The sequence below is a fragment of the Microbacterium sp. bgisy207 genome (assembly GCF_057706855.1).
On the sequence record NZ_JBYIPB010000004.1, the window covers coordinates 168001 to 225160 of the forward strand.

Annotated in this window: 54 protein-coding genes and 3 tRNA genes (2 of these 57 running past the window's edge); 26 read left to right on the forward strand and 31 right to left on the reverse strand. The window is 67.7% G+C overall.

All coding sequences use genetic code 11. The annotated features are described in order from the left end of the window. From AC3ENO_RS05305 to AC3ENO_RS05330, 6 genes are all read right to left on the reverse strand, one after another. A protein-coding gene (locus tag AC3ENO_RS05305) for a single-stranded DNA-binding protein (RefSeq protein WP_434969561.1) crosses the window boundary here: on the reverse strand, positions 1-129 show its 5' end (the start). It extends 360 nt beyond the left edge of the window; the window shows 129 of its 489 coding nt (coding positions 1-129); the start codon lies at positions 127-129; its stop codon lies beyond the left edge, outside the window. 5 nt (positions 130-134) lie between these two features. Then, positions 135-512 carry a 30S ribosomal protein S6 gene (gene rpsF / locus AC3ENO_RS05310; protein ID WP_292713175.1) on the reverse strand — a complete coding sequence of 126 codons (378 nt, stop codon included), beginning with the start codon at positions 510-512 and terminating at the stop codon, positions 135-137. A 190-nt stretch (positions 513-702) separates the two neighbouring features. Then, the gene (locus AC3ENO_RS05315) at positions 703-1365 is read right to left on the reverse strand and encodes a TMEM175 family protein (RefSeq protein ID WP_434969562.1); all 663 of its coding nucleotides are present in this window, start codon (positions 1363-1365) and stop codon (positions 703-705) included. Between the two features lie 85 nt (positions 1366-1450). Then, positions 1451-1849, reverse strand: a complete 399-nt coding sequence (locus AC3ENO_RS05320; protein WP_434969563.1) for a DUF779 domain-containing protein — start codon at positions 1847-1849, stop codon at positions 1451-1453. A gap of 115 nt (positions 1850-1964) precedes the next feature. Next, positions 1965-3515: an acetaldehyde dehydrogenase ExaC gene (gene exaC, locus AC3ENO_RS05325; RefSeq protein ID WP_434969564.1), complete on the reverse strand. Its 1551-nt coding sequence runs from the start codon at positions 3513-3515 to the stop codon at positions 1965-1967. Positions 3516-3679: 164 nt separating this feature from the next. Continuing rightward, positions 3680-5050, reverse strand: a complete 1371-nt coding sequence (locus AC3ENO_RS05330; protein ID WP_434969565.1) for a GAF domain-containing protein — start codon at positions 5048-5050, stop codon at positions 3680-3682. Positions 5051-5155: 105 nt separating this feature from the next. Here AC3ENO_RS05330 and cofD point away from each other — a divergent pair, with 105 nt between their 5' ends. Beyond that, positions 5156-6148 (forward strand): 2-phospho-L-lactate transferase, encoded by a 993-nt coding sequence (gene cofD / locus AC3ENO_RS05335; protein WP_434969566.1) that lies wholly within the window; start codon positions 5156-5158, stop codon positions 6146-6148. Positions 6149-6286: 138 nt separating this feature from the next. After that, complete coding sequence (locus AC3ENO_RS05340) at positions 6287-7321, forward strand: NAD(P)-dependent alcohol dehydrogenase (protein WP_434969567.1); 1035 nt, start codon at positions 6287-6289, stop codon at positions 7319-7321. 223 nt (positions 7322-7544) lie between these two features. On the opposite strand, the gene AC3ENO_RS05345 is transcribed toward AC3ENO_RS05340, so the two are convergent. After that, a complete protein-coding gene (locus AC3ENO_RS05345) occupies positions 7545-8987 on the reverse strand; it encodes a CCA tRNA nucleotidyltransferase (RefSeq protein ID WP_434969568.1) in 1443 nt (480 codons plus the stop codon). Positions 8988-9122: 135 nt separating this feature from the next. Next, complete coding sequence (locus AC3ENO_RS05350) at positions 9123-10667, reverse strand: DUF7059 domain-containing protein (protein ID WP_434969635.1); 1545 nt, start codon at positions 10665-10667, stop codon at positions 9123-9125. A 105-nt stretch (positions 10668-10772) separates the two neighbouring features. On the opposite strand from AC3ENO_RS05350, the gene AC3ENO_RS05355 reads away from it, so the two are divergent. From AC3ENO_RS05355 to trxA, 4 genes are all read left to right on the forward strand, one after another. Next, entirely contained in the window at positions 10773-12911 is a 2139-nt protein-coding gene (locus tag AC3ENO_RS05355; RefSeq protein WP_434969569.1) for a DUF6049 family protein, read from the forward strand. Then, complete coding sequence (gene murJ, locus AC3ENO_RS05360) at positions 12908-14506, forward strand: murein biosynthesis integral membrane protein MurJ (RefSeq protein ID WP_434969570.1); 1599 nt, start codon at positions 12908-12910, stop codon at positions 14504-14506. Before AC3ENO_RS05355 ends, murJ begins: the two co-directional genes overlap by 4 nt. A 107-nt stretch (positions 14507-14613) precedes the next feature. Then, positions 14614-15597: a thioredoxin-disulfide reductase gene (gene trxB, locus AC3ENO_RS05365; RefSeq protein WP_434969571.1), complete on the forward strand. Its 984-nt coding sequence runs from the start codon at positions 14614-14616 to the stop codon at positions 15595-15597. A 76-nt stretch (positions 15598-15673) separates the two neighbouring features. Further along, positions 15674-15997 (forward strand): thioredoxin, encoded by a 324-nt coding sequence (trxA, locus tag AC3ENO_RS05370; protein ID WP_292712659.1) that lies wholly within the window; start codon positions 15674-15676, stop codon positions 15995-15997. 91 nt (positions 15998-16088) lie between these two features. On the opposite strand, the gene AC3ENO_RS05375 is transcribed toward trxA, so the two are convergent. The 9 genes from AC3ENO_RS05375 to rpmH form a co-directional block, all read right to left on the reverse strand. Then, positions 16089-16427 carry a tryptophan synthase subunit alpha gene (locus AC3ENO_RS05375; protein WP_434969572.1) on the reverse strand — a complete coding sequence of 113 codons (339 nt, stop codon included), beginning with the start codon at positions 16425-16427 and terminating at the stop codon, positions 16089-16091. A gap of 48 nt (positions 16428-16475) precedes the next feature. Further along, entirely contained in the window at positions 16476-17405 is a 930-nt protein-coding gene (locus AC3ENO_RS05380; protein ID WP_434969574.1) for a ParB/RepB/Spo0J family partition protein, read from the reverse strand. Then, positions 17405-18358: a ParA family protein gene (locus AC3ENO_RS05385; protein ID WP_434969575.1), complete on the reverse strand. Its 954-nt coding sequence runs from the start codon at positions 18356-18358 to the stop codon at positions 17405-17407. The genes AC3ENO_RS05380 and AC3ENO_RS05385 overlap by 1 nt, the downstream gene beginning before the upstream one ends. 121 nt (positions 18359-18479) lie before the next feature. Beyond that, positions 18480-19106 carry a 16S rRNA (guanine(527)-N(7))-methyltransferase RsmG gene (gene rsmG / locus AC3ENO_RS05390; RefSeq protein WP_434969576.1) on the reverse strand — a complete coding sequence of 209 codons (627 nt, stop codon included), beginning with the start codon at positions 19104-19106 and terminating at the stop codon, positions 18480-18482. A 27-nt stretch (positions 19107-19133) separates the two neighbouring features. Continuing rightward, entirely contained in the window at positions 19134-19646 is a 513-nt protein-coding gene (locus AC3ENO_RS05395) for a Jag family protein (protein ID WP_434969577.1), read from the reverse strand. A gap of 16 nt (positions 19647-19662) precedes the next feature. After that, positions 19663-20817: a membrane protein insertase YidC gene (gene yidC, locus AC3ENO_RS05400; protein WP_434969636.1), complete on the reverse strand. Its 1155-nt coding sequence runs from the start codon at positions 20815-20817 to the stop codon at positions 19663-19665. A 6-nt stretch (positions 20818-20823) separates the two neighbouring features. Next, on the reverse strand, positions 20824-21174 hold the full coding sequence (yidD, locus tag AC3ENO_RS05405) for a membrane protein insertion efficiency factor YidD (RefSeq protein ID WP_434969579.1): 351 nt from the start codon (positions 21172-21174) through the stop codon (positions 20824-20826). Continuing rightward, positions 21171-21506 (reverse strand): ribonuclease P protein component, encoded by a 336-nt coding sequence (gene rnpA, locus AC3ENO_RS05410; protein WP_434969581.1) that lies wholly within the window; start codon positions 21504-21506, stop codon positions 21171-21173. Before rnpA ends, yidD begins: the two co-directional genes overlap by 4 nt. A gap of 7 nt (positions 21507-21513) precedes the next feature. Continuing rightward, positions 21514-21651: a 50S ribosomal protein L34 gene (rpmH, locus tag AC3ENO_RS05415; protein WP_434969582.1), complete on the reverse strand. Its 138-nt coding sequence runs from the start codon at positions 21649-21651 to the stop codon at positions 21514-21516. Between the two features lie 419 nt (positions 21652-22070). On the opposite strand from rpmH, the gene dnaA reads away from it, so the two are divergent. The 7 genes from dnaA to AC3ENO_RS05450 all read left to right on the forward strand — a co-directional run bounded on the left by dnaA (position 22071) and on the right by AC3ENO_RS05450 (position 31850). Then, positions 22071-23366 carry a chromosomal replication initiator protein DnaA gene (dnaA, locus tag AC3ENO_RS05420; protein ID WP_434969638.1) on the forward strand — a complete coding sequence of 432 codons (1296 nt, stop codon included), beginning with the start codon at positions 22071-22073 and terminating at the stop codon, positions 23364-23366. A gap of 454 nt (positions 23367-23820) precedes the next feature. Continuing rightward, entirely contained in the window at positions 23821-24972 is a 1152-nt protein-coding gene (gene dnaN, locus AC3ENO_RS05425) for a DNA polymerase III subunit beta (RefSeq protein WP_434969583.1), read from the forward strand. 46 nt (positions 24973-25018) lie between these two features. Beyond that, entirely contained in the window at positions 25019-26188 is a 1170-nt protein-coding gene (gene recF, locus AC3ENO_RS05430) for a DNA replication/repair protein RecF (RefSeq protein ID WP_434969584.1), read from the forward strand. Then, positions 26185-26685 (forward strand): DciA family protein, encoded by a 501-nt coding sequence (locus AC3ENO_RS05435; protein ID WP_434969585.1) that lies wholly within the window; start codon positions 26185-26187, stop codon positions 26683-26685. Before recF ends, AC3ENO_RS05435 begins: the two co-directional genes overlap by 4 nt. A 121-nt stretch (positions 26686-26806) precedes the next feature. Further along, complete coding sequence (gene gyrB, locus AC3ENO_RS05440; RefSeq protein WP_434969586.1) at positions 26807-28846, forward strand: DNA topoisomerase (ATP-hydrolyzing) subunit B; 2040 nt, start codon at positions 26807-26809, stop codon at positions 28844-28846. 38 nt (positions 28847-28884) lie between these two features. Next, the gene (gene gyrA / locus AC3ENO_RS05445) at positions 28885-31452 is read left to right on the forward strand and encodes a DNA gyrase subunit A (protein WP_434969587.1); all 2568 of its coding nucleotides are present in this window, start codon (positions 28885-28887) and stop codon (positions 31450-31452) included. Then, complete coding sequence (locus AC3ENO_RS05450) at positions 31449-31850, forward strand: DUF3566 domain-containing protein (RefSeq protein ID WP_434969588.1); 402 nt, start codon at positions 31449-31451, stop codon at positions 31848-31850. The genes gyrA and AC3ENO_RS05450 overlap by 4 nt, the downstream gene beginning before the upstream one ends. 48 nt (positions 31851-31898) lie before the next feature. On the opposite strand, the gene AC3ENO_RS05455 is transcribed toward AC3ENO_RS05450, so the two are convergent. Next, positions 31899-32612 carry a VIT1/CCC1 transporter family protein gene (locus AC3ENO_RS05455; RefSeq protein ID WP_434969589.1) on the reverse strand — a complete coding sequence of 238 codons (714 nt, stop codon included), beginning with the start codon at positions 32610-32612 and terminating at the stop codon, positions 31899-31901. Positions 32613-32796: 184 nt separating this feature from the next. Between AC3ENO_RS05455 and AC3ENO_RS05460 the strand changes: the two genes are divergently transcribed. The 4 genes from AC3ENO_RS05460 to AC3ENO_RS05475 all read left to right on the forward strand — a co-directional run bounded on the left by AC3ENO_RS05460 (position 32797) and on the right by AC3ENO_RS05475 (position 34865). Beyond that, positions 32797-32870 (forward strand) — tRNA-Ile (locus AC3ENO_RS05460). Positions 32871-32880: 10 nt separating this feature from the next. After that, a tRNA-Ala gene (locus tag AC3ENO_RS05465) sits at positions 32881-32953 on the forward strand. Positions 32954-33067: 114 nt separating this feature from the next. Beyond that, entirely contained in the window at positions 33068-34423 is a 1356-nt protein-coding gene (locus AC3ENO_RS05470) for an NtaA/DmoA family FMN-dependent monooxygenase (RefSeq protein ID WP_434969590.1), read from the forward strand. A gap of 4 nt (positions 34424-34427) precedes the next feature. Continuing rightward, positions 34428-34865, forward strand: coding sequence for an NUDIX hydrolase (locus AC3ENO_RS05475; protein WP_434969591.1), 438 nt, complete (start codon positions 34428-34430; stop codon positions 34863-34865). Between the two features lie 62 nt (positions 34866-34927). Here AC3ENO_RS05475 and AC3ENO_RS05480 read toward each other — a convergent pair whose 3' ends face one another. Next, positions 34928-35512, reverse strand: a complete 585-nt coding sequence (locus AC3ENO_RS05480) for a DNA helicase (RefSeq protein WP_434969592.1) — start codon at positions 35510-35512, stop codon at positions 34928-34930. 94 nt (positions 35513-35606) lie between these two features. Between AC3ENO_RS05480 and AC3ENO_RS05485 the strand changes: the two genes are divergently transcribed. After that, positions 35607-36179, forward strand: a complete 573-nt coding sequence (locus AC3ENO_RS05485) for a peptidylprolyl isomerase (protein WP_434969593.1) — start codon at positions 35607-35609, stop codon at positions 36177-36179. An 18-nt stretch (positions 36180-36197) separates the two neighbouring features. After that, entirely contained in the window at positions 36198-37061 is an 864-nt protein-coding gene (locus tag AC3ENO_RS05490; RefSeq protein WP_434969594.1) for a rhomboid family intramembrane serine protease, read from the forward strand. Between the two features lie 73 nt (positions 37062-37134). On the opposite strand, the gene AC3ENO_RS05495 is transcribed toward AC3ENO_RS05490, so the two are convergent. Further along, positions 37135-37374 carry a cell division protein CrgA gene (locus tag AC3ENO_RS05495; protein ID WP_434969595.1) on the reverse strand — a complete coding sequence of 80 codons (240 nt, stop codon included), beginning with the start codon at positions 37372-37374 and terminating at the stop codon, positions 37135-37137. Positions 37375-37603: 229 nt separating this feature from the next. Between AC3ENO_RS05495 and AC3ENO_RS05500 the strand changes: the two genes are divergently transcribed. From AC3ENO_RS05500 to AC3ENO_RS05510, 3 genes are read left to right on the forward strand one after another with little or no spacing between them, the layout of a single operon-like run. Beyond that, positions 37604-38335 carry a class E sortase gene (locus tag AC3ENO_RS05500; protein ID WP_434969596.1) on the forward strand — a complete coding sequence of 244 codons (732 nt, stop codon included), beginning with the start codon at positions 37604-37606 and terminating at the stop codon, positions 38333-38335. Then, positions 38335-38490 (forward strand): hypothetical protein, encoded by a 156-nt coding sequence (locus tag AC3ENO_RS05505; protein WP_434969597.1) that lies wholly within the window; start codon positions 38335-38337, stop codon positions 38488-38490. The genes AC3ENO_RS05500 and AC3ENO_RS05505 overlap by 1 nt, the downstream gene beginning before the upstream one ends. Continuing rightward, the gene (locus tag AC3ENO_RS05510) at positions 38487-39149 is read left to right on the forward strand and encodes an anthranilate synthase component II (RefSeq protein WP_434969598.1); all 663 of its coding nucleotides are present in this window, start codon (positions 38487-38489) and stop codon (positions 39147-39149) included. The genes AC3ENO_RS05505 and AC3ENO_RS05510 overlap by 4 nt, the downstream gene beginning before the upstream one ends. Before the next feature lie 14 nt (positions 39150-39163). Here the strand turns inward: AC3ENO_RS05510 and pknB are convergent, their stop codons facing one another. The 7 genes from pknB to AC3ENO_RS05545 are packed head-to-tail and all read right to left on the reverse strand — an operon-like array spanning position 39164 to position 48002. Further along, a complete protein-coding gene (gene pknB, locus AC3ENO_RS05515) occupies positions 39164-40864 on the reverse strand; it encodes a Stk1 family PASTA domain-containing Ser/Thr kinase (protein WP_434969599.1) in 1701 nt (566 codons plus the stop codon). A gap of 60 nt (positions 40865-40924) precedes the next feature. Next, positions 40925-42628: a serine/threonine-protein kinase gene (locus AC3ENO_RS05520; protein ID WP_434969600.1), complete on the reverse strand. Its 1704-nt coding sequence runs from the start codon at positions 42626-42628 to the stop codon at positions 40925-40927. Further along, positions 42625-44079, reverse strand: a complete 1455-nt coding sequence (locus tag AC3ENO_RS05525) for a penicillin-binding transpeptidase domain-containing protein (protein ID WP_434969601.1) — start codon at positions 44077-44079, stop codon at positions 42625-42627. Before AC3ENO_RS05525 ends, AC3ENO_RS05520 begins: the two co-directional genes overlap by 4 nt. Before the next feature lie 16 nt (positions 44080-44095). Continuing rightward, a complete protein-coding gene (locus AC3ENO_RS05530) occupies positions 44096-45502 on the reverse strand; it encodes an FtsW/RodA/SpoVE family cell cycle protein (RefSeq protein ID WP_434969602.1) in 1407 nt (468 codons plus the stop codon). Beyond that, positions 45495-46736 carry a PP2C family protein-serine/threonine phosphatase gene (locus AC3ENO_RS05535; RefSeq protein WP_434969603.1) on the reverse strand — a complete coding sequence of 414 codons (1242 nt, stop codon included), beginning with the start codon at positions 46734-46736 and terminating at the stop codon, positions 45495-45497. The genes AC3ENO_RS05530 and AC3ENO_RS05535 overlap by 8 nt, the downstream gene beginning before the upstream one ends. 13 nt (positions 46737-46749) lie before the next feature. Next, on the reverse strand, positions 46750-47268 hold the full coding sequence (locus AC3ENO_RS05540; RefSeq protein ID WP_434969604.1) for an FHA domain-containing protein FhaB/FipA: 519 nt from the start codon (positions 47266-47268) through the stop codon (positions 46750-46752). Beyond that, the gene (locus AC3ENO_RS05545; RefSeq protein ID WP_434969605.1) at positions 47265-48002 is read right to left on the reverse strand and encodes an FHA domain-containing protein; all 738 of its coding nucleotides are present in this window, start codon (positions 48000-48002) and stop codon (positions 47265-47267) included. Before AC3ENO_RS05545 ends, AC3ENO_RS05540 begins: the two co-directional genes overlap by 4 nt. Before the next feature lie 152 nt (positions 48003-48154). Between AC3ENO_RS05545 and AC3ENO_RS05550 the strand changes: the two genes are divergently transcribed. Further along, positions 48155-48238: transfer RNA gene (locus AC3ENO_RS05550), tRNA-Leu, on the forward strand. 56 nt (positions 48239-48294) lie between these two features. After that, positions 48295-48867, forward strand: coding sequence for a hypothetical protein (locus AC3ENO_RS05555; RefSeq protein ID WP_434969606.1), 573 nt, complete (start codon positions 48295-48297; stop codon positions 48865-48867). Between the two features lie 163 nt (positions 48868-49030). Here AC3ENO_RS05555 and AC3ENO_RS05560 read toward each other — a convergent pair whose 3' ends face one another. From AC3ENO_RS05560 to AC3ENO_RS05575, 4 genes are all read right to left on the reverse strand, one after another. After that, positions 49031-51115 (reverse strand): bifunctional lysylphosphatidylglycerol flippase/synthetase MprF, encoded by a 2085-nt coding sequence (locus AC3ENO_RS05560; protein ID WP_434969607.1) that lies wholly within the window; start codon positions 51113-51115, stop codon positions 49031-49033. 23 nt (positions 51116-51138) lie between these two features. Beyond that, entirely contained in the window at positions 51139-51810 is a 672-nt protein-coding gene (locus tag AC3ENO_RS05565) for an HAD hydrolase-like protein (RefSeq protein WP_434969608.1), read from the reverse strand. Between the two features lie 40 nt (positions 51811-51850). Then, positions 51851-52546 (reverse strand): endonuclease NucS, encoded by a 696-nt coding sequence (gene nucS / locus AC3ENO_RS05570; RefSeq protein ID WP_434969610.1) that lies wholly within the window; start codon positions 52544-52546, stop codon positions 51851-51853. A 208-nt stretch (positions 52547-52754) separates the two neighbouring features. Further along, a complete protein-coding gene (locus AC3ENO_RS05575) occupies positions 52755-54017 on the reverse strand; it encodes an MFS transporter (RefSeq protein ID WP_434969611.1) in 1263 nt (420 codons plus the stop codon). Between the two features lie 80 nt (positions 54018-54097). Between AC3ENO_RS05575 and AC3ENO_RS05580 the strand changes: the two genes are divergently transcribed. Together AC3ENO_RS05580 and AC3ENO_RS05585 are read left to right on the forward strand one after the other, a co-directional pair. Then, on the forward strand, positions 54098-55228 hold the full coding sequence (locus tag AC3ENO_RS05580; RefSeq protein ID WP_434969612.1) for a LacI family DNA-binding transcriptional regulator: 1131 nt from the start codon (positions 54098-54100) through the stop codon (positions 55226-55228). A gap of 68 nt (positions 55229-55296) precedes the next feature. After that, positions 55297-57160, forward strand: the 5' portion of a protein-coding gene (locus AC3ENO_RS05585; protein WP_434969613.1) for a Na+/H+ antiporter subunit A. It continues 1046 nt past the right edge of the window; the window shows 1864 of its 2910 coding nt (coding positions 1-1864); the start codon lies at positions 55297-55299; the stop codon falls past the right edge of the window.

The window sequence follows — 57160 nt, forward strand, 5'->3', positions numbered from 1 at the left end:
TTGACGGTCGAAAGTGCGCGGCGTGGATGCGATCGTGAAGTTCGCGACCGGGAGCCCGTTCTGCGTGTACCGCAGTTCGGGGTCAGCCGTGAGGTTGCCCACAACGGTGATGACGGTTTCGCCGGCCATGATCGTCAGGCCTTCGCGTCAGCGGTCTCGGTGCGGCGGGCACGAGCGGGAGCGGCAGCCTTGCGAGCGGCCTTCTCCTCGGCGCGCTTCGCTTCGGAGGCGACCATGGCGATGGCCTCTTCGGCGCGCAGCACCTTCGTGCGCATGATCTGCTCGTTCAGCTTGAGCTGGCGGTCGAGCTCCTGCGCGGCGTCGCTGGTCGAGGTGAAGTTGACGACGGCGTAGATGCCTTCGGTCTTCTTCTGGATCTCGTATGCGAGCCGGCGGCGGCCCCAGACATCGACGTTGTCGATCGAGCCACCATCGTTTGTGATGACCGCGAGGAACTTGTCGAGGGTCGTGGGGACCTGGCGCTCGTCGATCTCAGGGTTGATGATCACCATGAGTTCGTACTGGTGTGTGTGCGTCACTGACCCACCTCCTTCGGACTAGAACGGCTGTCGGGCATTTCCCGACAGCAGGAGGGTGTGTGCACGTGCCCGGACGGATTCCGCGGGAGCGGATGCCGGACAACCTTCACAGTGTATCGGATGCGGCATCCGGCGCCCAACCGCGCGAATTCCGCGCTCCGGGCTATGCGCGGGGGCCGGGCACCCGCCCCCGCGCACGCATGATCGCCGAATGCAGCGGCCACGTGAGGAAGAGCAGGAACAGCGCCCAGTAGTTGAGCGAGGGGATCGCGAGCATCACCAGGAGCGAGAGCGCGAACAGCGAGGTGATGATGATGCCGACGACCAGCCCCTCGGACAGCAGCTGCGGCTTCTCGTGGTGCAGTTTCGGGTGCCGAATCAGGTAGATCCTGGTGAGGGTGAGAACGAGGCTGGTCAAGACGAGCGAGCCGACGTAGACGAGCTTCTCGATCGGGTCTGCGTCGAAGGTGCTCGTGATCGCGGTGGCCACCGGGAGCCAGACGATGGTGAACATCCACAGGATCGTCAGCCACAGCAGGCCCTGATCGACGCGCTCGACCCGGGCGAACATCCGATGGTGCGTGAGCCAGAAGTTCGCGATGAGCACGAAGCTGAGCATGAACGTGAGCAGACTCGGCCACTCCTGCGCCAGCCAGGCAGCGGTGCTGGTCTCGTCTGCGTCCGTGACGCTGTCCATGAGCGGAAGGATCAGCAGCGTCATCGCGATGGCGACGACGGCGTCGGTGAACGCCTTCAGGCGCTCCGCCGACGGCAGTTCGTCGTTGGCGTTCGATTCCTCGGTGGCGCGAGGCTCGGCATCCGTCATGCCGACACCGTACTACCCACCCCGAACCCCGCTGCGCTCTGGCTGAGACGACAGCGGGGCTCGGTGGATGCAGCCGGCCGCGGAGCTACGGGGTGGGGCCGAGGCCGAAGTAGTCCAGTTCGGCCTCGTTGAGCATCCGTGACCGGATGATGAACCGCATCCCCGTCGGACTCTCGACGCTGAAGCCGGCACCACGACCCGCCACCACATCGACCGTGAGGTGCGTGTACTTCCAGTACTCGAACTGCGACTGCGACATGAAGAAGTCGATCGGGTCGATGCCGTCCACCTCGAGGATGCCGAGCTTCACGTCGCTCGGCCCGGTCATGAACATCCCGACCGGGTAGCACATGGGCGCGCTCCCGTCGCAGCATCCGCCCGACTGGTGGAACATGAGCGGGCCGTGCTGGTCCGCGAGCTCGCGCAGTAGCGCGGCGGCCTCGTCGGTGACGTCGACCCGTTCGTAGATTCCGATACTGACCATGGTGTCTCCTCTCCCTTGTCTGTCCCGACCAGCCCACGCGCGTGAAACGTAACCTCGCGCGACAGACTCACCTCCGTCCGTCGCGCGAGGTCCCGTCTCACGACTCGTGTCCGGCTTAGAAGAAGCCCATGGGCCCTTCGGCGTACGAGACCAGGAGGTTCTTGGTCTGCTGGTAGTGATCGAGCATCTTCAGGTGGTTCTCGCGGCCGATGCCCGACTGCTTGTAGCCACCGAAGGCGGCGTGCGCCGGGTACTGGTGGTACGTGTTCGTCCACACGCGGCCGGCCTCGATGGCTCGTCCGGCGCGGTAGGCGGTATCGCCCGACCGGCTCCACACCCCGGCACCCAGCCCGTAGAGGGTGTCGTTGGCGATGTGGATGGCGTCATCGAACCCGTCGAAGGACGTGACCGACACGACCGGCCCGAAGATCTCCTCCTGGAAGATCCGCATGTCGTTCGTGCCCTCGAACACGGTCGGGGCGACGTAGTAGCCGCCGCTGAGCTCGCCGCCCAGGTCGACGCGCTCGCCACCGGCGAGGAGCTTGGCGCCGCCGTCCTTGCCGATCTGGATGTACGACAGGATCTTCTCGAGCTGATCGTTCGAGGCCTGCGCGCCGATCATGGTCGCGGGGTCCAGCGGGTTGCCCTGGATGATCTTGCCGACGCGCTCAAGCCCGTCGCCGAGGAACTCGTCGTAGATCGAGCGCTGGATGAGGGCGCGCGAGGGGCAGGTGCACACCTCGCCCTGGTTGAGCGCGAAGAACGTGAAGCCCTCGAGCGCCTTGTCGTAGTAGTCGTCGTGACGGACGCGGGCGACATCCTCGAAGAACACGTTGGCGCTCTTGCCTCCGAGCTCGAGGGTGACCGGGATGAGGTTCTGCGAGGCGTACTGCATGATGAGGCGCCCGGTCGTGGTCTCTCCCGTGAAGGCGACCTTGCGGATCCCCTTGTGCTGCGCGAGCGGTGCGCCGGCCTCGATGCCGAAGCCGTTGACGATGTTGACGACGCCCGCCGGGAGCAGGTCGCCGATGAGGTCGAACAGATACAGGATCGACGCGGGAGTCTGCTCCGCCGGCTTGAGGACGACACAGTTGCCGGCCGCGAGCGCCGGAGCGAGCTTCCACGTCGCCATGAGGATGGGGAAGTTCCACGGGATGATCTGCCCGACGACCCCGAGCGGCTCATTGAAGTGGTAGGCGACGGTGTCTTCGTCGATCTGGCTGAGCGAGCCTTCCTGCGCGCGCAGCACGCCGGCGAAGTAGCGGAAGTGATCGATCGCGAGCGGGATGTCGGCGGCGAGCGTCTCACGGACCGGCTTGCCGTTCTCCCAGGTCTCGGCGACGGCGATGGCCTCCAGGTTCGCCTCCATGCGGTCGGCGATCTTGTTGAGGATCACGGCCCGCTCGGCCGGGGTCGTGCGCTTCCAGCTCTGGAACGCCTTCCACGCGACATCCACGGCCCGGTCGATGTCTTCGCTGGTGCCCCGGCCGACCTCGCAGAACGGCTTGCCGGTGACGGGGGTGATGTTCTCGAAGTACTGGCCCTTGATCGGTTCGACGAACTCGCCGCCGATGTAGTGGCCGTAGCGGGGGCGGTACTGGGCGACGGACCCGCGCTCGCCGGGCGCGGCATAGACGCTCGAGACGCCCTCTTCGACGATGGTCATGGTGAGTCTCCTTCGACTGCGTCGCGACGGCCGTCGTCGCGATGGGTCGACGGTAGGCGAGGCAACGTTGCATTCGGTTGCGCGCTGCTCTCGGCATCCGTTGCACGTGAAACGGATGCCGGCCCCACGCCGCCACGGCCGGCAGTGCGACGCGACGACGAGGGTCAGGAATCGGTTCGGGCGAGCCGCTCGAGCCGGGCGACCAGACCGGACCGCTTGGGGGAACGCGCCGGCAGCATCGATAGGCACAGCCGAAGCACCTCGACGTCGTCGGCTCCGGCATCCGTGTCGGCGAAGGCGAGCAACACATCCAGACTCGCCTCGGCCATCAGCGCTTCGCGCAGCGTCACCCGAACGGTGTCGCGGAACTCCTCGACCCCGGGCGCTGCCGAGTCAGGAAGCACGTCGCCGCGGTAGGCGGCGAGCGCCACGCGATGAGCACCGCGGTCGAGGAGGGAGAGGACCTGGTGCGCGTCGGTCTCGAGAGGCGTGGTCAGGCGATAGGGGCGGGACTCGGGCGCGAGGGACGGCGCGATCCTCTCGAGGGTCTTCCGCAACCGCACCATCTCGGCACGGAGCGTCGTGCTCGCATCCGGATCCCCGTACACGAGCTCACCCAGATGCTCGGCCGACACCCCCTGCCGGTGCGTCGCCAGACACAGCAGGATCTCGGCGTGGCGGGTGGTGAGCTCGTTCACGCGCAGGTGTCCGTCCGAGAGCGTCTCGAGAAGCGCGCGGTCGCGACCGAGCACCCGCAGCGTCGCGACGACGGATGCTGGCGCCGCGCGCGTGCGCCGCGGCCGGCGGGTCTCGGCATCCGTCCGGCTCTCGACGGAGCCCGTGCCCGGACCCGACGCCCGGTTGCGCAGGCGCGCGAGCAGCAGCTCACCCTCGACGGCACGGGCTGTCGCGTCCACCAGGAGCTGCGCCTGAGCGGATGCCGCCGGATCGCCGCCGGTGACGTCGATGACACCGAGGAGCTTGCGGGTCTCGGGGTCGTGCACGGGCGCCGCAGTGCACGACCACGGCTGAACGAGGCGGTTGAAGTGTTCGGCGCCGCGGATCTGCACCGAGCGGTCGAGGGCCAGCGCGGTTCCGGGAGCCGCGGTGCCGACGGCCCTCTCGGACCAATCGGCGCCCGGAACGAACCCCATCTCGCCGGTCAGCGATCGAAGTGTGCGGTCGCCCTCGACCCACAGCAGTCGTCCCGCCGCATCGCCGACCGCGACGATGACTCCCGAATCGTCGGCCGCACCGGGGATCAGCAGCCCGCGGATCATGTCCATGACCGAGCCGAGCGGATGCTGAGCCCGCAGCGCCTCGAGTTCCTCGGCGGTCAACGCCAACGGCGGCAGTCCCTCGAGCCCGACCCGCCCGTCGCGCGAACGTCGCCAACTCTCGCGCACCACGCCCCGCACGTCGCCCACTCTCGCGTCGTTCTCGTTCCCGAGCACGAACTCCTCGCGGGCGCGCTCGATGATGAGCTTCGAGGCGTCGGGGGTGGCACCGGACGCTGCGGACCACGGGGAGGGCATTCGGACTCCGATCGGCGCTGATCGTCGACGGCGGGTTCAGCGCCCCCGCCGGTGCGGTCCAGTGTAGGCGCGGCGCGGCGCGCTGTCGCCGGGTAGCGTGGCCCCGTGCGGATCACGGTGCTCTCAGGTGGTGTCGGCGGGGCGCGCTTCGTGCTCGGCGTCCGGGAGTGGGCGCGTCGGGATGCCGCGGCGCGGGGCCTTCCCGAGGACGCGGCTCACGACATCCGTGTGGTCGTCAACACGGGCGACGACTGGTGGCTCGCGGGTCTGCGGATCGCCCCGGATCACGATTCCCTGCTGTACGCGCTGAGCGACCAGAACGATCAGCAGCGCGGGTGGGGGCGGCGCGATGAGACGGAGCGGGTCGCGGCCGAACTGCAGGCGTGGGGGGTGACGCCCGAGTGGTTCACCCTCGGCGACCTCGACCTCGGCGTGCACATCGCGCGCACGGCGTGGCTGCGCGAGGGCACCCCACTGAGCGAGGTCTACCGCCGACTCGGCGCCCGCTGGCCGCTCGGGGTCACGCTCGTGCCGGCGACCGAAACCGAGGTCGACACCCACGTCCGCACGGTCGACGGACAGCTGATGCACTTCCAGGAGTGGTGGACCCGATATCGCGCGAGCCTTCCCGCGACCGGCTTCGAGAACACCGGGGTCGCGTCGGCCCAGCCCTCGGCCGGGGCGATCGAGGCCATTGCCGGCGCCGACGTCCTGCTTCTGGCCCCCTCGAACCCCGTCGTCTCCCTCGGGCCGGTCCTCGCCGTCCCCGGGATGCGCGAGGCGCTGCGGTCGGCATCCGCGCCCCTCGTCGGTATCTCGCCGGTCATCGGCGGCCGGGTCGTGCGCGGAATGGCCGACGCCTGCCTCGCCGCGATCGGCGTGCAGACGGATGCTGCCGCCATCGCCCGCCACTACGGTGCGCGGAGCGCCGACGGCCTTCTGGACGGCTGGCTGCTCGCCGTGGAAGACGCGGCATCCGTCGACGGGCTGACACGGGCCGGCATCCCGACCCGTGCGGTTCCGCTCTGGATGCGCGACGCCGACACCTCGGCGGCGCTCGCGGGCGACGCCGTCGCCCTCGCGCTCCACCTGGGCTGACGGACCTGCCGACCCGGGTCGCCGGGTGAACCGCCGGCCTGGTCTCGTCAAGAGCCTTGCCTTCCCCTCCGGTCCGGCGGACAGTGGTCATGCGGGCGGAACGCTCGCGCCCGAACCATTCACCGAAGGGAGTGCCCGATGAAGGCTGTGCAATATCGCGAGATCGGCAAGGGACCGGAGGTCGTCGACATCGAGACCCCGGAGCCCGGCCCTGGGGAGATCAGGCTCAAGGTTCTCGCGGCGGGCCTGTGCCACTCGGACTGGTTCCTGATGGAGCTTCCCGAGGAGCAATACACGTACCCGCTTCCGCTGACCCTCGGACACGAGGGCGTCGGCGAGGTCGACATGCTCGGCGACGGTGTCGAGGGGGTGCAGGTCGGGGAACGCTATGCGATCTACGGTCCCTGGGGATGCGGCCTGTGTCACGCCTGCGCACAGGGCAAGGAGAACTACTGCCCCCACGCGGCCGAACTGGGCATCGCGCCTCCGGGACTCGGCGCCCCGGGCGCCATGGCGGAGTACGTGATCGTCGACGACAAGCGTCATCTTGCCCCGCTCGGCGATCTCGACCCTGTGGAGTCAGCGTCTCTCACGGATGCGGGTCTCACGCCGTACCACGCGATCGCTGCCGTGCGCGACAAGCTCACCCCGGGCACGACCGCCCTCGTGATCGGCGTCGGCGGCCTGGGCCACCTCGGCATCCAGATTCTCCGCGCCACGACAGCCGCGACAGTCATCGCCGCCGACGTCTCCGACGACAAGCTCGAGCTGGCACGCAAGGTCGGCGCTCATCACACGCTTCGTTCCGACGAGGGCGCTGTCTCCCGCATCCGTGAACTCACCGGCGGAGAAGGTGCGGTGGCGGTGTTCGACTTCGTCGGCATCCAGCCCACCATCGACCTGGCCCGCGAGACCATCGCCGCCGACGGGTTCGTCCACATCGTCGGGATCGGCGGCGGAACCCTCCCGACGGGGTTCTTCTCGACGCCCTTCGGAGCGGCGGTGCGCGCTCCCTACTGGGGAACGCGCCCCGAGCTGCTCGAAGTCCTGGATCTCGCTCGTGCGGGAGCGATCGGTGTGCACGTCGAGCGGTACGGTTTCGACCAGGCCGTTGAGGCGTACCAGCGCCTGCACGAGGGCGCCGTGCAGGGCCGGGCCGTGATCGTCCCCTGACGGCACACCCGACTGCGCCGGCTCCACCGGCTTCGCTTGCCCCGACACGCCGTGCCCTCCTCTGTGCGCGCGGCGTGTTGCGGCAACCGAGCAGGGGGACACGAGCGTCACGACCCGTTCGGTTGCCCGAAACCGCGGAGCGCGCTGCCACGCAACGGCGTGTTGCGGCAATCGAGCCCGGGGCAGGGCGCGGGGGTAGGGGCTCAACGGGGCCCCGGGCGGGTCAGTCGCGCGCGGCCCACCACGCGAGAAGTCGGCGCTCGGCCTCGGCTTCCCCGAGCACGCCCTCGTCCAGCCGCAGGTCGAGCAGGAACCGGTACGCCTCGCCGACCTCGCGGCCCGGAGGGATGCCGAGCACCTCCTGGATGCGGTTCCCGTCGAGCTCGGGACGCATCGCCTCGAGCTCCTCCTGCGCCGCGAGCTCCGCGATCCGTCGCTCGATGTCGTCGTAGGCGGATGCCAGGCGCGCGGCCTTGCGCTTGTTGCGCGTCGTGACATCCGCGCGCGTCAGAATATGCAGGCGCTCGAGCTCGTCGCCCGCGTCGCGCACGTACCGCCGCACCGCGGAGTCGGTCCACGCGCCTTCGGCGTACCCGAAGAAGCGCAGGTGCAGTTCGATGAGCTTTGTCACGGTGTCGATCGTCGCCGCGTCGAACCTCAGCTCCTTCAGGCGCTTACGCGCCATCCGTGCGCCCTTGATGTCGTGGTGATGGAACGTCACCCCGCCTCCGGGCTCGAGGCGACGAGTGGCGGGCTTGCCGATATCGTGCAGCAGCGCTGCCAGACGCAGGGGCACGTCGGGAGCGGAACCCGGATGCCGTTCGTGCTCGAGCTCGATCGCCTGGCGCACGACCGTCAGCGAGTGCTCGTAGACGTCCTTGTGGTGGTGGTGCTCGTCGATCTCCAGCCGCAACGCAGGCACCTCGGGCAGGAACTGCTCCATGAGCCCCGTCTCGACGAGCAGCCGGATGCCGCGCAACGGGTCCTCCGTCTGCATCAGTCGCACGAGCTCGCCGTGAATACGCTCCGCGCTCACGATCCGCAGGCTCTCGCGCAGGCGGTGCATCGCCGAGACGGTGTCAGCATCGACGTCGAAGGAGAGCTGTGACGCGAACCGCGCCGCACGCAGCATCCGAAGCGGGTCGTCTCCGAAGCTCACGTCCGGGTCAGCGGGGGTGCGCAGCCGCTGCGCGAGGAGGTCCTCGACCCCGCCGGAGGGATCGACGAGCTTCTGCGAAGGCACCCTGAGCGCCATCGCGTTGACCGTGAAGTCGCGGCGCACGAGATCGCCCTCGAGGGTGTCGCCGAACTCGACCGTCGGTTTGCGGGTGATGCCGTCGTAGCTGTCGGCCCGATAGGTCGTGATCTCAACCTGCTCCGACCCGCCGCCCGGCACGGGGATACGCGCCCCGATGGTGCCGAAGTCTCGCCCGATGTCCCAGTGCGCGGTGCTCAGCGGAGCAACGATGCGCAGGATGTCGTCGGGTCGGGCGTTGGTCGTGAGGTCGAGGTCGTGGGTGGTTCTGCCCAGCAGCGCGTCGCGGACAGGGCCGCCGACGATCGCGAGTTCGAACCCCGCGGCCTCGAACGCCGCAGCGACGGTCGCGACCACGGGAGAGGCGGCAAGAGCGCCCAGGCGCGCGACACCCTCCGCCATGTTCAGCATGGATTCGAGCCTACCTCCGGCGGTTCGCTCGTCCGCTGCTCAGGCACCGGTCGTCTGGTGAGTCCGCTGCGCTCCCGGCCCCACAAGAGCACACCGCAGCGCTCCCGGTCCCGGGCGGATATCGCGCGGCCGGGCTCAGTCGAGGGGGTCGAGGAAACCGAGGAACGCCAGCTCGCGCACCCGCGGCAGCAGGTCGGCGCGGAGGGCGGCAGCATCCACCTCGAGCAGTTCGGCGATCGCGTCGATGAGCACCCCCACCGGAAGGTCGCCGTCGCACGCGCCCACCAGCGCCGCGAGCCCGGGGTCGGCGCCGAGCGTCCGACCGAAACCCCGGCCCTGACGCAGCTCGATAACCGTGGGATCCTCGGCGCCGGGCACGAAGTGGCGCGCTTCGGTGACATCGGGCGCGGTCGTGAAGACGGATGCCGCCAGCGCCATGTCGTCACGGGGACCCAGGCGATCATGCACCGCAAGCGCGCGGGCCAGGTCCGCCCCGAGGCCGTCCTGCGGAGCGGGCGAGCTCACGCGTTCGTAGCGAGCGAGCGGTGACGTGCCCGGGCCGGGGCGCCGCAGCAGGACGTACCCGAAGCCGATGCCGGTCACCCCGCGTGCCGCGAAGTCCTGCAGCCACAGGTCGATGAGAGCGCTGTAGTCCGGTGAACCGGGCTGCATTCCGCCATCGCGCACCCACAACATGGCGTAGTCCAGCGGCGTGAGGATCTCCCGCTCGATGATCCACGCATCCATCGGGACGGATGCCGACTCCACCCACTCACGCACGCGTGCGAGCCCGTCGCTGCCTTCCCGGTACTCCCAGTTGCCGAGCAACTGCGCGGTGCCGCCCTCTGCGAGCACGTCCGCCACACCCGAGACGACCTGCCTCACGAGGTCGTCACCGACCGCACCGCCGTCACGGTATTCGTAGGCGGGCGCTGAAACGCCCTCCGCCGTCGCCCCACGGGGGGTGATCACGAACGGCGGGTTCGAGACGACGCGGTCGAAGCGCTCACCGGCGACCGGGTCGAAGAGGCTGCCGCGACGCACGTCGATCCCGTCGACGCCATTGAGCGCGGCGGTCAGCCGCGCGAAACCGAGTGCGCGCGGAGAGATGTCGGTCGCGACGACCTCGTCGGCGTACCGGCGGGCCCGCAGCGCCTGGATGCCGCATCCGGTGCCGAGATCCAGTACTCGATGGGCGCGGGTCGGCAGCTGCAGACCGGCGAGGGTGAGGGAGGCTCCGCCGACCCCGAGGACGTGGTCGGTGGGCAGCGCGGCGCCCAGGGCTGCTTCGTCGAGGTCGCTCGCGATCCACCACTGACCGGTCTCGGCATCCGCGCCATCGTCCCACTCCTGCGGGCGCACGAGCGCCCGGGGGACGACCGCCCCGGCGTTCGCGTCGGCCAGGCCCAAGGCGACCAGCCCCGCGGCGCCTGCGCGCGGCAGAGCTGCGTCCACGGCGCCGATCGGTTGCGTCACCCCGAGTCCGAGCAGGCGCGCGAGGATCGCGAGCGGGTCGTCACGGTGACCCAGCGCCCGCAGTGCCGGGGCCCGCAGGCCCCGTCCGATCGCGTCATCACCGGCCGTCCCCCACGCCTCCCGGAGGGCCGGTGCCGTGAAGCCGGCGGCGGTCAGGTCGGCGGCCAGGGCGGCGCAGATCACAGGATCCGGATGAAGGGGCATCGTCACGGATCCATTCAAGCGCGGACGGCCTGCGGGATGCTCGAAGGCGCGGACCGTAGAATTCCGGCGGGATCCGCACGATCAGCGGTCGTCCCGCGACACGACATGACCGCGCCCACCCCAGTCCCCGCATCCGTGCCCAACGGCCGTCGTGCACCGCGCCCTCGCACCGGGCTCGTCGGTCTGGTGCAACGGATGGCAGCCGCCCTCGGGATCGCGGTGCTCGTGGCCTCGTCGGCGCTCGCGTCGGGTGCGGCACCTGCGGCGGCGGCCACGACACCGACACCGAGCCCGACAGCCACCGACCCGCAGCTGGTGGCGGCGCCGCTGGCCGGCGGAATCGTCTCGCCCGGCGACTCGCTGGCGGTCTCGATCGGACTTGACGCGGGAACTTCGCCGCTGACGGCGGCAGCGGCCACCGTCTCGGTGGGCACCGATCCGCTGTCGACCCGGGCCGAGATCGACGATTGGCTCAGATCCCCCTCGGGACAGCGAGCCCCGACCGTCGTCGGCACGGCGTCGCTCGACGGGGCTGCCCCCGGCGAGCGCGTGAACGCGATCGTGCGCGTGGCAGCGGATGATCCCGTGCTCACCGACCGGGTGCCCGGCGTGTACCCCGTGCTGGCAACGGTGACCTCGACGGGGCTCACGCTGCGATCGGCATCCGTTTTCGTCGTCCCCGCCGCAGCGACCACGGATGTCGCGGTCATCGTCCCCCTCACAGCCCCCGCGACCGGTCGAGGTCTGCTCAGTGCCGACCAGTTGGCCGGGCTCACGGCCGAGGACGGATCACTGACCGCGGCGCTCACGGGAGTGCAGGGCACTGACGCGATCCTCGGGATCGATCCCGCGATCCCCGCCGCGATCCGCGTCCTGGGCAGCACGGCGCCGGCGAGCGCTCGCGACTGGCTGGCCAGACTCGAGGCGCTTCCGAACGCGCGATTCGCGCTGCAATTCGGTGACGCTGACCCTGCCGCTCAGGTGGCCGCCGGCATCCAACCCCTGGCGCCGACCTCGCTTGCCGCCTACATCGACCCTGCCGGCTTTACGGGCGACGATTCCGATCCCCCGTCGCCGACACCCACAACCACCGCGACCCCGGCCGCCTCGGAGGCGGACGCGGATGAATCCGGGCTGCCGACGCTCGACCACCTCCTCGACGTCGGCGCGACCGCGGCGATCTGGTGGCCGGAGGCCGTCACGCCCGAGATCGTGGCGGCGCTGGGAGCGAACGGCGCGCTGACCCTCACCACCACCGACGCTGTCCGTGTCCCGGCGCCCGCGCGCGGCGTCTCCGGCGGAGCGGGCCTGCTCATCGCGGATGCCGAACTGAGCGCCGCGCTGTCCGCCGCCGCGTCGGCAAGCGACAGCATCCTGCGCGCGGCAGCCATCGCCGAGGCCTCCGCCCTGGAACAGCTGCCCGTGACGGGCGGAACCACGATCGTCGCGCTCGAGCGCGACCCGGACCGGACCGCCGTGGCGCTTCGCGCGGCGATCGACGCCGCCCAGTCCTTCCCGGGTGCCCGCCCCCTCACGCTCGGGACACTCGTCGGGCTCGCACCGGGCGAGGTCGCCGTCGGCGATCAGCCCCTCTCGACCAGGCGTGTGGATGCCATCCCCGCTCTGCTGGAGGGCGAACGCCGCATCGACGCCTTCGCGAGCGTCATCGCCGAGCCGGCCCTTCTCACGGGCGTGGAACGTGCCGAGATCCTTCAGCTGCTGAGCCTCGGGTGGACAGGCCAAGACGCGCAGTGGCGCGATGCCCTCACCGACCACGCCGACAGGACGCAGGCGACGCTGTCGTCGGTCGCGATCCTGCCGCCGAGCCCGATCCAGCTCGTCGCGGCGGATGCCGAGATTCCGGTGGGGATCCGCAACGACCTCCCGTATCCGGTCACGGTCACCCTGCACGCGCACAGCAACGATCTGCGCCTCGAGGTGGCGGAGAACACCGTTGTGGCGATCGGCCCGGAGCAGAGCACGCGCGCATCGCTTCCGGTGAAGGCGCGAGTGGGAAGCGGCACCGTCGACGTCGAGCTGTGGCTGACGAGCCCGACGGGAGTACGGATCGGATCCGACGAGCAGCTCGAGGTGAACGTTCGAGCCGACTGGGAGACGATCGGTCTGATCGTGCTGTCGGTGCTCGCCGCGGCATTCCTCTCGATCGGCGTCATTCGGACGGTCCGGCGGATTCGGCGCCGCCCTGACGCCGACGCGCCAGCGGCACAGGAGGAGCAGTCGTGAGTTCCATCGGGCGCGCGAGCACCCTCATCGCCGCCGGCACACTCGTGTCCCGGCTCACGGGTTTTCTGCGTTCGGTCGTGCTCGTCGCCGCCGTCGGTGCTGTGGGAAGCCGGGCAGCCGACGCCTTCACCGTCGCCAATCAGCTTCCGAACAACCTCTACGCGATCATCTCGACGGGCCTGCTGACGGCTGTTGTGGTGCCCCAGATCGTGCAGGCGGCCTCGCACGCCGACGGCGGCCGCGCTTTCATCTCCAAGCTGTTCACGCTCGGCACCGTCGCCCTCGTCGTCACGACCGCGGTCGGCACGGTCGCCGCGCCCCTTCTCGTGCAGCTGTACGCCTCACGATTCACCCCCGATCAGTTGGCCCTCGCGACGGCGTTCGCGTACTGGTGCATCCCGCAGCTGCTCTTCTACGGGCTGTACGCGCTGCTCGGCGAGATCCTCAACGCCCGGCGCGTCTACGGTCCGTTCACCTGGGCTCCGATCGCCAACAACATCGTCTCGATCGCGGGGTTCGGTGCCTTCATCGCGCTCTTCGGCGGTCCCGTCACGGAGGTCGCGGACTGGACGCCCACCATGATCGCCGTTCTCGCCGGCACCGCGACCTTCGGCATCGTGGCCCAAGCCGCCGTGCTCATGGTCTTCTGGGTGCGATCGGGCCTGCACCTGCGCCCCGACTTCGCGTGGCGAGGCGTCGGTCTGCGCAACATCGGGCGCCTGGCCGGATGGACGTTCCTCATGGTCGTCGTGGGCCAGATCGCCGGCATCGTCCAAAGCCAGGTCATGTCGGTCGTCTCTGGTGAGGCCCCCGCGGCCACGGTCGCCGCCAATGCCTGGCTGCTCTACATGCTGCCGTTCTCGGTGTTCGTCCTCTCGATCGGCACCGCCTACTTCACGCAACTGAGTGAACACGCCGCAGCCGGCCGGGACGAGGACGTGCGTGCGGACATCGCGCGCAGCATCCGTCTTCTCGGGCTGTTCATGGTGATCTCCACAGCCGTGCTGGCTGCGGCCGCGGTGCCCGCGTCGCGCATCTTCACGACAACCGCCGGTGGGGCCGTGGACGCGTCGTGGGTGCTGCTGGCGTTTCTGGTCGGTCTCATCCCGCAGACCGTGCTCTTCGTCATCGGCCGGGTCTTCTACTCCTACAACGACACCCGCACCCCCTTCCTCTTCACACTCGTCCAGGCCGGTGTCGTAATGATCACGGCGGTGCTCGCGCTCTCGCTCCCGACGGCGTTCGTGACGGCCGGCATCGCGCTCGGGCAGTCCCTCGCTGTCTGCGTGCAGCTCGGGCTTGCGACCTGGATGCTGCGCCGTCGCCTCTCTCGTATCGGAATGCGACAGTGGATGCCGGCGCTGGCCGTGTTCGCCGCGGCTGCTGCGCCGGCGGGACTGGTCGGCTGGGGTGTGTACGTGCTCTCGGGGGCCGAGACCGGATGGATGGTGGAGAACCAGCTCACCGGCGCCCTGGGGTCGGCGCTCATCGGCACCGTCGCGTTGGTGGTGTACGTGGGCATCCTCGGACTGTTCCGGGTCCCCGAACTGACAACCGCATGGCAGACCGTTCGCCGGCTCGTTGCTCGACGGTGAACGTTTCCCTTCTCGACGGTGAACGCGCCCCCTCCCGCCCGGGTGGGGGGGAATGCGCCGCAGATACCATGTGTTGAGGCATCCAGAACCTTAACGAAGGGTCGCTCATGCGCAATGTCATCATCATCGGGTCGGGCCCTGCCGGGTACACGGCGGCGATCTACGCAGCCCGTGGTGGGCACCAGCCGCTGGTGATCGCCAGTTCTGTCGAGGCCGGCGGAGAGCTGATGAACACCACCGAGGTGGAGAACTTCCCCGGCTTCCCCGACGGCATCATGGGCCCTGACCTGATGGCGAAAATGCAGGCCCAGGCAGAAAAGTTCGGCGCCGAGATCGTGTACGACGACGTCGTGTCAGTGTCGCTGGACGGCGCGGTGAAGTCGGTCACACTCGGCTCCGGCACCGTGCACGAGGCCCACGCGGTGATCTTCGCGACCGGCTCCGCTCCCCGCAAGCTCGGCATCGAGGGCGAGAAGACCTACTCCGGGCGTGGCGTGTCGTACTGCGCGACCTGCGACGGGTTCTTCTTCCGCGAGCGGACCATCGCCGTCGTCGGCGGCGGAGACTCCGCAATGGAAGAAGCCACCTTCCTGACCAAGTTCGCCTCCAAGGTGTACATCATCCACCGCCGCGACGAACTGCGCGCCTCGAAGATCATGCAAGATCGCGCCTTCGGGAACGAGAAGATCGAGTTCGTCTTCAACAGCGAGATCATCGACATCACCGGCGGCGACCAGGTCACCGGCGTGACCCTGCGCGACACCGTCACCGGCCAAACATCCGAACTCGCCCTCGACGGGATCTTCGTCGCGATCGGTCACGACCCCCGCACCCACCTCGTCCACGGCGTCCTCGACCTCACCGACGACGGCACCATCCGCCTCGACGGCCGCTCGTCCCGGACATCACTCCCGGGCGTGTTCGCCGCCGGCGACGTCATCGACCCCACTTACCGGCAAGCCGTCACCGCCGCGGGATCAGGAGCTGTCGCCGCCCTCGACGTCGAACACTACCTCGCAGCCCTCCTCGAAAACACCACCGACCCCCTACCCGAACAGCCCGTCAACATCCCCGACGAAGCGTTGGCCTGAGGGCCAGGATTCGGGCCGGAACAATCCGCCATACTGACGCGTTTCCACACGTGAACGCTTTGACGAAGGAGAACACATGACTGCCGCCGCCACCACCTCGGCCACCTGGGACCAGGATGTCCTGCAGGCCGACGGCCCCGTTCTTGTCGACTTCTGGGCAGCCTGGTGCGGCCCGTGCCGCATGGTCGCGCCCGTGCTCGACGAGATTCAGGCCGAGCACCCCGACAAGATCACCATCCTCAAACTCAACGTCGACGAGAACCCCGACCTTGCGATGAAGTACCAGATCACGTCGATCCCGGCGATGAAGGTCTTCCAGGGCGGCGAGGTCAAGACGACCATCATCGGCGCCAAGCCGAAGTACGCTCTCGAACAGGACCTCGCCGAGTTCATCGGCTGAGCGTCCGCGCCACAGACGGATGCCGCGGTTCCCTCGGAACTGCGGCATCCGTCTTTCTGTGCCCGGTGTGGTGGCGACACCGGCCAGGAGTTCAGGGCACCTCGGGCAGGAGGGAATCCCAGGTGCGGTGGCGTGAGGAGCCCAGGAGGCGCCAGACGGCGCGCGTGAGCGGGGGATAGTCCAACGCGATCTGACGCAGCACCCGGTAGTGACGTGTCCCGGTCGAGGGCAGGCCCGTCGTGAGGACGTTCTCGGCGCGCAGCATCAGAACCACGAGTTCATCGACCGTCGGCAGATCGTCCATGAACTCCCACGGGTCTTCGCCGGCACGCAGGCGCTCCTCCACCAGGACGGACAGCTCGTCGGAGGCTTCCGCGCGGAGCAACTCCAGGCTCGCCCGACGGGTCGGGGCCGAATTCTCGCGCGTCATTCCTCCAGCGTACGTCGCCGAGGCCCGCTCACGGTGCGATGTGGACGATCACGATCCGAATCGGTCGACACCCATCTCCGCCAGGATCCTGTTGAGATCCTGGATTGTCGCGAAATCTATGCTGATCTGGCCTTTCTTTGCTGTCAGCGTGATGCGCACGCGCGTATCGAGCCGGTCACCGAGACGCTCCGCCAGATCGTCGAGCTGTCCGCGCCGGCTACCGGCCTGCGGCTTCGCCGGCTTACGTCCGGCGGATGCGACCCCCTTCGCGGCCGCCTCCGCTTCGCGCACTGACAGGTCCTCATTGACGATCTTGTCGGCGAGGCGTGCCATGGCGTCCGCATCGTCGACGGAGAGGATCGCGCGCGCGTGGCCGGCACTGATGACACCCGCGGCTACGCGCTGCTGCACCGGAATGGGCAGCTTGAGCAGGCGAATGGTGTTGCTGATCTGCGGACGGGATCTCCCGATACGGCCGGCGAGTTCCTCCTGCGTGATCCCGAAGTCCTCGAGCAGCTGCTGATACGCGGAGGCCTCTTCTAGCGGGTTGAGTTGCGAGCGGTGGAGGTTCTCGAGCAGCGCGTCGCGCAGCAGGTGCTCATCAGCTGTCTCCCGGACGATCGCGGGGATGGAGGCAAGGCCCGCCTCACGGGAAGCTCGCGTGCGCCGCTCACCCATGATGAGCTCATACGTGCCATCGCCCCGGTCGCGCACGACGACGGGCTGAAGCACGCCGAACTCACGCACACTGTGAACGAGTTCGGCCAGTTCATCGGGATCGAAGTTCGTCCGCGGCTGGCGCGGATTGGGCACGATCGTGTTCGGGTCGATGTGGATCAGCCGCGCGCCCGGCACGGCCACGAGGTCTTCTGCGGGCGGCGCCTCAGGGAAGAACACGTCGACGGGACGACTCTCCCCCTGATCGGCGGTGGGGATGAGGGCACCGATTCCGCGCCCGAGTCCCGTCCTCTTGGCCATCAGGCCTCCTTCTCGTCATCACCCGTGTCGGATGCCGCAGCTTCGGCATCCGGTCGACCATCGCGCTGCACGATCTCGACGGCCGCTTCGCGATAGGCGACAGCTCCGACCGATTGCCCATCGTAGGCGATGACGGTCTGCCCGAAACTCGGCGCCTCCGAGATGCGCACGGACCGGGGGATGACCGTTCGCAGCACCTGCTCCGGAAAATGGGCGCGGACCTCGTCGGCGACCTGCTGCGACAATCTCGTGCGTCCGTCGTACATCGTCAACAGGATCGTCGACAGTGTCAGAGTGGGATTGAGGTGCTTCTGGATCATCCCGACAGTACCCATGAGCTGACTGAGACCCTCAAGGGCGTAGTACTCGCACTGAATCGGGATGAGCACCTCGTCGGCAGCCGTGAAGGCGTTGATCGTGAGGAGTCCGAGCGACGGCGGGCAGTCGATCAGCACGATGTCGATGTCCGCGCCCTTCTTCGACAGGTACTTCTCGAGTGCGGCCCGTAGACGGCGCTCGCGAGCGACCAGCGACACCAGCTCGATCTCTGCACCTGCAAGGTGGATGGTGCTGGGGGCGCAGTAGAGCCGAGGGGACTCGGGGCTCTGCTGGACGACCTGGGACAACGGACGCTCCTCGACGAGGACGTCGTAGACACTGGGTGTCTCCGCGTTATGCGGGATGCTCAACGCCGTGGATGCGTTGCCCTGCGGGTCGAGGTCGATGACCAGCACCGTCGCACCCATGTGAGCGAACGCGGCGGCGAGGTTCACGGTCGACGTCGTCTTCCCGACCCCGCCCTTCTGGTTGGACACAGTGAAGATGCGACGCCTGCCGTCGTACTGCAGGGGCATCGCATCGAGCGCGCGGCGCCGGGCCGTGAGATCGGCGAGCTCGCGTGCCAACGGGGTGTCGTAGAACGAGTCCGTTGCGGGGTCCTCGTCGTGTTTCACGTGAAACGCTCCGATCGGGTCAAGGGCTTCTCCACTCTATGCTCGGCGTCCGACGCGCTCGGTGCGCGAACACCTCTCGGCGGCACATGTTTCACGTGAAACGCGAGTCGTGACGTTCGCCTCAGGCTCGGACAACGGCTCGAACCACACGGGTCGATTCATCCAGGACGCCCTCTCCGAGGGTGAGGACCTCAATCCCGGTGAGGCCGAACCGCCGGATCTGCTTCTGCGCGGCATCCAGCTCCGCCTCCGCGCCGCGACCCTTGAAGAGCACGAGCTCCCCTCCCGGCCGGACCAGCGGCGCGGTCATCGGGATGAGGGTGCGCAGCGCGCTCACGGCGCGCGCCGTGACCACGTCCACCGGTTCCTGGGGAGACCACTCCTCCGCGCGCGACCGAACGACGGTGACGTTGTCGAGGCCCAGGGACAGCGCCTGCTCGTTCAACCACGCGACCCGGCGCTCCATCGGCTCGACGAGTGTCCATTCGACATCCGGGCGAGCGATCGCCAACACGATCCCGGGAAGCCCCGCTCCCGATCCGATGTCGGCTGCCCGGCCGTGGAAGAGAGGTGCGGCGATGACACTGTTGAGGATGTGCCGTGTCCACAGTCTCGGGAGTTCGAGCGGACCGATCAGGCCCCGTGTCTCACCCTCCTCCGCCAGCGCAGCGGTGAACGATCGAGCACGATCCAGGTGCTCACCGAAGAGGGACGCAGCTACCGCCGGTTCGCGCTCGAGAGTCGTCATCGATGTTTCACGTGAAACGCGCGGCGCTCAGGCACGGCGGATGACGGTGTGGCGGTCGGCGCCTTCGCCGTATGACTCGGACACGAGCCCTCGCTCTGCGACCAGATCGTGGATGAGCTTGCGCTCGTAGCTCGACATCGGGGGGAGGGACGCCTGAGACGCACCCTCCTCGAGACGTGCGACGGCGCGGTCGACCAGGGCATCGAGTTCTCGCTGGCGCGTGTCCCGCGAACCTCCGATGTCCAGGATGAGCCGCGAGAACCGTCCCGTCTGATTCTGAACAGCGATGCGCGTCAGCTCCTGCAAGGCCTGCACCGTCGTCGGTTCGGACAGCAGCGCGAGCCCGCCGGACCGATCGCCGGCTTCCTGTTCGATCGAAACATAGGCGCGACCGTTACGGACGTCGAGCGCCAGGTCACCGTCGATGTCGGCGATATCCAGAAGGCCCTCGAGGAAGTCGGCGGCGACGTCGCCTTCCTGCTCCAGCTCTTCGATGCTCGCTTCTGACCGCGGGGAAGCGGTGTCGGGGGTCGTGGTCATGTCCACCCTCGTGTTTCTACTTGTTCGATTCCGGGGAGGGCGAAGAGCCCCCGGTCGCGCTGCCCTTGGGTCGCGGATTCTGCGGTCGAGGGTTCGCCCCTCCGGCGGGCCGCTGGCCCTGCTTCTTCGCCCGCTGCTTACTCATGGGCTGTTCACGCTTCGGGGCCTGAGCCTTCGCCCGCTCGGCCTCCTCGAGCAGTCGCTGCTGCTCGGCGAGATACTTCTCCATCGGAACGATCTTGCCGCTCGAGTCGATCGCCTTGCCCTTGCGAGCCAGCCGCTCCTCGCGCTGTTTCGCCGCCTCGGACCCCGGGGTCGGCATCTCACGGATGACGATGAACTGCTGAACCATCGTCCAGATGTTGCTGGTGAACCAGTACAGCACGACGCCGAGGGGGAAGAAGACGCCCGAGAACACGAAGGCAAACGGGAGGACCCAGAGCATGATGCGCTGCATCTGGTATGCCTGGCCCGTCTTCGCCTCGGGGGAGAGGTTCTTCGAGATGATCTGCAGCTGCGTGAAGAACTGCGAGGCGATCATCAGGATGACCAGAACCACGAGGATCATCACGGCCGGGGTGTTGCCCGCGTTCCAGGCATCGATGAGCGTCTCGTGGAGCGAGGCGACTCCGAACAGCGACGCATCGTAGAACTGCTGCGTCAGCTCTTCGTTCAGGAGACCGACACCGCCGATACCTGCCTGCGCGTGACGGGAGACGTCGCTGAGCACGGAGTACAGCGAGAAGAAGATCGGCATCTGCACCAGCAACGGCAGGCACCCGGACACCGGGCTCGTGCCGTGCTTCTTGTACAGCCCCATCGTCTCGCGGCTCATCGCTTCACGAGAGAGCTGATCCTTCTTCCCGCGGTACTTGTCCTGGATCTTGCGCAGCTCCGGCGCGATCTCCATCATCTTCCGCTGCGACTTGATCTGCTTGACGAACAGCGGGATCAGCGCTGCGCGGACCACAACGACAAGGCCCACGATCGAGAGCACCCAGGTGATGCCCTCGGCCGGCGGCATGCCGATCGCCGTGAACAGCCAGTGCCAGAAGACGAGGACGAGCTCGACGACCCACTTGAGCGGCCACAGAATGATGCCGAACAGGTCGAAACCACCGCCCGCGGCCGGCTCGGTCGGGGCGGGAGTCGCACTGGTGAGGAGATCCAGCAAGGATCAGTCCTTTCTGCGTGGCACGACGAACCCGTGCCGGGTGAGATCGAATCGGAAGTGATCGTGGGGCGGAACATCATCGACGCCACCCTTCGCCCACGGATGACACCTACCCAGCCGCGCCGCCGTGAGCACCGCTCCCTTGAGAGCGCCGTGCTGTTGCACGGCTCCCACGGCGTAGGCCGAGCACGACGGATAGTACCGGCACACGTCGCCATAAAGGTGGGAGATCGTCGCGCGATACCCATGCAGCAAGGCCAGAACAGTGTTCCGAGGCAGCAGTGGCAGCGCCCGCGCGAGATCTGCGGAATCCAGTTGTGCCTGACCCAGGGCGTAGGAGGGGAGTTCGCTCATCGCTTTTCCCCCGTGAGACACCGTGCGACATCGTCGGCGAGAACGTCGTAGGGGGCCCGCGCTGCCGCCGGCAATGCACGGATGACGACCTGCGAGCCCGGGCGGATCTCATCGATGAGGCCGGCACTGATCGCCTTGAGACGTCGGCGCACCGTATTGCGGGTCACGGCCGATCCGACCTGCTTGCTCACGATGAAGCCGAACCGCACGGGATCGGCATCCGCGGACACGGCCGTGTAGCTCATGATGTGCGCAGCCACACACCGGCGACCCCGGCGGACGACGGAACGATAGTCCGCGCCCCGGGTGATCCGGTGCGCGCGCGCGAGCACTGTGACGTCAGGCCGAAAGCGCGCTGCGACCCTTGGCGCGGCGTGCCGAGAGAATGGCACGGCCGGCGCGGGTGCGCATGCGGGCACGGAAGCCGTGCTTCTTGGCGCGGCGGCGGTTGTTGGGCTGGAACGTACGCTTGCTCATGAGATCACTTCCGGATGTGGTGTCGCCGGGATGCTCACACCGGGACGATGAATCGGGGACGGCCACAAGGGCACAAGTCAACCGACTAAGGGTACGTCGAGCGGGCCGCGAACTCAAACCGGCCGGCAGTGCCCGCACATTATCCCCAGCGTCATCCACCACCTGGAGACGACACGCCCCACCCGTCTACAGTTGATTTTGCGCTGAAGGATGCCGCTGACTACCGTTGCTCCGAAAGTTATCCACAGCCGGGGACGGGCTCGCCGCACCGACGCTGCTGACGCCTGAGGGGGGCTATGTCGAGCCAGGAGATTCCGGATGTCCCGATCTGGACGGCTGCGCTGGAGTTCCTGCGCACCGACGAACGGATCACTCCGCAGCTCGAAGGGTTTCTCAATCTCGCTGTCGCGCAGGGAGTCATGGGTGGCACGCTCTACCTGGATGTGCCGAACGAGCTGACCGCCGCGCAGATCAACAAGCGGATGCGGGCACCGATCCTCGAAGCTCTCGCGCACGCCGACGACGGAAACGGTGAAAGCGTCTCCGCGTTCCGTGTCGTGGTCAACCCCGACCTCGCCGAGTCCCAGATGAGCGCTGTCATGCCCCTGGCCGCGCCGGCGACAGCATCCGTCCACCGCAGCAGCGACGAGACGGTCGAGACGACCACGACCTCGTCGCGCACAGACACACGACTGAATCCCAAGTACACGTTCGACAACTTCGTCATCGGCCAGTCCAACCGCTTCGCGCACGCGGCTGCCGTCGCCGTGGCGGAAGCTCCCGCCAAGGCGTACAACCCCCTCTTCATCTACGGCGATTCGGGGCTGGGGAAAACGCACCTCCTCCATGCGATCGGTGACTACGCGATCAGCCTGTACGCCGGTATCAAGGTGCGCTACGTCTCGAGCGAGGAGTTCACGAACGACTTCATCAACTCGATCGCCAACAACCGGGGTGCGGCATTCCAGGCGCGGTACCGGGATGTCGACATCCTGCTCATCGACGACATCCAGTTCCTGCAGGGGCGCGCGGAGACGCAGGAGGCGTTCTTCCACACGTTCAACCAGTTGCACGACCACGACAAGCAGGTCGTGATCACCAGCGACGTGCCGCCCAAGCACCTCACCGGGTTCGAGGACCGGATGCGAAGCCGGTTCGAATGGGGTCTGATCACCGATGTGCAGGCGCCTGACCTCGAGACCCGCATCGCGATTCTGCGCAAGAAGGCCCAGAGCGAGCGTCTTCACATTCCCGACGACGTGCTCGAGTACATCGCCACCGCCGTCTCGTCCAACATCCGGGAGCTCGAAGGCGCCCTCATCCGGGTCTCCGCGTTCGCGAGCCTCAACCGGTCGAGTCTGGACATCTCCCTCGCCCAGACCGTGCTGCGCGACATCATCGATCAGGATGACGCCAACGTCGTCTCACCGACCGACATCATCGCGGCCACCGCCGCCTACTTCAAGCTGTCGGTCGACGACCTCTATGGATCGAGTAGATCTCAGGCGGTGGCTACCGCGCGCCAGATCGCGATGTACCTGTGCCGGGAGCGGACAAGCCTCTCTCTCCCCAAGATCGGACAGCTCTTCGGCAATCGCGATCACACGACAGTCATGTACGCGTACAAGAAGATCAGCGACCTCATGAAGGAACGCCGCTCGATCTACAACCAGGTCTCCGAGATCACGGCGCAGCTCGGCCGCAACGGGCGCTGACACCGGCATCCGTGTCACAACCCGCGGGCTCATAGGAAGCTCATGGATTCTCACTTGACAGTGAGTCTTCACCGGCCCCAAAATATGCGTTCCCCACAGTGTGGATAACTTGTGGATAAGTGTGGACGCCACCGCTCCAGCTGTGAGTGAGGTCCCGTGCTCCTGTGGAACATGCGCGGCGACCGCGGCGTGGACGATGGTCACTCACACGCATCCTCCGCAGCCCATCCACAAATGACACGAATGTGGTTTCCGTGCGGCACAAGGGATCGCGTGAGTCATCCACAGTTCCCACAGGGGTTAACACCATGACGAATACTTCCCTGAGATGAATCCGGTTCGATGACCTTGGGTTGCTGGCCTCGGCTCCGGCGTATCGACACAGACCCCTTGAGGTCACAAGACAGCAGGGCACTAGCATGGGAGAGCCCAACCGGATGTCGAGGGAGCGCGCGTGAGGTTCGAAGTCAACCGCGATGTGTTCAGCGAGGCTGTGTCGTTCGTCGTCAAGCTCCTGCCACAACGCAACCCGCAGCCGATCCTCGCGGGCATCCTGATAGAAGCCAGTGCCGACGGGCTCTCGCTGTCCGCCTTCGACTACGAAGCGTCGGCGCGCACGCGCATCGATGCCACCGTCGAAGATTCGGGAACGATCCTCGTGCACGGCCGGCTCCTCTCCGAGATCGCCAACCGGCTCCCGAACGCACCGATCACCGTCCGCGTCGACGACGACGGCGGCATCCTCCTGACCTGCGGATCCGCGAAGTTCACGCTGGCATCCATGCCAGTGGCCGAGTACCCGGCCATTCCGGAGGTCACCGGTGAATCCGGTCTGGTCCCCGCCGACGAGTTCGCGACGGCCATCTCGCAGGTGGCCTTTGCGGCGTCGCGCGATGACGTCACGCCCGTGCTCACCGGTGTGCAGCTCGAAGTGGCCGGGAACCGACTCAGCCTTGTCGCGACGGACCGGTACCGGGTCGCGCTGCGCGAGATCTCGTGGGATGCAGGAGGCGGAGCATCCGATGAGGGCGCGACGGCCCTCGTGCCCGCCCGCACGCTCACCGAAGTCGGCAAGACCTTTGCCCACTCGGGACAGATTTCGATCGCGTTCTCCGGAAGCGGCGACCGCGAGATCATCGCCTTCACCGCGGGCAACAAGACGGTGACGTCGCTCCTGATCAAGGGGAATTTCCCTCCTGTGCGCCGGCTCTTCCCGGAGCAGACCGAGCACCACGCGGTCGTGAACACCGCGGAGTTCGCCGAAGCAGTTCGCCGCGTCTCGCTTGTGCTCGACCGGTCGGCGCCGCTGCGGTTCACCTTCGGGGCGGAAGGTGTCTCGATGGATGCCGCCGGAACCGAGCAGGCGCGCGCGACAGAGTCCGTCGACGCCACTCTCCTCGGCGATGACGTCACCCTCGGCCTCAATCCTCAGTATCTGCTCGAGGCGCTCGGCGCCGTCCGCAGCGAGTTCACGCGTGTGACATTCACCTCGAGTGACAACGCGAACAAGCTCAGCCCCGTCCTCATCACGGCGCAGACCTCCGTCGACCGCGCGGGTGAGGATTCGTTCAAGTACCTGTTGCAGCCGAACCTGCTCCTGCGCTGACCGGCGACGCGGTTCTCGCGTCGCCGGCGCCGGATACCCTGTACCGATGATCGTCGAGCGGCTGAGTCTTACAGACTTTCGTAATTACGCTTGCGCCGATCTCGAGCTCTCGAGCGGCCCGACGGTACTGGTCGGAAGCAATGGGCAGGGAAAGACCAACTTGGCCGAGGCCGTCGCGTATCTGGCCACGGCGGGATCTCACCGTGTCTCAAGCGATGCCCCGCTCGTGCGTGACGGTGCGGAGTTCGCGATCGTACGTGCCAGGCTCGCACACGGTGAGCGACGGCTGAGCGTGGACGTGCAGATCAACCGGCAGGGATCCAACCGTGCGCAGGTCAACGGGTCGACCGTGCGTACGGGAGAACTCGGCAGATATGCCCAGGTCGTGTTGTTCGCACCCGAGGACCTGCAGATCGTCCGCGGTGACCCGGGCGCCCGCCGGCGCTTTGCCGACCAGCTCCTCGTGCAGCGCTACCCGCGGCTGTCGGCGACGTTGGCCGACTATGACCGGGTGCTCAAGCAACGCGGTGCGCTGTTGAAGTCGGCACGCGCTCGCCGTCTGGGCAGCGAGGCGCTGCCGACGTTGGATGTCTGGGACGACAAGCTGGTCGCGCTCGGCGTGGACATCATCCGGGCGCGGGAAGCGCTCGTGAGAGATCTGGCGGAACCGATCGCGACGGCGTACGCAGCGATCGCGGGAGCCGACCACGCACCCGATGCGCGGTGGGTGCTGTCGGTGGATGGGGCAGATCCGGACGACGAAGAGCGCATCGTCGATCCCGCTGACACGGGGGATCTGTACGAGCGATTCCGCCGCGCGCTTCGGGACAAGCGCGCATCCGAGTTGGAGCGCGGCGTCAATCTGGTCGGACCGCACCGCGACGATCTGCTGCTCTCCCTTCGTGGCCTTCCCGCCCGCGGGTACGCCTCTCACGGGGAGTCCTGGTCGTTGGCGCTGGCACTACGGATCGCATCCGCGCACCTGCTTCGGGCCGAATCACAGCTCGGTGACCCGATCGTCATCCTCGATGACGTGTTCGCCGAACTCGACGCCGGCCGCCGCACCCGGTTGGCCGACATCGTCGGCGAGTTCGAACAGGTGATTGTGACGGCCGCCGTGGAGCAGGATGTGCCGCCTGCACTTCGCGTGGGAACCGTGCGCGTCGAGGCCGGGACGTTGGCGGCCAGTGGCCCGGTATCGGGGGCCGGGTCGTGACCACCCCGGCGGCTGATGCCGCACCCGCCGTTCCCGAGACCGTCGCGACCTATCTGCGGTTGCGCGGTCTTGCTCCGACCGCTCGCGTGGCCCGGCGGCGCCGGCGTCGTGTCGACGACGAGAACGAGCCCTTCACGCCGGGCCGCGACCCGAGAGGTGTCGCCGACGTGCTGACCGACCTCACCCGGGAGGCTGGCTGGGATGCTCAACTCGCACGTGAGGACGTGGTGCGCACCTGGAACGAGGTGGCGGGAGCAGAGACTGCCCGGCACACCAGGCCCGTGGGCTTCACCGACGGGATTCTCACCGTGCAGGCCGATTCGACGGCCTGGGCGCGTCAGCTGCAGCTCATGCGCTCCCAGATCCTCACCGAGATCCTTCGGCGCTATCCGGACGCGGGTGTCGAGAGCGTACGGTTCATCGGCCCGGACGTCCCCTCCTGGAAATGGGGTCCCAGAGCCGTTCCAGGCCGTGGTCCGCGCGATACCTACGGCTGACCCACCTCGCGGGACATCCCGAGGACTTTCATCGCGCCACAGCCCCGTAGAGCGCGTGAACAAGACGCAGAGTTGATAGACTGCTCGCTAGTCCGATCGTCGATGTGGAGCGCCTCTCACTATGCCCTCAGAAGTCCCTGAAAGCGTTCCCGAAGATCCGCAGCTGGCGCACTCCGGCAAGGTCCAGAACGAGTACGGGGCGGATGCGATCCAAGTCCTGGAAGGACTTGAGGCGGTGCGCAAGCGGCCCGGCATGTACATCGGCTCCACGGGTGAACGCGGTCTTCATCACCTCGTGTACGAGATCGTCGACAACTCCGTCGACGAGGCTCTCGCCGGTTACTGCGACACGATCACCGTCACGATCCTCGAAGACGGCGCTGTTCGTGTGGTCGATAACGGTCGTGGCATCCCGGTCGACATGCACCGCACGGAAGGGAAGTCGACCGTCGAGGTGGTGCTCACGGTCCTGCACGCGGGAGGAAAGTTCGGCGGCGGCGGATACGCCGTCTCGGGCGGCCTGCACGGAGTGGGATCCTCGGTCGTCAATGCGCTTTCGACGCGCCTCGAGGTCGAGGTCAAGCGTCAAGGTTTCGTCTGGCGACAGTCCTTCCGTGACGGCGGCACCCCCCTGGCTCCGCTCCAGAAAGGGGAGCCGAGCGACGAGACGGGCACGACGATCACGTTCTGGCCGGATCCGGGCATCTTCGACACGGTCCACTTCGACTACGACACCCTTCGGACGCGCTTCCAGCAGATGGCCTTCCTCAACAAGGGCCTGCGCATCACTCTGCGCGACGAACGACCCGACTCCGCGTACGTGGTGGATGACCAGTCAGGCGCATCCACGCCGACACAGCCCCACGATGACTTCCTCTACGAACGGGGGCTCGTCGACTACGTCGAGTACCTGAACAAGGTCCGCAAGACGGAGGTCGTCAACGACGAGATCATCGAGGTCGAGTCGGAAGACACCGACCGTCACATCTCGCTCGAGCTCGCGATGCAGTGGACCACGAGCTACACCGAGAATGTGTTCACATTCGCGAACACCATCAACACGCACGAGGGCGGCACGCACGAAGAGGGTTTCCGCGCGGCGCTCACGGCTCTGGTGAACCGGTACGCCAGAGCACAGGGACTGCTCAAAGAGAAGGATGACAACCTCACGGGTGAGGACATCCGCGAGGGACTGACCGCCGTCATCTCCGTGAAGCTCTCCGAGCCCCAGTTCGAGGGTCAGACCAAGACGAAGCTCGGCAACACCGAGGCCAAGGCGTTCGTCCAGAAAGTCGTGGGCGACCAGCTCACCGACTGGCTCGACCGTAATCCCGCACAGGCGAAGAACGTCATCCGGAAAGCGATCGACGCCGCCACCGCGAGACTGGCCGCCAGGAAGGCCCGCGAGACGGCGCGGCGCAAGAGCGTCTTCGAATCGGCAGCCATGCCCGACAAGCTCAAGGACTGCGTCTCGAAGGACCCGTCCATCAGCGAGATCTTCCTCGTCGAGGGTGACTCCGCGGGCGGCTCCGCCGTCGGCGGGCGCGACCCCCATACGCAGGCGATCCTGGCTCTGCGCGGGAAGATCCTCAACGTGGAGCGCGCGCGGCTGGACCGGGCCTTGGGCAACAAAGAGGTCCAGGCGATGATCTCCGCGTTCGGCACGGGCATCGGTGAGGATTTCGACATCACGAAGGCCCGCTATCACAAGATCGTGCTGATGACGGATGCCGATGTCGACGGGCAGCACATCACGACGCTGCTGCTGACGCTGCTGTTCCGCTACATGCGCGGGCTCATCGAAGCCGGATACGTGTACCTGGCGCAGCCCCCGCTGTACAGACTGAAGTGGTCGAACTCGCCGCACGAGTACGTCTACTCCGACCGGGAGCGCGACGCTCTCCTGGCAGAGGGCACCGCTGCCGGCAAGCGGATTCCCAAAGACAACGCCATCCAGCGCTACAAGGGTCTCGGTGAGATGAACGCCGAGGAGCTGTGGGAGACGACGATGGATCCGCAGACCCGAACGCTGCGGCAGGTGACCATCGATGACGCGGCCGCTGCCGATGAGATCTTCTCCATCCTCATGGGCGAGGACGTTGAGTCTCGCCGCGGGTTCATTCAGCGAAACGCCAAAGACGTCCGGTTCTTGGACATCTGAGCGAGCGACGACAGTACAGCGACGAAGTAGAGACAGCGATGGCAGCCGAAGAACGCCCCGAGCCCGTGCACAACCACGGTCGCATCGACCAGGTCGACCTGCAGCTGGAGATGCAGCGCTCGTACCTCGACTACGCGATGAGCGTCATCGTCGGGCGCGCCCTGCCCGATGTCCGCGACGGCCTGAAGCCCGTGCACCGCCGCGTCATCTACGGCATGTACGACGGGGGATACCGTCCCGACAAGTCGTTCTCGAAGTGCTCCCGTGTCGTCGGCGAGGTCATGGGTCAGTACCACCCCCACGGTGACTCCGCCATCTACGACACCCTCGTGCGGCTCGTGCAGCCCTGGGCGCTGCGCTACCCCTTGGCCCTCGGGCAGGGCAACTTCGGCACCCCCGGGAACCAGGGTGCCGCTGCCCCTCGGTACACCGAGACCAAGATGGCGCCGCTGGCCCTCGAGATGGTCCGCGACATCGAAGAAGAGACCGTCGATTTCCAGCCCAACTACGACGGCCAGACTCAGGAACCGATCGTCCTTCCGGCGCGGTTCCCGAACCTGCTCGTCAACGGCTCGGTGGGAATCGCGGTGGGCATGGCCACGAACATCCCGCCGCACAACCTGCGCGAGGTCGCCGCCGGCGCCCTCTGGGCGCTCGAGCACCCCGAGGCCACGCGCGAGGAACTGCTCGAGGCGCTCATGGAGCGCATCCCGGGTCCGGACTTCCCGACAGCCGCGCAGATTCTCGGCACGAAGGGCATCAAGGACGCCTACCGCACCGGACGCGGATCGATCACGATGCGCGCCGTGGTCAACGTCGAGGAGATCCAGGGACGCACCTGCTTGGTCATCACCGAGCTGCCGTATCAGGTGAACCCCGACAACGTCGCGGTGAAGATCGGCGACCTGGCCCGCGAGGGCAAGATCACGGGCATCGCCGACATCCGTGACGAGTCCTCGGGTCGCACCGGACAGCGTCTGGTCATCGTGCTCAAGCGCGATGCCGTGGCGAAGGTCGTGCTCAACAATCTCTACAAGCACACGCAGCTGCAGGAGAACTTCGGCGCGAACATGCTCGCGATCGTCGACGGGGTTCCGCGCACCCTGCCCCTCGACGGATTCATCAGCTACTGGATCGATCATCAGGTAGACGTCATCGTCCGGCGCACCCGTTTTCGGTTGCGCAAGGCCGAAGAGCGGATGCACATTCTGCGCGGCTATCTCAAGGCGCTCGATGCGCTCGACGAGGTCATCGCGCTCATCCGTCGTTCTGCGACCGTCGACGATGCCCGCGAGGGCCTGAAGGACCTGCTCGAGATCGACGACATCCAGGCCGACGCGATCCTGCAGATGCAGCTTCGCCGACTCGCCGCGCTCGAGCGACAGAAGATCATCGACGAGGCGACTGAGCTCGAGGCTCAGATCCTGGATTTCCAGGCGATCCTCGCCGATCCGATGCGCCAGCGCTCCATCATCCGCGACGAACTCACCGCGATAGTCGAGCGCTTCGGCGATGAGCGACGTACCGAGATCATGCCCGGCTACGACGGCGACATGTCGGTCGAGGACCTCATCCCTGAAGAAGAGATGGTCATCACGGTCACCCGTGCCGGCTACATCAAGCGCACGCGCAGCGACAACTACCGGTCGCAGCACCGCGGGGGCAAGGGCGTCAAGGGTGCGCAGTTACGCGCGGACGACGTCGTCGAGCACTTCTTCGTGACAACCACTCACCACTGGCTGCTCTTCTTCACGAACAAGGGTCGCGTCTACCGGGCCAAGGCGTACGAGGTTCCTGAGGCGGGTCGGGATGCAAAGGGTCAGCACGTCGCGAACCTCCTCGCCTTGCAGCCCGAAGAGGAGATCGCCCAGATCCTGGACATCCGCGACTATCAGGCGGCACCGTACCTGGTGCTCGCCACCCGCAGTGGCCTCGTGAAGAAGACGCGGCTGATCGAATACGACACCAACCGTCAGGGCGGGGTCATCGCCATCAAGCTTCGCGGCGGTGAGGATGGCGAAGCCGGCGACGAGCTGACCTCCGCGATGCTCGTCAACGAGGACGACCACATCCTCCTCATCAGCAGGCAGGGCATGTCGCTGCGATTCGCGGCGACGGATGCTGCCCTTCGCCCCATGGGACGGGCCACCGAGGGCGTCAAGGGCATGTCTTTCCGCGGCGATGACTGTTTGCTGTCGGCATCCGTCGCCCGAGATGAGGGATACGTCTTCGTCGTGACCGAGGGTGGCTATGCCAAGCGCACCGATGTCGCACAGTATCGCGAGCAGGGTCGCGGAGGTCTGGGCATCAAAGTCGCGAAGTTGACCGAGGATCGGGGGGTCCTCGCGGGCGGACTCATCGTCTCGGAGGACGACGAGGTCTTGGTGGTTCTTGCCAGCGGCAAGGTGGTACGCTCTGCCGTGGCCGAGGTCCCCGCCAAGGGTCGCGACACGATGGGTGTCGTCTTCGCCCGCCCCGATGACGAGGATCGCATCATCGCGGTCGCGCGTAACGGAGAGCGGGTTGTGGCAGAGGTAGCTGCGGCCACGGATGCGTCGGATGACGCCGCCTCCCCCCAGAATCTTGAAGGAAGTCCCGACGCATGACGACGGTTGCCGACAAACTCGCGAAGAAATCCAGCAAGACGACGACCAAGCAGGTGCGCCTGCGCCTGGTGTACGTCGACTTCTGGTCGGCCGTGAAACTGTCGTTTCTCGCGGCCGTGGCGATCGCGATCGCGACCGTTGTCTTCTTCGTGCTGATCTACCTCATCCTGCAGACGACCGGCTTGATCTCGCAGGCCGATGAGTTCATCGGCAGCTTCACCGATGGCAGCTTCTCTGTCTCGGCGGTGCTTTCGCTGCCCCAGGTGCTCGCGTTCTCGGCGATCGTGGCGATCCTGAACCTCGTGGTCGTCACGGTCATGGGGGCGGTCGTCGCGGGAATCTACAACCTCGCCGTCAAGGTGACCGGCGGGCTGCTGGTCGGCTTCACGTCCAACTGATTCGAGGATGTCGCCGGCGCGACGGGGTTCGACCGTTCCGACGTTCGGTCAGACCACGGTGGTGCCGAGGAGGGTGCCGATCGCATAGGTCGCAGCGAGAGCGAGAGCACCACCGATCACGAGCCTGATGACCGCCCGTCCCTGCGACGCGCCACCTAGCCGCGCCGAGATCGACCCGGTGACTGCCAGCGCGATGAGCACCGCGACCACCGTGACCGGCACCCGCCACTCCGGCGGGGGCAGCAGGATGGCCAGGAGCGGCAGGAGCGCGCCGAGCGTGAAGGCGACGGCCGACGAGAAGGCGGCTTGCCACGGGTTCACGAGGTCGTCCTCGTCGATGTGCAGCTCGACCTCGAGGTGGGCAGCCAGCGCGTTGTGCGCGGTGAGTTCCTCCGCCACCCGTTCGGCGGTGTCTCTGCTGAGCCCGCGCTCCTGGTAGAGCTGGGTCAGCTCTTCGAGTTCCTCGGCTGGCATCTCGACGAGCTCGCGTCGCTCCTTCGCGATAAGCGCTCGTTCGCTATCGCGTTGACTGCTCACCGATACGTACTCCCCGAGCGCCATCGAGATCGCGCCACCGACCAGTCCCGCCACACCGGCGAGCAACAGGGCGGGCGTCTCGGTCGTTGCGCCGGCGACACCGACGACAAGGGACGCGACGGAGACGATGCCGTCGTTGGCGCCGAGGACTCCCGCCCGCAGCCAATTGAGCTTCTGACTCACACCGGTTGCGTGCGGCTCATGAGGATGTGTCGTGTCGGTCACGAGGCTCAGTCAACAACCGACGACCGTGCGGGGCAATGAAGGTTGGGCTAAGCGAACCTGTCGTCCGGGTGACGTTCCGGACCACCCGCTCGCGAGCTGGAGGCAGCCGCCGCCCGAATTCGTGAAATGGCACCGCGTCCGGTAAAGTCTTGGAGGTTGACGGCGCGAAGCGCCGACAGCGTACGGGGCTATAGCTCAGGCGGTTAGAGCGCTTCACTGATAATGAAGAGGTCCCAGGTTCAAGTCCTGGTAGCCCCACGCACGCCCCGGGGCCTTAGCTCAGTTGGTAGAGCGCCTGCTTTGCAAGCAGGATGTCAGGAGTTCGAATCTCCTAGGCTCCACAGTTTCTTCTTCCCGAGGCCCTCCCGCCTCTTGCGCAGCGTCACGCGCGCGTAACAGCTGGCGCGTAGCGTTGCGTCACCACGGCACGTGTGTGCGCGGCGAAGGGAGCGGATGTGTCGGCACTGCGATTCGGTGTCTTCGAGGTCTACGGCCCGCAGGTCGGTGGCACGCTGAGCTGGCCGCATCCGCTGAGCGACTCGATCGAGTTCGCCGACCCCGACCGATGGGTGCGCCTGGCAAAGGTGATGGATGCTACCGGGTTCGACTTCCTCTTCTTCGCCGATGGCTATGGATACCCGATCGTCGGCGACGACATCAGCGCTGATGCCGTCGCGCACGGCATCAACTTCTCGGGGTACGACCCCGCAACACTCTTGCCGGTCCTCATGCGGGAAACCTCAGAGCTGGGGTTCGTCGTCACCGCGACGACGGGAATCGATCACCCCGTCCAACTCGCTCGCCGCTTCTCGACCCTCGACGCGATCTCGGGCGGGAGGATCGGCTGGAACATCGTCACCGGCGCATCGCAGAATGCGGTTGCCGAACTCTTCGGGCACGACGAGATGGTCGCGCACGACACCCGGTACGCGATGGCCCAGGAGTACGTCTCGCTTGCGCGGCGGTACTGGGAGGATGCCTGGAGTGACGACGCGCTCGTCGCCGATCGCGCATCCGGCGTGTACGCGCAGCGGTCCGGCATCCATCGCGTGGTCTACGAGGGTGACCACTACCGTTCGCGCGGATACTACGGCGCCCCGCCCACGCCTCAGCGCACACCGCTGCTCTTCCAGGCGGGAACCTCGCCGGCCGGCCGGGCTTTCGCTGCTCGGCACGCCGAGTGCGTGTTCGTCCAGGCGACCACGCCGACCCACACGGCATCCGCTGTCGCCGACCTGCACCGTCGCGCGAGTGAAGCGGGGCGAACCACGGCGCTCGTGACGATGGCGGGTCTCACCGCGATCGTTGCCGAGACCTCCGCCGAGGCCCGCGAGCTTGCCGACGAATTCGACCGGATGCAGACCGACGATGTGGTTGCGACCCTCTATGCGGGAAACACCGGAATCGACCTACGGACCCTCGACCCTGACCAGACCCTCCACCAGGTGCTCGATGCCGGCGGACCCATCGGACAAATGGGCACCAGCAACATCGAGAGATTCCTCGGCAGCGCCGACCGCCCCGCCCCGACAGTTCGCGAGATCCTCGACGAGCTGCGGGGGCGCGGCACGCGCGGGTTTCGGCTGGTCGGAGACCCGACCGAGGTCGCGGACGGCGTGGAGGAGCTTGCGGCCAGCACCGGGCTCGACGGGTTCCTCATCGAGCCGGTGTTCGGCACGCGGGATGTCGCCGCGTTCGGCGACCTCGTTCTACCGATTCTGGGTGAGCGAGGGCGGCTTGCGCCGCGCCGCGCGGACGCCACGTTCCGGTCTCGCATGCAGGAGAAGCTGCCCGTGGCTCCCGTATCGTGAATCCATGGATCTGCGGGTCGCTGCGTACTCGATCGTCATCGACGACGACAGGCGCATGCTGCTCGCCCACTGGAACGAGAGCGGCGCCTCGGGGTGGACCCTTCCCGGCGGGGGTCTCGAACCCGGGGAGAGTCCGGATGCTGCCGCTCGCCGTGAAGTCCACGAAGAGACCGGGTACCGGGTCGCGCTCGACGAGCTTCTTGGCATCCACTCGCGCGTGATCCCCGCGCACCGACGCCTCGTGCCTGGGTCTGATCTCCCGCTACAGGCACTCCGGATCGTCTACCGTGCCCATGTCACCGGCGGGACCCTGCGCAACGAGACCGAGGGAACCACCGACCGCGCGCAGTGGTTCGCACTGTCGGATGTGCGCCGGCTCAAGCGCGTGAGTCTCGTCAATATCGGGCTGCGGATGGCGGGACTCGGCTCCTTCGCACGCTGAGGGTCGTCAACAAACAACTGCGGCGCCCGGAAGCCGGGCGCCGCAGCGCGAACTGATCTGGATCAGGCGTCGGGAGCGCGCAGCGGGTCGTCGGCGACCCACAGCTCGTCATCCGCGCGGAGCGTCTGCCACGCCGCGTACAGCACGCCCGCAGCGGCAATGACACCCAGGATGATGGCGAAGACACCGCCGGCGCCGATCCCCTGCTTCTGAGGCTCGAGGGCCGACAGCTTCTTGGACAGCTTCTTGGAGACGTCCTTGCCGTACTTGTCGGCGAGCTTCGCGTACTTCTTCGCGTCAGGAGCCGACAGGCCCCGACCCGCGGCAAGCCGCGCGCGCGTCTCGGTGGCGGCATCCCATGCCGACAGCGCCGAACCGACGACGGCTCCGGTCGCGGGGATCGCACGATTGGTCAGGAACGACTTGGATGACGCGAGTCCGCGCTGCACATACGGCTGGGCGTACCGGCCGTAGGCTTCCTGAACCTGGGGCACGACCTGCTCGCGGCCGTAGTTGCCCAGCTGCCGACCGGCCTCGCGGGCGATGTCAGCGGCTTCGCCGACGAGCACCTGCTGCGACTCCCAGATGTCGTTCGCGTGCTTCTGGAGCTTGCGGAGTTCCTTCTTGCGCTTGCGGCTGAGGCTCACGGGGCCCTCCCTGTCGTGTCGACGTGGTCTTCCCATCTTGCCATGCGTGCCGCAGACGGGAAGTGTTCCCGGCGAACTCTGAAAGAATGGCCCCATGCCACAGCACACCGCGGTCGCCACGATCCACACCAACCACGGCGACATCGTCGTCAATCTGTTCGGAGACCAGGCTCCGCGCACCGTCCAGAACTTCGTTGGCCTGGCCGACGGTAGCCGCGAATGGACGCATCCGGGAACCGGGCAGCCCGGAGAGGGCGCCCTCTACACCGACGTGATCTTCCACCGCATCATCGAAGGCTTCATGATCCAGGGCGGCGACCCGCTGGGGGTCGGCACCGGCGGGCCCGGCTACACCTTCAACGACGAGATCAGCCCTGAGCTCACCTTCACCGAGCCCTACAAGCTCGCCATGGCCAACGCAGGGCTGCGCCGCAACGCGATCACCGGTCAGCCCGAGGGCACCAACGGATCGCAGTTCTTCATCACGGTTCCCGGTCAGGGTGGCCGCGGACCCGAATGGCTCCAGGGCAAGCACACGATCTTCGGCGAGGTGGCGGATGACGAGTCCCGCCGCGTCGTCGACGCGATCAGCGCTGTCGCGACCGGGCCCGGCGACCGCCCGATCGAGCCCGTCGTCATCTCGTCGATCGACGTCGTCTCGGTCTGACGGGAGACGGCGCCAGCCGTGACGACGTCCGACCAGTTCCGCAGCAACCGGGACAACTTCTGCTACCGGCATCCGGACCGGCAGAGTTTCGTGCTGTGCCAGCGGTGCCTGCGCACGATCTGCCCGGAATGCCAGACGCAGGCTGCGGTCGGGGTCATCTGCCCGGAGTGCCTGCGGGAGCAGCGAGCGACCCAGACGAGCGCCCAGAAGAAGGCCGAGCGGCGCTGGTCGCGCGCGCCCGCGGCCGTCGGGACGCAGCGCCCGACGGCAACGTACGTCATCATCGCGATCACGGCGGCGGTCTTCGTACTCCAGCTCCTCGTACCCGCGATTGACCGGCTGTTCGCCTTCAACAGCGTCTTCGTCATCCCATCGATCGCCTTCGAGCCATGGCGGCTCCTGACCGCGGTATTCCTGCACTCGAGCTTCTTCCACATCGGGTTGAACATGCTCGCGCTCTGGTTGATCGGCAGGTCACTGGAGCCGCTCCTCGGACACGGCCGGTTCGTCGCGCTCTACCTGTTGTCAGGCCTGGGCGGATCCGTCGGTGTCGCTCTGCTGGCACCCGGAGTCACGGTCGTCGGCGCCTCGGGCGCCGTCTTCGGACTCCTCGGTGCCCTCTTGGTGATCGGCCGGCACATCGGAGCGAACATCACCGGCATCCTGATCATCCTCGGGATCAACCTCGCCATCGGGTTCATCCCCGGCTACAACATCGCGTGGCAGGCGCACCTCGGCGGTTTGGTCGTGGGCGCGCTCATCGGGCTCGTCTTCGCCCGGACTCGCACGAGGGCTCGGCAGCCGTTGCAGATCGGACTGCTCGTCGCCATCGGTATCGGGCTGTTGGCGCTGCTCGCGATCCCTGCCGCGTTCTACGTCTGATTCATCCACAGATTCATCCACACCTGGGGATGAATCACAGTCATGTAATTCCGATGCACCGGGCTCGCGGGTGTCAACGCCAGCGCGTTGTCATGAGGAAACCGACGAAGGCGATGCCGAAGCCGATCACGAGGTTCCAGGCGTCGATCCCGGGAATCGGGAACTGCATCCCGCTGATGTAGAAGACGAGAACCCAGACCAGGCCGAGCAGCATGAGCCCGATCATCACCGGCTTGAACCAGACAGGGTTCGGTGCGGACTCAGCGCTGCTGCTCTCGACGATCGGTTCGTCGTCGTTGCTCGGGCGTGCCATGCGTCAAGTCTAACTGCCAGGGCTCGTGCAGCAGGAGACGAATAGAATCGCGCGTAGGACGGATGGCGGGGGCGGTCGCAGGCTTCCCGGGAGGTCGCGGTCGCACAGGGCAGCTGCGCACCTCGACCATCATCACGACGCAGAGACGAGGGGAAAGCCTGTGAGCGACGCGGAGCAGACGCCGCACCCGACGCGACGGTCGCGTCGGACGCGGCGATCGCGTCGCCGGGTGAGCGTGCTCGGCATCATCGGTGAGCTGCTCATCACCGTCGGAGTGATCGCGTTCCTCTACGTGGGGTGGCAGCTGTGGCTTGGAGACGTGATCCAGGCTGCGCAGAAGGATGCCGCCGGCAGTGAGCTCTCCGAGCAGTGGGCTGATGCGTTCGAGACCGCGCCACCCGCGCCCGAGACGTCTGAGTCGCCTGATCCGACGGCGTCGGCCGACGCCGCCGCAGCGGTGCCGGTTCTGGCGCAGCCGGGCGATGCGGAGGAGTTCGCCGTGCTACGCGTTCCCCGCTGGGGTGCGGACTACAGCAAACCCATCGCGGGAGGCGTATCACGATCGCGCACCCTCGATCCGATCGGTGTCGGCCATTATCCGAACACCCAGATGCCCGGCGAGATCGGCAACTTCGCCGTCGCGGGCCACCGGACGACCTACGGAAAGCCTTTCGCCGACATCGAGACGCTGCGCATCGGTGATGCCATCGTCGTCGAGACACCGGGCGGGTGGTACACCTACCGGTTCCGCACGCTGGAGTACGTCCGTCCCACGGAGACGACGGTTCTGGCGCCGGTGCCGCAACTGGATGTCGCCGCAGGCGACGCCTACATCACGATGACCAGCTGCAGCCCGCGATGGAGCATGGCCGAGCGGATCGTCGCGTACGGTGTGTTCGAGTCCTTCACGCCCCGCACGGACGGGCCGCCCGCATCCCTCACGGAAGGAACGACAGCCTGATGTATGCCGCCCTGTGGCGCGTGTTGCCGGGACCGTGGTGGGTCAGGGTAGCGATCTTGACCGTGATGGCCGCCGCGGTGCTGTATGGCCTCGTCTTCTACGTCTTCCCCTGGATCAGCGAGCTGACCACCCCGCAGGACGCGACTGTCGGGTGACAGAGCGAGATCCCCTGGTCGACCGCATCCTGGTGGTCGACAATCACGACAGTTTCGTCCACACGCTCGTGGGATACCTGCACGAGCTGGGAGCGGACACCGAGATGGTCGAGGCCGATCAGATCGACCCGGATGCCGTGCCGCAGCTGGTCGGCAGCTATCGCGGCATCCTCGTCTCGCCGGGGCCGGGCCGCCCCGCCGACACGACCGCTTCGCAGGTGGTCGTGCGCGAAGCGGTGTACCGTCGCGTTCCCCTGCTGGGGGTCTGCCTCGGGCACCAGGTCATCGCGGAGGCGCTGGGTGCGCGAGTGACGGTCGCGCCGGAGCTCTATCACGGGGTCACGTCGCCGGTCGTGCACGACGGGTCGATGCTCTTTGCCGGGATCCCCGCGCCGTTCATCGCCAACCGGTATCACTCGCTCTCGGTGGAACCCGAGACTCTCCCGGACACGCTGGTGGTCACCGCACGCACCGACAGCGGCATCGTGATGGGTATCGCCCACCGGGAAGCTCCACTGTGGGGCGTTCAGTTCCATCCCGAGAGCGTGCTCACCGAGGGCGGCTACCGCCTCCTCGCGAACTGGCTGGAGCGGGTCGGGGTCCCCGGCGCCGTCGAGCGCTCTCACGCCCTCCGGCCCCACCTCGACACCGGCGCCTGAGGCGAACCTGAGGCTCAGCCCGAGCAGTACGTCAGCGTGATGGTCGAACGGACGGGCACTTCACCCGGGGCGAGGGACTGCGCGATGACGATCGGCGGATTCGTCGCCGGGCACGACGAGTCCTCCTGCGTTTCCACCGTCAGCTGGGTATCGGGAGCTTCGAGTTCTCGCGTCGCCGCCTCGACCGTGTAGCCGGTCACATCGTTGATCAGGACCCGTCCCGTGGCCACGACGAGGTCAACGGCGCTGCCGACCGCGACGTCTTCACCGGATGCGGGGTCTGCCGCGATGACGGTGCCAGCCGCAAGGCTCGGGTCGTTGCGCGAGGTGACCGTACCCACTTGGAGACCGGCTTGTGCGAGGGCCTGCGTCGCCGCCTCCTGGGTGAGACCCGCGAGAGTCGGCACGGTCGACAATTCTTGGCCGGTCGACACGTATACGGTGATCTCCTGGTTCACCGATACCGAGACATCCGTCTCAGGGTCGGTGCGGATGACGTTGCCTTCGGCGACCTCGGTGCTGGCCTCTTCCGCGCGGACCGGGACCAGGTCCTGCGCGAGGAGCTCCTCGGCGGCGCGTTCGTAGGTCATGCCGGTGACATCGGGGACGATGCGGGAGTTGCTGGGGACGGTGTCGCTGCCGCGCGGGATCGTCAGCACCCAGAAGAGCACCGAGATGAGCAGCACCGCCAGGATCGCGACGCCCGCCCACACCCACGCGACGGGAGGGCCCGACTGTGTGCGGCGCATCGTCGTGTCGGTCGACAGCTGTCGAAGCGACCGCGCGGTCTCGGCGGCCTGCCGCGGGTTGGGGCCATACAGTTCGCTCGTGAGTGTGCCCAGCTGCCGCCGCGAGGGCGCCTTTCCGGTCAACGCATGCGTCAGCGCTGCACGGAACGACGCGGCGTCCTGGTAGCGCTGGAACGGATCCTTCGCCAGCGCGCGGAGCACGACGGCATCGAGGGCCCGCGGGATCTCCTCGTTGATCTCCGACGGAGTGAGCGGGGTTTCGCTGACGTGCTGGTAGGCGACCGCCACCGGCGACTCGCCCCGGAACGGGGCACGCCCGGTCAGCATCTCGTACAGCACCACCCCGGTGGAGTAGAGGTCGGCACGGGCGTCGACGGGTTCGCCCTTGGCCTGCTCGGGGGAGAAGTAGGCGGCGGTGCCGAGGATCGCGGTTGTCTCGGCGACCGTCGACGACGAGTCGGAGACGGCGCGGGCGATGCCGAAGTCCATGACCTTGATCTGGTCGTTCTCGGTGACCATGACATTGCCGGGCTTGATGTCGCGGTGGACGACGCCCGCGCGGTGCGAGTACTCGAGCGCCTCCAGGATGCCGTCGGCGTACGCAACCGCACGCTCGGCATCCAGAGGGCCGCTCTCGATCAGCTCCTTCAGCAGCCGTCCCTTGACGAGCTCCATGACGATGTACGGCACGGGCTGCGTGGTGCCGTCGGGAAGAGTCTCGGCCTCCTCACCGGCGTCGAAGACCCGCACGATGGTCGGATGCGACATCCGTGACGCCGCCTGAGCCTCCAGGCGGAAGCGGGTGCGGAAGCCGGCGTCCCGCGCCAGCTCGGGTTCGAGGATCTTGATGGCGACCTCGCGACCGAGCGTCAGATCGTAGCCGCGGTAGACCGCGGCCATGCCTCCGCGGCCGATCGGTTCATCGATCCGGTAGCGCCCCGAGAGCACGCGAGAATCGCCGGTCACACTGCCCTCCCTGACTGAGCCAGTCTTCTCAGACTAGTCGAGTGCCGTCGCCGTCCCTTCTCAGGGAGTGGGCGACGGACTGCTCGCGGGCTGGATCTGAACCTGCATCTGCGGGGATGCGTCGGACCGCCGTTGCTCGGTTCCACTGCACAGGGCGGTGTACGAGGCTGTGAGTGTCTGCCCGGCGGCGTTCGCGATCAGGATCGCCTCGTCGCGGTCGTTCGGGGGGAAGTCCCGCTGCGAGGTGCCGTCGACGGTGAACACCGCGTTCTGGAGCGTCACGGTGTATCCGCTGAGGGTTCCCGTACCGGTCGGGCACGTGAAGCTGTCCCACGTGAGCGTGACGGTCGACCCGGCTTCGGCGGGAGCCCCGCCCTGGATCGCCGGCGGGTTGCTGGGCCCACCGATCGGGGTGACCTGTCCATAGCAGGAGACGGTGAGCGAAGTCGTCGGTTCGATGTTGCCCGTGGGGTTGACGCGCCATACGACGCCGACCTGCGAGTCATCCGGAGCCGGGGTGTCGGTGTTGGTCACGACCTCGAGCACTCCGGCGCTCTTGGCCGTCTGCACGGCCTGGTCGCATTGCATGCCGACCAGGTTCAGGGCGTCGATGTCGATGCGCGTCGCGCTCGGGGACGGCGTGGGCGTCGATGCGCTCGGGGACGGCGTCGCGGACGAGCTCGTGGGCGCCGGCGCCGGTTGCTGGTTCGCAAGCAGCGCCCAGATCGTGCCGCCCAGAACCAGGACGAGCAGGATGATCAGCGCAACCAGGGGCCACGTCCACGGGCTCCGCTTGCGCGGTGCCGCAGCCTCCTCGCCGGGCTCGGGCGCCGGCATGATCCGCGTCTCGGCGGCCGTCGCGGTCGACGTCAGCAATGCGGTCGCGTCGTCGGTGGCGACAGCGCCGGCCGCGATCGCGGGAATCGCTGCCGCGGCGGCGGCGACATCACCACGGCGAAGCGCGGTCGCGGCCCGGGCGACGGCAGCCGCTGTCGCGGGCCGGTCCTCGGGCTTCTTCGCGATCATCGCCATGACGAGGTTCTGTACGGGAACGGCCACGGTCGGCGGCAGCGGCGGGGGCTGCTCGTTGATCTGGGCCATCGCGATCGCGACCTGCGACTCGCCCGTGAACGGACGCTTCCCGGCAAGGCACTCGTAGGCGACGATGCCGAGCGAATAGATGTCGGTCGCGGGTGAGGCGGGGTGCCCGGACGCCTGCTCGGGTGACAGGTACTGCACCGTGCCCATGACCTGCCCGGTGGCCGTCAGGGGCACCTGGTCGGCGATGCGCGCGATCCCGAAGTCGGTGATCTTGACGCGACCGTCGGGGGTGATCAGGAGGTTTCCCGGCTTGATGTCGCGGTGGACGAGGCCTGCCGCGTGGGCCGCCTGCAGAGCCGCCGAGGTCTGCGCGATGATGTCGAGAGTCTTGTCCGTGGACAGCGAGCCGTCGCGCTCGAGAATCGTCGAGAGGGCTTCCCCGGGGACGAGTTCCATAACGAGGAAGGCGCTGCCGTTCTCCTCGCCGTAGTCGAAGACGCTCGCGATGCCCTCGTGGTTGACGAGGGCGGCATGGCGCGCCTCGGCGCGGAAGCGCTCGAGGAATCCGGGGTCGCCCATGTACTCGTCTTTGAGGATCTTGATCGCGACCGTCCGCCCGATGACGTGGTCGGTGGCTTCCCAGACCTCGCCCATGCCGCCGATCGCGATTCGCGAATCCAGCTCGTAACGGCCGCCGAAGGTCACACCCTGCGTCGGTCTCATCTGCTTAGCACCGCCTCCATGACCTTCTTCGCGATCGGGGACGCGATGAGGTCCCCGTATCCCGACTGACCCATTCCGCCACCGTTCTCCACGACCACAGCCACTGCCACCTCGGGATCCTCGGCGGGCGCGAACCCGGTGAACCAGAGGGTGTACGGCGCGTCGGGTCCGTTCTCCGCCGTACCCGTCTTACCGGCCACGTCGACGCCCTCTATTCTTGCATTCGAGGCGGCGCCGTTTTCGACATTCGCGACCATCATGGACACCATCTCCTCGTTCAGTTCGGGGCTCAACGCCTCGCCGAATACCGTGCTCTCGAACGTTTGCTGCACCGACAGGTCGGGGCCGATCACCTGATCGACCATCCGCGGGTTCATGACGACTCCGCCATTGGCGATTCCGGCCGAGACCATCGCCATCTGCAGGGGGGTCGCCGTCACTTGTCCCTGGCCGAAACCGGTCAGCGCGGTCTGCGGCGCGTCGAGCCCGCGCGGGTAGACCGAGGGGATGGACTCGAGCGGGATGCTGAACGACAGGTTGAAGCCGAACTTCTCGGCCTGCTGCCGGATCGCCTCGTCGCCCAGCTGCACCGCGAGCTGCGCCATCGGGATGTTGCAGCTGAGTCGGAGCGCATCAGCGATCGACACCGTCTCGCCGGGACCGCACGTGCCCCCGCTCGCGTTGCGGATCGTGTTGGATGACTGCGGCAGCTGCCAGATCGCGGGGTTGGGGATCTGCGACTCGGGCGTGTACTGGCCCGAGGCGAGCGCGGCGGCAACGACAACGACTTTGAACGTCGAGCCGGGAGGGTTGAGGTCCCCCGCAATGGCGCGGTTGTAGAGCGGGTTGGCAGGATCCGCGAGCAGTGCCGCATAGTCCGCCTCGACCTGCGCCGTGTCGTGCGAGACCAGCAGGTTCGTGTCGTAGCTCGGGCTCGTGACCATCGCGAGGACACGACCGGTGTCGGGCTCGATCGCGATCACGGCGCCCTCGAGATCTCCGAGCGCGTCATACGCGGCGCGCTGGACGGCGGCATCCAGCGACAGCACGACGTTCGACCCGCGCGGCGGCTGCCCCGTCAGAATTTGCTCGATGCGCGAGAGGAACTGGGAGCTCGCGGTGCCGCTGAGCTCGTCGTTCATCGCCCGTTCGATGCCCGTCGCCTCCCCGACGACGGGGATGACGCCGGTCACCGGGGCCCACATGTCGGGATCGACGTAAACCCGCTGCCAGCTGAAGACATCGTTCGACGGCACGGATGAGGCGATTGCCGACCCGCTCGCGATGATCGATCCTCGTTGTACCTCGTACGAGTCGTAGAGAGCCCGCGTGTTGCGGGGGTAGTCGGCCAGGTCAGCGGACTGGATGCCCTGGATCCAGGTCGTCGAGGCAAACAGTGTCAGGAACATCAGGAGCATCAGGATGCTCAGCCGGCGCAGCTCTTTGGTCATAGCGACATCACCGCCCTCATCCGATCACCGCGCGGGGACGGCTGCGTACGGCATCCGAGATGCGCAGCAGCAGCGCCACGATGAGCCAGTTGGCAACGAGCGACGAGCCACCCGCCGCGAGGAAGGGGGTCGTGAGCCCGGTCACGGGGATCACCCGCGTGACGCCGCCGACCATGATGAACACCTGCAGAGCGATCGTGAAGGCCAGTCCGGTCGCAAGGAGCTTCCCGAAGTCGTCCTGTCCGGCAACGCCGATGCGGATGCCGCGCGCGACGAACACCATGTACAGCAGCAGGATCGCGAAGACGCCGGCAAGACCGAGCTCCTCACCCAAGCTCGGCAGGATGTAGTCGCTCTGCGACAGCGGCGTGATGTAGGGCCGGCCCTGCCCGAGACCGGTGCCGATGAGGCCGCCGTGGGCGAGACCGTAGATCCCCTGTACGAGTTGGAAGCTGCCGCCGGTGGCTTCGATGCGTTCCGGGTTGAACGGGTCGAGCCAGTTCGCGAACCGTCCGCCGACGTAGGGCAGGATGCGTGAGGCGAAGAAGGCCCCGATGCCGGCAAGGACCAGACCGATCACGACCCAGGACGTCTTTCCCGTCGCGACGTAGAGCATCGCGACGAACATCCCGAACAGCAGCAGACCGGTGCCGAGGTCTCGCTGGAGCACGATGATGCCGAGCGAGATCAGCCACAGCACGAGGAGCGGGCCCAGTTCGCGCGCCCGCGGCCAGGTCATGCCGAGAAAGCGCGTGCCCACCGAACTCAGGCTTTCGCGCGTGCGCACGAGGTACCCGGCGAAGAAGATCGCCAGCGAGATCTTCGCGAGCTCTCCCGGCTGGAACGAGAAGATCCCCAGCGACACCCAGACGTCCGCGTTCGCGTCAGTTCCGAGGCCCGGGATGATCGGGAGCAGGAGCAGCGCGATTCCCGCGAACCCGAAGATGTAGGTGTAGCGGAACAACACGCGGTAGTTGCGCAGCGCGATCACCACCGCGAGGCATCCGAGGATGGCGATGCCCGCCCACGCGAGCTGGCGAACGGATGCCGCATCCCAGCCCTCGCTACCGATCACCAGGTCGATGCGGTAGATCATCGCGATCCCGAGCCCCGTGAGCAGGGTCGCGATCGGTACGACGAACGGGTCGGCATCCCGGGCCCAGACCCGAAGGGCGATGTTGACGGCGAGCACCGTCGTGAACAGACCTCCGAAGGCGATGAGGTAGCCGGGCGCGATCTGCCCCATCACCCCGAGCTGGACGAGCACGAGCGCGCCGAGGGAGAGCACGAAGGCGAACAGCAGAAGGCCGAGCTCGCGGTTGCGCTGGCGCTGCGGTGTCCGCAGTCGCTTCAATGCACGCACCACGGCGGTGTCGGCGGCGATCTCGGAAGCCGGTTCGCGCGTGAGGGCAGGGTCAGCCACCGGGCACCTCCGCTCGTGCTTCGATCCTGTCGACGATCGCTCGGGCATCCGCGAGGGAGCGCGCCGAGATCGTACGCTCGACGGTCGCGCGATCGAAGGACTGCAGGTCGGCCAGCAGGATGCCGGTGTCCTCGTAGGGCGTCGACAGCGAGATCGGTCCGATGCTCTGCTGGATGCCGCGGTAGATGACCACCGTCTCGTCGTCGGCTCCGACGAAGAATCTGGTCTGGGTCCACTGATAGGCGCCGAAGAGCGCGACCGCGATCATGGCCAGGACGAGCACGAAGCCCGCGATCCACGCGACTCGGCGGCGGCGGGAGCGGCGCCGGTCCTCTTCGATGAGTTCCTCGAGGAACTCGGCGGCCGGCTCGAAGTGCGTCGGCTCGTTGGCTGCCTGGCGGGCGGGGTGCAGCCAACTCGTGCGCGAGCTGCGCGCTGCCGGGACGTCGATACCTTCGGGGTTGGAGGCCGAGCCGACAACGGTGGGGGTGCCGGAGAAGACCGGATGCCGCCCGCCCACGTCGACCAGCACGATCGTGACGTTGTCAGGAGCCCCGGCGTCCAGTGCCAGCTTCAGCAGGGCATCCGCCGTGCGGGCGGGAGCCAGGTCCGCCCCGAGGGTCTTTGCCGTCTGCGTGTCGGGAACGACACCGCACAGACCGTCCGAGCACAGGAGCCAGCGGTCGCCGGGCTGGGTCGGCATGACGAACGTGTCGATCTCGGGGTTCGGTGACATGTCCCCGAGGACGCGCATCAACACGGAGCGCCGAGGGTGGTAGCGCGCCTCTTCGGGGGTGATGCGTCCCGAATCGACCAGACGCTGCACGAACGTGTGGTCTGTCGTGATCTGAGTGAGCGCACCGTCACGGTACAGGTACACCCGGGAGTCGCCGATGTGCGCGATCACGGCGTAGTCGTCGACCATCGCCAGGGCGCTCACGGTGGTGCCCATGCCCGCGAGCTCCGGCCGCGCCGCGACGGTGTCGATCAGCGCGGCGGCGGTGTCGGTGATCGCGTCGCCGAGGGCGCGCTCGGCTGCCGCGGGGGAGTCGAACGGGCGGTCGAGGTCGGACAGCTGCGCGATCGCGATACTCGAGGCGACGTCACCGCCGGCGTGGCCGCCCATCCCATCGGCGACGACGAACAGATTCGATCCCGCATATCCGGAATCCTGATTGTTCGAGCGCACCTTGCCGGTGTGCGAGAGTGCCGCGCTGGAGCCTTCGAAGACCATGACGTCGGGGCCGTTACTTCCGCAACTCGAAGGTCGTTGCGCCCACCTTGATGGGGGCGCCGACCTTCACTTCGACGGGCGTCGTCACTCTCGCCCCGTCATGCCAGGTGCCGTTGGTCGAATCCAGGTCCTGGAGCATCCATTGGTCGCCCCACAACAGGAGTCGTGCATGGTGGCTCGAGGTGTAGTCGTCGCGGATCACCAGACCCGACTCGCTGGACCGGCCGATTGTGAGCGGCTCGGTCCCCAGCGGCAGCTCGAGACCCGCCTTGGGGCCGCTCGTGATGACGATGCGCGAGACGGTCGCCGTCGTTGCGGCACCGCCGGTCGGGCCGGAGGGTGCCGGAGGCGCGGAGGGCGCAACGGGAGCCGTCTCGCGGGCCGCGGGTTTCACCGGCTCGGCCGGTTGCGGCATCCGTCGCACGCGCACGCCGAACACGTCGGCGCGCAGCGAGTAGACGACGGCGAACACGAAGAACCACAGCACCAGGAGGAACCCGATCTGCAGCAGCAGGAGTGTCAGTTCGCTCACGCGCGGCCGCCCCCGTCGAACATGTCGAAGGCGCGGGTGGCATCGGATGCGGCGGGCCGCGCGGGAGCCGATGCCTGGGCGACCACGCGGAAGACCATGTCGGTGCGGCCGATCGTGATCGTGGAATCCGGCGGCAGCGGCGACTCACTGACCTTGCGCCCGTTCAGCAGTGTGCCGTTGGTCGAACCGAGGTCCCGCACCATCGCGCGCTCGCCGTCCCAGAGAACCTCGACGTGACGGCGGCTCGTGCCGGCATCGGCCAGCGTGATGTCCGCGTCGCTGCCGCGGCCGATCACGGTGCGTGCCTTCACGAGCGGATGCCGCTGGCCGCCGATGTCCAGAACGCCGCGCCACGACACCGACCCCTGAGCGGTCGACGAGTCGACCTGCAGGGTTCCCGTCGACAGGGCCTCGTCGCGGCGGATCGTCACCGAGATGGGGCCGGCGAAGGTGTACCCCTGGGAGCGAGCGTGCTTCGCGACCAATTCGGCCAGCTCGTCGACGAGGGGCTGGCCGATCGCCTGCATCCGATCGTCGTCGGAGGGGGCGAGCCGCACCGCGAACGTATTGGGGGCGAGGATCCGGTCCCGGGCCACGACGGCGGCCTTCTTGTCGAGCTCGCTGCGCAGCGCGGAAGCGATCTCGACGGGCTGGATCCCGCTACGGAAGGTCTTCGCGAACGCGCCGTTCACGGCACGTTCGAGCCCCTTCTCGAAGCTGTCAAGTAGTCCCACGGATCTCCTCAGGCAGGCAGAGCGGTGCGTCCATGCTAGTTGGAGACCCTGAGCGGGCCATGGACGACCTGGCGGTGAAGCGGGATACCGGGTTCGACACGCCAATCCGCCGTGATATCCTCGGGAAGTTGATCCGCGGTCCGCCGCGGTTCGCGCGAGTGGCGGAATAGGCAGACGCGCTGGCTTCAGGTGCCAGTGCCCGAAAGGGCGTGGGGGTTCAACTCCCCCCTCGCGCACAGGAGAGAAGGTCCCGAGAGGGGCCTTCTTTTCGTCCCACCCGACTAGAGGCTCCATGAGACCAACGCCTGCCGCGGCCCTGGCCGCTCTTGCGATCGTGGGGGTCGCGCTCACCGGCTGCGTCGCCGACCCGGTGCCCGACCCGAGCCCGACGCCCACGACCAGCGAGAGTGCGGAGGCGGCGCCGGGAACCCGCGCCAACCCGCTCGCGGTCGGCCAGACGGTGCCCCTCGCGGACGGATCGGCGTGGTCGGTCGGCGCGGCAGCGGCGACCGAGCGCGGCGAGGGCTACGTCGTGCTGCCTCTGCGCATCCTCATCGACTGGGAGGCGATCCGCGCGCAACTCGCCGCTGCCGGAGAAGACCCCGCGGACGCCGATACCCTGGGCATCGATCCGTGGGCCTCGCTCATCGTTCGCTACATCGGCGCCAGCGGACGCAGCTACGAACTCTTCGAGAGCGCCGCGGCTGACGTGCCGAATCAGTTGTGGGCAGTCGGGACGGTGTACCCACCGGCGGAGGATCTGTCGGCGAACGTTGCAGTCAGCGTTCCCGCCGAGGACGTCGACGGCGGGGTGTGGACCGTGCTGAACACGGGCGGCGACGCGGTCTTCCTCGCGACATCCTGATCGGGCCGTCGATCCGAGCGGATGCAGTACCCCTGCGCCGCGGGTGTCGATAGAGTGTGGCTCGTCGCGCTTCCGGCGCGATCTATCCGGGGGGATCCGTCGACGCCCGGGTCTGGAGCTTGCTCGGCCCGGGTGTTCGATGGTCGGTGCTCGAGGGTCGGGGTCAGCGGCCGCCGCGCAGCAGTTCCCGACCCGAGCCGGCCAGCTGACGCAGCGACGCGTCGGGCAGGAATGCCCGCGTGAGCGCCATCCCGATCCCCGGTAGATCTGCCTCGTCCCGGTACAGCAGGTACAGCGACTCGTACCGCGGATGGAACTTCTCCTTGAAGCGGTGCAACGACCGGAACCCGTAGACCGGCTCCAGCATCTCGGCGAGCTTGTCGGTGATCTCCGCGATCATCCCCGCGTCAGGCGGGTAGTCGTGGGTCAACGGCGCACCCGAGAGGGACAGCATCCGCGCTCCCTCGTCGGCGAAGAACCGTGCCGATGAGCCGATCAGGAACTCCATCACCGGGCCGAAGCCGCCCTCGCGGCGACGCATCAGATCCAGGGTCCAGCCCTCGACGCGACCCTCACCGTACACCGGCAGCCACGACAGGAATCCGTCGACGTCGCCGCTCGGCGAGATCGCGAGGGCGAGCCGCACTTCGGGGTCGCGCGCCTCGTTCAAGGTCCCGAGGGTGAAGCCCATCTCGGGCAGCCCCTTGTCGCCGACCCACATGTCCGAGATCGCGCGCAACTGCTGCTGGATGCCCCACGGCTCATCGGTCAGGCGCGTCATCCGGAACGTCATCTCTTCGCGCCCGGCCCGATTCAGGGACGTCCGCACCGCGGCCCAGCGCTTGCCGGTGAACTCCAGGCCTTCGAGATCCACGATGGTGTCATCGGCGACGATGAGGCTGCGCCATCCGTCGGGCATGACGGCACGGGTCGCCTCGTCCGCCGAGAAGAAGCAGGGGATCAGACCGGCGGTCTCGGCCATCGATACGAACTCGCGCACGGACTCGCCGCGGCTCTCGCGCGGCCCGAGCGGGTCGGCGAGGACCAGGGCGACGCCTGCGCGCCGCTGGTAGGCGACGATGCCCGAGCTCGTGCGCGCGTAGGAGTTGCCGTCCCACGTGGTCATCCACGACAGGGTGCCGCCGCCCGAGGTGTGCAGCATCTCCCGCACCTCGCCCACTGTCGGTGGGGGGCTCATGCCGAGTGTCGCGCGGCGGCGTCCGCGGAACGCACCGCGGACCCACGCGAGATAGACCAGCAGTGCCGCCCACAGCACCGCGGTTGCGACCGTGACCGACGGGTCGCCGTCCCAGACGATATCGCTCGCGGGGAACCCGAACGTGAGGACGACCACGAGGATGCCGAGCACGACGTTGATGCTCGCCAGGATGATCGCGATGACCCAGGCCCAGCGTCGCCCGCGCTGCAGCCCTCGAGCCACCAACAGCAGGATGCCGACGTCGATTGCGGTATCGATCCAGGACCCACCGCCCAGTTCGGTGCGACCGAACGGACCGTCGGTCGGAACGATCGACGTGAGGGTTTCGATCGCCGCCAATCCGAGGACTGCGACGAGCGCGACGAATCGTTGCTCCTGCACACTCACGCGGCGGATACGCAGGGGCCTGGCCACCACGAGAACGAGCAGGATCGCGAACGCGTGTTCGATGTCGGCGAGAGATCCCCAGTAGAGCAGCGCGACGGCGGCGCCACCGATCAGGACCAACCACGCGCGCGAGCGCCACGGAGAGGGGAGCAGGCTCGCCGCCGCGGCCAGGCACGCCATCGTTCCGCCGGAGGGACCGACGTCTAGAGCCAGGGCCTCGCGCTGCGCCCACGGCCACGGCGTGAAGGCGAGCAGCCACACCGCCAGCGCACTCGCGAAGATCGCGAACAGCTGCCCCACGGCGTAGTACGCGAGGGCAACCCGCGTGCCTCGACGCCACTCGAGGTACCCCATCCCGATGAAGCTGGCGATCGTGATGACGTAGACCCACGGATGGACGACGAAGAAGGTTCCGGTCAGGGGCGTCCACCACCGACCGTCGACGAAGGCGGGAAGGCCGTATGCCACGTCGACGAACAGCGGGTTTCCCTTGAAGGAGCGCCACAGTCCCTGCCAAAGGACGCCGACGGCGAGCAGGATGAGGACGAATGCGATGGTCGCCGGCATCCGTGTCAGCACCGAGCGGGCCGCGGCTCCAGGTCCGGAGAATTGGCGCCTCGCTGTCGCCGTGGTGTGGGTCATCGTCGCCCTCCTGCCCTGGCCACTCAGTCTGTCGGACTCAGCAACAATTCACGCAGCGACACGACATCGTCGACCGTCGCCTGCGCGCCCTCGGACTCGTGGGGCCAGCTGAATCCCCAGCGCACGAAGATCACCGGGACGTCATTGACCGCGCCGCCGTCGACATCGTGGTGGCGATCGCCGACGAGGACGGGGCGTGCCGTATCGACACCGGCGGCGCGCAGACGTCGGAGCGCTTCGGCGACGATGTCGGCTTTCGCGCTCAGGGTCCGTTCGTCGGGAGTGGCTCCTGTGATCACCCGAAGGTGCGGAGACAGTGCGAAATGGTCCATCAGGGCGATGACCTGGTTTTCGGGCTTCGAGCTCGCGGTCGCCTGCGGAACCCCGGCGGCGTCGAGGTCTGCGATGAGCTCGCCGATCCCGTTGAACAGGCGCGCGCCGCTGGTGTATCCCTCGGCCTTGCCGAGCGCGCGGTAGTAGGCCACGGCATCCGTCGACTGCTCAGGTGTCATGCCGAGGTTGACCTGGAACGACTCGAACATCGGTGGGCCGATCCAGTGGACGAGTTCCGCGCGGGTCGGAGCGGGGTAGCCGAAGTGCTCGAGCGTCGTCGTCAGTCGACGAAGGATGCCTTCGGACGCGTCGACGACGGTGCCGTCGACGTCCCACAGCACACAGGTCCAGGGTGATCGCATAGGTCCACGCTAGGGGAATCGGGCCGGGTGCCAGTCCCCGCTAGAAGAGGCGCGGCGCGCCGGACTCGATGCCCTTCATGCCCTCGTAGTCGAGGGTGACGCACCGGATGCCGCGATCGGTTGCCAGCACCCGTGCTTGCGGCTTGATCTCCTGGGCGGCGAAGACCCCTGATACCGGTGCCAGGTGCGGGTCGCGGCCCAGCAACTCCAGGTAACGGGTGAGCTGCTCGACGCCGTCGATGTCGCCGCGGCGCTTGACCTCGACGGCGATCGTGCCGCCCTCGGGATTGCGCAGCAGCAGGTCGACGGGGCCGATCGCGGTGGGGTACTCGCGTCGGACGAGGCTGAGCCCGTCGCCGATGACCTCCACCTGCTCGGCGAGGAGCCGCTGCAGGTCGGCCTCGACGCCGTCCTTGACCAGGCCGGGGTCCACGCCGAGGTCGTGGCTGGAGTCGTGAATGACCTCGTAGATGCGAACGAGCAGCGCGTCGCCGGTCTTGGCATGGGTCACCCGCCACTGCTCGATGACGCCGACGTCGGCGGCTTCGGCATCCGGGCTCTCCACGATGAGCGAGCACGGTGGACTCATCCAGTTCAACGGCTTGTATGACCCGCCATCCGAGTGGACGAGCAGCGATCCGTCTCCCTTGTGGACCAGCAGTCTCGTCGCCAGCGCGAGATGCGCGTTCAGCCGTCCGGTGTAGTCGACGGTGCAGCGGGCAATGACAAGACGCACCCGACCACGGTACTTGGTGATCGTCCCCGGATGCCTCGCACGGCCACCGAGATCTGCACAACAGCGGACCTGGGGGCACAGTCGGGGCGTGGCTGCGCGAATCCCCGTGATGGTGCGGAGGCCCGGAGGCCCGGGGTGTGTGGGCGCGAGGCCGCACAGTGACCGGCATCTGCACAACAACAGACGTCTGCGGGCGGGTGGGGCGTGGTTATGCGGATGTCTGCTGCGGCGTGGGTGAGGTGGGCGGGGTGGCGGCGGGCGTGACCAGCGGCTTGGCGGCGCCCGAGGCGAGGCCGGATGCGATGGTGAGCGCCACCAGGATGTAGAGGGTGTTGAGCACGCCGATGTGGACGCTCACGAACCCGAGGATCGGCGGCCCGCACAGGAAGGCGACGTAGCCGATCGTCGCGGCGGCACTCACGCGCGCGGCGGCTTTCGCGGGGTCGTCTGCTGCGGCCGACATCCCGAGCGGGAAGCCCAGGGAGGTGCCGGCGCCCCACAGCGCCGCCCCGACGAAGATGAGCGGCACGCTCGGCGCGAGGATGAACAGCAGCAACCCGGATGCCGCCAGCACCGACAGCACACGCAACGTCGCGACCCGGCCGAATCGATCCACGAGTGGGCCGCCGAAGACCCGCACGACCGTCATGCTCACCGAGAACACCGCCAACCCGATGGCGCCGAGCGCTTCGCTCGCGCCGTGGCCGTCGACCACGCCGAGCGCGAGCCAGTCGTTCGCCCCGCCCTCGGCGAAGGACATCCCCAGCATGATGACGCCGAGCGCGTAGGTGCGCGGCTCCTTCCACGCCGACAGGGCGACGTGGAGGCGCTCGCGCATAGCCGGTTTCGCGGTCGGTGCCGGATCGGCATCCGGGTCCATCGCGATCTCCCTGGCCGGCACGTTCGCCGTCGCCCAGAGGCCGGCCAGGGCAAGGAGTCCGGCGATGATCGCGGTGTGGACGAGGATGTTCATGTCCAGTGCGATCGCGAGCGCGCCGAGGCCGGCGCCGGCGACGGTTCCGAAGCTGAAGAAGGCGTGGAACAGAGGCAGGATCGTCTTGCCGATCGTCTTCTCGATCGCGGCGCCCTCGACGTTCATCATGACGTCGACCGACCCGTTGCCCAGGCCGAACAGCGCGAGCCCCGCGACGACGACCGCGTAGGAGTTCGCGAGATCGGCACCGATTCCCACGAGGACGACGCCGACCGAGAACGTGAGAACCGCGGCGAGCATGCCGCGCCGAGCGCCGAACCGGGCAAGCACGACGGATGCCAGCGACAGGCCGATGATGGATGCCAGCCCCGCGCCCAGGAGCATGAAGCCGATCTGGATGTTGTCGATACCCAGGGTCGATTTGATCGCGGGTACGCGGGCGGCCCAGGTCGCCACGCTCAGGCCGCTGAGGAAGAAGACCGTGAAGATGGCCGTGCGCCAACGGACGATCTGCGCGCGAGAGAGGGTGGTATCCACCGAACAAGGGTATCGAAACGATTCGATTCTCACCACGGCCCCGATGTGACGGATGCGCGACCGAGTACGATCGAGGCACCATGAGCGAGCGCAGGGCAACGATCGCCGACGTTGCGCGTGAGGCGGGTGTCTCGGCATCCACCGCCTCCGTGGTGTTCAGCGGCAATGCCCCCGCGTCCGCGGAGACCAAGCGGCGGGTCCTCGCCGCGGCCGAGGCTCTGGGATACACCGGACCTGACCCACGCGCGGCATCCCTGCGACGGGGACGGTCCGGCATTGTGGGCGTCGTGTTCGAGGGGTCGCTTCGCGCGGCCTTTCGCGACCCGGTGACGATCGCGATGATGGATGGCATCGCCGAGGGCGTGGCTCCCCTCAAGGCCGGGCTGCTGCTGCTTCGGGACGAACAGGCGTCCGTCGTGTCGGCATCCGTCTCGGCTGCAGACCGCGGCGTACCGGAGATGACCACGGATACCGGATCCACCATGACCGCGGCCCCCATCGACGCGGCGGTCCTGGTCGGATTCGGGGATACCCGTAAGGCCGCGCTCGACGTGCTGCGAGCTCGGCGCGTGCCGGTCGTCGTCATCGAGGGGGATGCCGGAGCGGACGTCCCCCGGATCGAACTGGACAACTGCGAGGCGCAGCAGCGGGCGGCGAGCTACCTGCGCGAGCTCGGGCACGAACGGGTGACACTGCTGACTCTCCCGATCCGCCCGGGTCGCGAGCGCGGATGGTTCGGCTCGGGCGATGCGGTCGAAGTCGATGTCACCAAGGCCCGCCTGGCTGGGGCGCGTGCCGTCTATCCCGAGGCGCCCGCCTACGCCGCGGTGACCAGTTCGATCGACGAGGGACTGCTCGCCGGGCGCGAGATCCTTGCCGTCCACGACCGACCGACGGCGGTCATCGCTCAGACCGATCTGCTCGCCGCCGGCGTCATCCGAGCCGCCGAAGAACGCGGGCTGCGGGTTCCCGAGGATCTCAGTGTCACGGGATTCGATGGCGTCGACGTGGATGGACTGGACGCGTACGAGCTGACGACCCTCGTCCAGCCCGCGGTGGAGAAGGGCCGCGCGGCGGGCGCTGCGGTGGTCGCGATGCTGGCAGGGGACGATGTCACATCCGTCACCTTCACGTGCTCCTTCCGGACGGGGACCACGAGCGGGCCGGTCCCGCCCGCCCAGGCCGCCTCGGGGGCAGCGGTCCGCGGATAGGATGAACTCCACACCCTGATCGCCCGATCCCGCAGCATCGACGGGACGACGACCACGAGGAGGCCGACATGCTCCTCGTTCTCGTAGCGTTCACGGCGGCCTCTCTGCTGCTGCCCGTCCTCGTGCGGGCCTGGGGGCCGCGCGCCTTCTTCTTCGCCGCGGCGGTTTCCCTCGCCGCCTTCGTCCACACCGCGGCACAGACGCCCCGGGTGCTCTCCGGCGACATCCCCTTCGAGTCGGTCATGTGGATCGGTCCCCTCGACATCGAACTGTCGATGCGGATGGACACGCTCTCGTGGGTGCTCGCCCTGATCGTCACCGGGGTCGGGGCTCTCGTCCTGCTCTATTGCCGCTGGTACTTCGACGGCAAGGATGCGCTCGGCCAGTTCGCTGCCGTGCTCCTGGCCTTCGCCGGTGCGATGTACGGGCTCGTTCTCACGGACGACGTGGTCGTGCTGGTGATGTTCTGGGAAGTCACGAGCGTCCTGTCGTACCTGCTCATCGGCCACTACAACCGGCGAGCCGCGAGCAGGAGGGCAGCGCTCCAAGCGCTGCTGGTGACGACCCTCGGCGGGCTGGTGATGCTCATCGGCGTCGTTCTGCTGGTCGTGCAGGCGGGCACCTCCAGCCTGTCCGAGATCCTCGCCGACCCTCCGGTGGGCCCGGTCGTCACAGCTGCAGTCGTGCTTCTGCTGGTCGGGGCGCTCAGCAAGTCGGCGATCTTCCCGTTCCACTTCTGGCTTCCCGGGGCGATGGCGGCGCCGACGCCGGTGTCGGCCTACCTGCACGCGGCGGCGATGGTGAAGGCCGGCGTGTACCTGGTCGCCGTGCTTGCCCCGGTCTTCGCCGAGAATCCCGCGTGGCATCCGATCGTGATCGGGCTGGGTGCCTTCACGATGCTTCTGGGCGGATGGCAAGCTCTGCGCGAAACGGACCTGAAGCGCCTCCTCGCCTACGGCACCGTCAGTCAGCTCGGCTTCCTGATGATCGTCCTCGGGTACGGCACGCGAGACGCGGCCCTGGCCGGGCTTGCGCTTCTGCTGAGCCACGCGTTGTTCAAATCCGCACTGTTTCTCATCGTCGGCATCATCGATCACCAGCTGTCGACCCGCGACCTTCGAGAGATCAGCGGGCTGGGGCGACAGGCGCCGGTGCTGGCTGCCGCCGGTATCGTCTCGATCGCGTCCATGGTCGGCATCATCCCCACGATCGGGTTCGTGGCGAAGGAGGGGGCGCTCGCGGCCCTTCTCGACGAGTCTCTCGGCGGTTCCGGATGGGGCATCGTGGCGCTCCTGGGAGTCGTGCTCGGTTCCGCCCTGACCGCCGGCTACGGCATCCGTTTCGTGTGGGGAGCCTTCTGGAGCAAGCCCGGCGTGGCGCGCGCGTCGTGGCCCGCTCCGTCCGCCGGCTTCCTGTTCGCTCCGGTCGTGCTCGCCCTCCTCAGTCTGGCGGGCGGTGTTGCCGCGCCGCTGCTGGATATCGCGTTCGCGCCGTATGCCGACCTTTCGCCGCTTGCCACCCCCGGTGTTCCTGCGCCCGAGCACGCTGCCTATCTGGCGCTGTGGCACGGTTTCGAGCCGGCGCTGTGGATCTCCCTGGGCACGATCGCGCTCGGTATCGTCGCTTTCGTCGTGACCGCCCGTGGCTTCGGGCGGCGACGCGCGCTTCCCTTCACGGCGGTCGACGCCTACAACGCGTCACTGCGCGGCATCGAACGGCTGTCGGTGCTCACGACCACGCTCGTCCAGCGCGGCTCGTTGCCGGTCTACGTCGCGACGATCTTCCTCGTCCTCGTCGCCGGTGAAGGAACCGCGCTCGTGGCGTCATCAGAGTGGCGAGCCCAGTTGGACGCGTTCCACACCCCCGTGCAGCTGGCCGTCGCTCCGGTCATGATCGCTGCGGGAGTCATCGCGGTCCGCGCGCGCAAGCGGT

What these genes read in the sequence shown, in the direction of transcription:
- AC3ENO_RS05525 (WP_434969601.1), bottom strand. Translation starts at nt 44,079, where the DNA reads ATGACCAAAGAGCTGCGCCGGCTGAGCATCCTGATGCTCCTGATGTTC.
- dnaA (WP_434969638.1), top strand. Translation starts at nt 22,071, where the DNA reads ATGGGTGGCACGCTCTACCTGGATGTGCCGAACGAGCTGACCGCCGCG.
- AC3ENO_RS05355 (WP_434969569.1), top strand. Translation starts at nt 10,773, where the DNA reads ATGACCGCGCCCACCCCAGTCCCCGCATCCGTGCCCAACGGCCGTCGT.
- yidD (WP_434969579.1), bottom strand. Translation starts at nt 21,174, where the DNA reads ATGAGCGAACTCCCCTCCTACGCCCTGGGTCAGGCACAACTGGATTCC.
- AC3ENO_RS05535 (WP_434969603.1), bottom strand. Translation starts at nt 46,736, where the DNA reads ATGGTCTTCGAAGGCTCCAGCGCGGCACTCTCGCACACCGGCAAGGTG.
- gyrA (WP_434969587.1), top strand. Translation starts at nt 28,885, where the DNA reads ATGGCAGCCGAAGAACGCCCCGAGCCCGTGCACAACCACGGTCGCATC.
- AC3ENO_RS05395 (WP_434969577.1), bottom strand. Translation starts at nt 19,646, where the DNA reads ATGACCACGACCCCCGACACCGCTTCCCCGCGGTCAGAAGCGAGCATC.
- AC3ENO_RS05375 (WP_434969572.1), bottom strand. Translation starts at nt 16,427, where the DNA reads ATGACGCGCGAGAATTCGGCCCCGACCCGTCGGGCGAGCCTGGAGTTG.
- AC3ENO_RS05345 (WP_434969568.1), bottom strand. Translation starts at nt 8,987, where the DNA reads ATGCTGAACATGGCGGAGGGTGTCGCGCGCCTGGGCGCTCTTGCCGCC.
- AC3ENO_RS05485 (WP_434969593.1), top strand. Translation starts at nt 35,607, where the DNA reads ATGCCACAGCACACCGCGGTCGCCACGATCCACACCAACCACGGCGAC.
- AC3ENO_RS05495 (WP_434969595.1), bottom strand. Translation starts at nt 37,374, where the DNA reads ATGGCACGCCCGAGCAACGACGACGAACCGATCGTCGAGAGCAGCAGC.
- rpsF (WP_292713175.1), bottom strand. Translation starts at nt 512, where the DNA reads ATGGTGATCATCAACCCTGAGATCGACGAGCGCCAGGTCCCCACGACC.
- AC3ENO_RS05555 (WP_434969606.1), top strand. Translation starts at nt 48,295, where the DNA reads ATGAGACCAACGCCTGCCGCGGCCCTGGCCGCTCTTGCGATCGTGGGG.
- AC3ENO_RS05565 (WP_434969608.1), bottom strand. Translation starts at nt 51,810, where the DNA reads ATGCGATCACCCTGGACCTGTGTGCTGTGGGACGTCGACGGCACCGTC.
- AC3ENO_RS05330 (WP_434969565.1), bottom strand. Translation starts at nt 5,050, where the DNA reads ATGCCCTCCCCGTGGTCCGCAGCGTCCGGTGCCACCCCCGACGCCTCG.
- gyrB (WP_434969586.1), top strand. Translation starts at nt 26,807, where the DNA reads ATGCCCTCAGAAGTCCCTGAAAGCGTTCCCGAAGATCCGCAGCTGGCG.
- rsmG (WP_434969576.1), bottom strand. Translation starts at nt 19,106, where the DNA reads ATGACGACTCTCGAGCGCGAACCGGCGGTAGCTGCGTCCCTCTTCGGT.
- AC3ENO_RS05560 (WP_434969607.1), bottom strand. Translation starts at nt 51,115, where the DNA reads ATGACCCACACCACGGCGACAGCGAGGCGCCAATTCTCCGGACCTGGA.
- AC3ENO_RS05380 (WP_434969574.1), bottom strand. Translation starts at nt 17,405, where the DNA reads ATGGCCAAGAGGACGGGACTCGGGCGCGGAATCGGTGCCCTCATCCCC.
- trxB (WP_434969571.1), top strand. Translation starts at nt 14,614, where the DNA reads ATGCGCAATGTCATCATCATCGGGTCGGGCCCTGCCGGGTACACGGCG.
- AC3ENO_RS05450 (WP_434969588.1), top strand. Translation starts at nt 31,449, where the DNA reads ATGACGACGGTTGCCGACAAACTCGCGAAGAAATCCAGCAAGACGACG.
- AC3ENO_RS05520 (WP_434969600.1), bottom strand. Translation starts at nt 42,628, where the DNA reads ATGAGACCGACGCAGGGTGTGACCTTCGGCGGCCGTTACGAGCTGGAT.
- recF (WP_434969584.1), top strand. Translation starts at nt 25,019, where the DNA reads ATGATCGTCGAGCGGCTGAGTCTTACAGACTTTCGTAATTACGCTTGC.
- AC3ENO_RS05320 (WP_434969563.1), bottom strand. Translation starts at nt 1,849, where the DNA reads ATGGTCAGTATCGGAATCTACGAACGGGTCGACGTCACCGACGAGGCC.
- trxA (WP_292712659.1), top strand. Translation starts at nt 15,674, where the DNA reads ATGACTGCCGCCGCCACCACCTCGGCCACCTGGGACCAGGATGTCCTG.
- AC3ENO_RS05580 (WP_434969612.1), top strand. Translation starts at nt 54,098, where the DNA reads ATGAGCGAGCGCAGGGCAACGATCGCCGACGTTGCGCGTGAGGCGGGT.
- AC3ENO_RS05350 (WP_434969635.1), bottom strand. Translation starts at nt 10,667, where the DNA reads ATGCCCCTTCATCCGGATCCTGTGATCTGCGCCGCCCTGGCCGCCGAC.
- AC3ENO_RS05505 (WP_434969597.1), top strand. Translation starts at nt 38,335, where the DNA reads ATGTATGCCGCCCTGTGGCGCGTGTTGCCGGGACCGTGGTGGGTCAGG.
- exaC (WP_434969564.1), bottom strand. Translation starts at nt 3,515, where the DNA reads ATGACCATCGTCGAAGAGGGCGTCTCGAGCGTCTATGCCGCGCCCGGC.
- AC3ENO_RS05315 (WP_434969562.1), bottom strand. Translation starts at nt 1,365, where the DNA reads ATGACGGATGCCGAGCCTCGCGCCACCGAGGAATCGAACGCCAACGAC.
- AC3ENO_RS05340 (WP_434969567.1), top strand. Translation starts at nt 6,287, where the DNA reads ATGAAGGCTGTGCAATATCGCGAGATCGGCAAGGGACCGGAGGTCGTC.
- AC3ENO_RS05475 (WP_434969591.1), top strand. Translation starts at nt 34,428, where the DNA reads ATGGATCTGCGGGTCGCTGCGTACTCGATCGTCATCGACGACGACAGG.
- rpmH (WP_434969582.1), bottom strand. Translation starts at nt 21,651, where the DNA reads ATGAGCAAGCGTACGTTCCAGCCCAACAACCGCCGCCGCGCCAAGAAG.